Here is a 57220-nt window from a genome sequence, read left to right as displayed (position 1 = left end):
GACGGTCGCCGGCGACCAGTAGACGTAGAGCCAGTTGTTGGTGGCGAAGTCGGGGTCGAGCACGAGGCCGAGAAGACCGTCTTCGTTTCCGAGGGTGACCGGCAGGTTCAGCGCCGTGGTGGTCTGCTGGGTGTCGGGGTCGATGCGCTGCACGCGGCCGTTGCGCTCGGCGTAGAACACCGTGGTGTCGTCGGCCACTTCGAGGGCCATCGGGTTGCCGGTGTTCGTGTCGAGGGCGACGAGCTCGAAGCTCTCGCTCTGCGTCGCGTTGCAGTCGGCGTCTTCGACGCCCGCCGCGGTGCGGATGCCGCCGAGCAGGTGCTCGACGAAGGCTGCGTCTTCGAACGACTCGTTCGTGTGCCCGCCGCCGGTGTACCAGGCGCGGCCGCCGTCGTAGGTCTGGCACCAGGCCAGCGGGTGGTCCACGCCCATGCCGCCGCCGGTGTAGGTCGACTCGTCGAGCGACATGAGCACATGCACGTCGTCACGCGGGTTCGTGCGGAAGTCGTACCACTCGTCGTAGCGCGGCCAGACCTCGGGGAGGTGCGCGGTGGAGGGGTGCGCGTGGTCTTCGACCTTGACCTCCGCGTTCTGGGGTGCGGGGTGGCCCTGGAAGTAGGCGCCGACCAGCTCGTTGTACCAGGGCCACTCGTACTCGGTGTCGGAGGCCGCGTGCACGCCCGCGTAGCCGCCACCGGCCTGGATGTACCGCTCGAACGCCGCCTGCTGGTCGGCGTTGAGCACATCCCCGGTCGTCGACAGCCAGATGACGACGTCGTAGGAGGCGAGGTTCTCATCGGTGAACGCCGTGGCGTCTTCCGTCGTGTCGACGTCGAAGCCGTTGTCGGCTCCGAGCTTCTCGATAGACGCGATCCCGGCGGGGATGGAGTCGTGACGGAAGCCGGCCGTCTTGGAGAAGACGAGGGCGCGGAACTCGCCCGCCTCCTCGGCTGCGGCCTGAACGGGAGCGGCCGCGGCAGCCGACGGCGCGGCCGTCGCAGCAGGTGCGCTCATCAGTGCGAGGGGTATCGCGAGGGCGGCGGCCGTGAGGCTCGCCATGACGCGAGATCGGCGGTTTCGTACAGCTGTGTACAAGGGGTCATCCTCTCGAGCCGAGCCACCGTCGGTGTGGTCGGATCACCCGCGTGGGGCGGGCGCCAAGGAAGCGACGGTGCATCCGGTGGTTGCGGCAACCCTATGAGTTCCATTTGTTGTCTGTCAAGACATACTGGTCGCGCGGTCGCCCGTGACGACATCGCAGAGCACGCGCCGCCCGGCTCGGCGGCGGCGGAAGGAGGGGCGCGCGGCCTGCGCTACGAGAGGGCGCCGGCGGCGTGCTCGCGGCCGGCGACCACGGGCGCTGCCGCCGGATCGCTCAGCAGCGGGCGGAACGCGAGCTCCGCCGCCCCGATGAGGAGGTTCATGCGCCCGAGCCGTGCCCCCTCAAGACGCACCTGCTGGCCGGGCCCGGGAAGAGCCACCTCGCGCAGCATCCGTTCGAGCCTCTCGCCCCCGATCCGCCCCAGGATCTCGAGGAATCCGCCGAGCACGACGATCTCGGGGTTGAGCATGTTCACGGCCGTCCGCAACGCGACCGCGAGGGAGGAGAGCTGCGCGTCGACGAGCGCGCGCACATCGTCGCTCTGCGCGTAGGCCTCGAACAGCAGCGCCTCCAGCTCGTGCGCGCGGGCGGGCTCGAGCGAGACCGCCTCGAGCAACGCGGTGCGGGTCACCTCGGCTTCGAGGCACCCCCGCGATCCGCACCGGCACGCGGCCCCGTCGGAGCGCACCAGGGTATGTCCGATCTCCCCGCCAAAACCCCCGCGGCCCTGGATGAGACGCGATTCGGCGACGACTCCGCCGCCCACGCCACTGGCCCCGCCGTTCAGATACACGACGTTGCCGCTGCCGATCCCCGCCCCGAAGAGCACCTCGGCCACGACGCCGCAGCTCGCGTCGTTGACCGCCCAGGCCGGAACCCCGAGCGCCTCGGCGAGCATCGCCGCGATCGGCTCGTCGACCCACTCGAGATGCGGAGCGAGACGCACCGAGCCGTCGACGGCCGAGACGAGCCCCGGCACCGCGAGCGCGACGCCCAGCACCTCGTGGCGCTGCCCGAGCTCGGGCTGCATGCCCGCGACGAGGGCCCGCACCGAGTTGACGACCTCGCGGGCCGACGGGGGGCGTTCGTGATCCATGCGCACCTCGCGGAGCACACGCCCGCCCATCGCCACGATCCCGAGGGTCGTCGCGTCGAGCTCGGGATTGACCGCGATCACCACGTGACGATCCGACGTCGAGATCTCGAGGCTGGGGCGACCGATGCGCTTGGTGTCGCGCGCACCGCCGATGACGATCAGATCGCGCGCCTCGAGGTCGGCCACGATCGTCGCGATGGTCGAGCGGTTCAGCCCCATCGAGCGCGTCAGGTCGGCCCGCGATATCGAGCGGGCGGCATGGATCAGACCGAGGGCCGTGGCGAGGTTCGTGCGTCGCAGGTCATCGAGGTTCTTGCCCCTCACGGGCGCGTCGAAGAATGCCGTCATGGCCCGCGCAGCATCCATCGGCCCTACCCCTTACCGCCCCCGATCAGCGTAACCCCGGGGAGCGGATTCAGGCGTCGGCGAGCGCGCCTTCGAGGCGCACGTAGCTGCTCTCCATCCCGTCGGTCATGCCCGTGGCGAGCACCATGTCGCGCGTCTCCTTGTCGGGGTACTCGATGAGGAGCGTGAGGAGGGTCACGCCGTCCTCCTCGTAGAGCGACATGTCGTTCGTCGTCGACGGGTAGTCGGTGCCCGTCATGTGCTCGGTCGTGACCGATCGCGAGGGAGCCTCCGACAGGAGCACCTCGCCGTCGAAGCCGAAGGGCTCGCCCTCGGTGCCGTCCTCCGGCGCCCACGCGTAGCGGTAGCGGCCGCCCGCCTCCGCGCTGGGCTCGCAGACGGTCATGCGCCAGCCGTCGGGGCCGAGCAGCCATCTCTTCATCAGGTCGGGATCGTGGTGCGCCCGCCAGACCAGGTCGCGGGGCCCGTCGATCGCCCGGGTGATGCGCACGTGGGTGTCGTCGAGCAGCTCGGTCTGCGTGCCGCTCCCCCGCGCGTAGTCGCGGAGGTCGGCGACGACCCGGTCGAGCTGGCCGATCGCGAGCGTCGAGCCCTCGACCATGCCCATCGCGGTGAGCTGCTCGAGCGCCTCGGCCGACGGGAAGTACGTGACGGTGGTGACACGTGCGCCGGTCTCGGTCCCGTCGAACGCGAAGGTCATGCGCATCGACGGCATCCCTTCCGCCGCGCGCCCGTCCTCGTCGACGAACGAGTCGATCACCTCGTACCCACTGGTCGGGTCGATGCGCAGGAACTCCCACGCACCGCGCGACCTCTCGCCCCGGGGGCTCGTCATGGCGTACTGGGCGCGTCCGCCGACGGTGAAGTCGAACGTCTCGAAGGTGGCGGGCCAGCCGGGAGGGCCCCAGAAGCGCCCGAGCTGCTCGGGCTCGGTGAAGGCGCGCCACAGGCGCGCCGGCGAGGCCTTGACGTCGGCGACGAGCGTCATCGTGAGCGACTCGGGATCGGTGGTAACGGCGGTGACGGGCATGGTGTCCTCCTCAGTTCTCGTGGTCTTGCTGCTTCTCAGGCAGTCGCTCGGGCTCGGCCAGGAACGCGTCGAGCCGGTCGATGCGGGCGCGCCACAGGGCTTCGTAGCGCGTCATCAGCTCGCGGACGCGGGCGATCGTGGCCGGGTTGGCGCGCACGAGGCGCTCCCGCCCGTCGGCGCGCTTGACGATGAGCTCGGCGGCCTCGAGCACGGCCACGTGCTTCTGCACGGCGGCGAAGCTCATGTCGTAGTCGGCGGCGAGCGCCGACACCGACTGCTCGCCGCGGATGGTGCGCTGCACGATGTCGCGTCGCGTCACGTCTGCCAGCGCCCGGAAGATCCGGTCGAGCTGCGCGTTCTGGGTTTCCGTTTCTACAACCATTTGGTTGTACGTTAGCCCCGCCCGCGCGGGTCGTCAAGAGCCCTCCTCCCGTGAGACGCCAACCGGGCGACGAGACTGCGCCCGTGGACAGCAGTCTCGTGGCCACGATGACGTCTCGCGGGAGGCGACGGGGACGGGGACGGGGGCGGATGCTGCGGGCCCCGGGGGCTGGCAGGCTGTAGCGATGAGCGAAGACGACGCCCCGATCGACGTCTCCGTCGAGCACGTGCACAACGGCGACGTGGTCACGCGCGTCACCCGCATGACGACCGACAGCGGCGACGACGCCACCGCCTTCGTGCTCGTCGCCGGGATCGGGGTCGCCGCGACCTACTTCGAATTCCTCGCGCCGCTCCTGGCCCGCAAGGGTGCGGTCTACGCCCTCGACCTCCCGGGGTTCGCGGGCGTGCGACGCCCCGACGAGGCCCCCACCGCCGCGTTCTTCGCCGATCAGGTCGAGGCCGTCCTCGACCGGTTCGACCTGCGCGACCCGGTGCTGATCGGCCACTCCATGGGCACCCAGGTCGTGACCGAGGTGCTCGTGCGCCGCACGGGCCTCAGCCGCGGCGTGCTCGTCAGTCCCGTCGTCAACGAAGCCGAATCGGCCGCACTCCTCCAGGGCGTGCGCTTCGCGCAGTCGGCCGCACACGAGTCGTTCCACCTCGCGATGACGGCCCTGTCGGCCTACATCCTCTGCGGCATGGTCTACTTCCTCACCGTGCTGCCGCACATGCTCCGCTACCGCATCAGCGACCGCGTGCGTCTCGTGCGATCGCGCACCCTGCTCATCCGCGGCGAGTTCGATCGGTCATCGCCCCGTCGCTTCCATTCCCGACTCGCCGACGCCCTCCCCGACGCCTGGCGCTGGGAGATGAAGGGGGCGGCGCACTCGATCATCAACGGCCACGCCGTGGGTGTCGCCAAGCTCGTGGTCCGCCACCTCGACGACGACCTGCCGCGCCGCGGGCAGATGCCGTCGGACGAGGCCGAAGTTCCTCCCGCCCGGCACGCCGACATCCGCATGTTCGTCGCCGCCCTCGCGTCGCGCGTCGCGGAGTGGATCAGCGCGCTCCGCGGCGACGAGGGGGGCGTCGCCCGGGCGAAGTCCGAGCACGCCAAGCTGCTCTGGCGCGCGTACTCCCCGCGCGGCTAGAGCGCCGACCGGGCCGCGTCCACGCGCGCCGATAGGATGGCGCTATCCCCGATCCCCGCGATCTCTGGAGTTCAGCCGCGTGACCAGCCCCGCAGCATCCCTCGCCGACACCGTGCAGAACGCCGCGTCGACGCCCGAGAAGGAGCAGCCCTACGGCGCGCTCGGCCTCAAGTCCGACGAGTACGCGAAGATCCGCGAGATCCTCGGCCGCCGCCCCACGAGCGGCGAGCTGGCGATGTACTCCGTGATGTGGTCGGAGCACTGCTCCTACAAGTCGAGCAAGATCTACCTGCGCCAGTTCGGCCAGAAGGTCTCCGACGAGATGAAGACGCGCCTCATGGTCGGTATGGGCCAGAACGCGGGCGTCGTCGACGTCGGGCAGGGCTGGGCCGTGACCTTCAAGGTCGAGTCGCACAATCACCCGAGCTACATCGAGCCGTTCCAGGGCGCCGCCACGGGCGTCGGCGGCATCGTGCGCGACATCATCTCGATGGGCGCCCGCCCCGTCGCGGTCATGGACCAGCTGCGTTTCGGCGCGATCGACCACCCCGACACCGCCCGCGTCGTGCACGGGGTCACCAGCGGGATCTCGTTCTACGCGAACTGCCTCGGGCTGCCGAACATCGGCGGCGAGACCGTCTTCGACGCGGTCTACCAGGGCAACCCCCTCGTCAACGCCCTCGCGGTGGGGGTCCTCCGCCACGAAGACCTGAAGCTCGCGAACGCGTCGGGCGTCGGCAACAAGGTCGTGCTGTTCGGCGCCCGCACGGGCGGCGACGGCATCGGCGGAGCATCCATCCTCGCCTCCGACACCTTCGCCGACGGCGGACCGACCAAGCGCCCCGCGGTGCAGGTCGGCGACCCGTTCGCCGAGAAGGTGCTCATCGAATGCTGCCTCGAGCTCTACAAGGCCGAGCTCGTCGAGGCGATCCAAGACCTCGGCGCCGCCGGCATCTCGTGCGCCACGAGCGAGCTCGCCGCCAACGGCAACAGCGGCATGAAGGTCGAGCTGTCGAAGGTGCTGCTGCGCGACCCGTCGCTCACGCCGGAGGAGATCCTCATGAGCGAGAGTCAGGAGCGCATGATGGCGATCGTGGCTCCCGAGAAGCTCGACGCCTTCCTCGCGGTCGTGGCGAAATGGGACGTCGAGACCAGCGTGCTGGGCGAGGTCACCGGAGACGGCCGCCTCGTCATCGACTGGCACGGCGAGCGCATCGTCGACGTCGACCCCTCCACCGTCGCGGTCGACGGCCCCGTCTACGAGCGCCCCGTCGCCTACCCGACGTGGATCGATGCCCTGCAGGCCGACTCGGCCAGCGCTCTTCCCCGCTCGAGCGATCCCGACACCCTCCGCGACCAGTTCACGCGTCTGCTCGCCAGCCCCAACCTCGCCGACACCTCGTGGATCACGAACCAGTACGACTACTTCGTGCTCGGAAACACGGCCCTGTCGTTCCCCGACGACGCCGGAATGATCCGCGTCGACGAGGAATCGGGTCTCGGCTTCTCGATCGCCACAGACTGCAACGGCCGCTACTGCCAGCTCGACCCCTACCAGGGAGCGCGTCTCGCCCTGGCCGAGGCCTACCGCAACGTCGCCGTCACCGGCGCCGCCCCCACGGCGGTCACCGACTGCCTGAACTTCGGCAGCCCCGAGAACCCCGAGGTCATGTGGCAGTTCTCGCAGGCCGTCGAGGGCCTCGCCGACGCGTGCCTCGAGATCGGCATCCCGGTCACCGGCGGCAACGTGTCGTTCTACAACCAGACGGGTGACGCCCCGATCTTCCCGACCCCGGTCGTGGGAGTGCTCGGCATCATCGACGACGTCGCTGCGCGCATCCCCAGCGGCTGGCAGGACGCCGGCGAGAACCTCTACCTGCTCGGCATCACACGCGAGGAGCTCGACGGCTCGGCCTGGGCCGACACGATCCACGACCACCTCGGCGGACGCCCGCCCCAGGTCGACCTCGCCGGCGAGAAGCGGCTGGGCGAGCTGCTGCGCGCAGCATCCGACCAGTCGCTCGTCTCCAGCGCCCACGACCTCTCCGCGGGCGGGCTCGGCCAGGCCCTCGCCGAGGGCGTTCTGCGCTTCGGCGTCGGGGCCCGGGTGTGGCTCACCGAGATCATGGAGCGCGACGGGGTGGATGCGGCGACCGCCCTCTTCTCGGAGTCGACCGGCCGCGTGATCGTGTCGGTGCCGCGCGAGGAGGACGTGAAGTTCCGCGGGCTCTGCGCGGGCCGCGACTACCCCGTGCTGCGCATCGGCGTCACCGATCCGGCCGCCGACGGCGAAGAGGCGGCGCTCGAGATCCAGGGCGTGTTCACGCTGCCGGTCTCGGAGCTCCGCGCCGTGTCGACCGCGACGCTGCCCGCCGCCTTCGGCGCCACCGTCACCGAGCCCGCCGCGTAGGGTTGACGCCATGAGCAACGACGAGGACTACGGCGATCTTGTAGGCATCCGTCAGCGACGCGTGAAGGTGATCGCGTGGGTCGTGATCGCCGCGCTCATCATCACCGGCGGCGGCGCCACCGTGTTCGCCCTGCTCGTCCAGCGCTGAGACCCAGGCTCGGGCTCCGGTCGCGGGGCTAGCATGACGAGGTGGACCAGCTGCTGGAATTCCTGAGGGACTACTGGTGGTTGGCGTTCCCGGCCTTCGGAATCCTGAGCGCCACGGCCGGGGCCTGGCAGAAGGCCGGTCGCGACCGCCACAAGCGACGACTCGAGATCCTGAAAGCGAAGGCCGAGCTCAAAGCGGCGCAGGATGCTGCGCGCGGCGGGGCCCGCGCCACTGACCCCATCCCCGATCGTGCGGATGCCGACACCGTCCCTCCTCTGGAACGCCAGATGGCAGCCCACGACGACGTCACCGCGCGCTGGCTCGACTACGAGCTCGACGTGGGCAAGACGATCGACTTCCCCGCGATGAGCGATGGCCGCCAGCCGCTCACAGCCGCGTTCCTTCGGGCGAAGCGCGTGGCCGACGGGCTCCGCCCGGCGTCGCCGACGATGAAGCTCACGCCCGAGCAGGTGAGGGAGTACCGCGACGCCGTGGTGGACTACGAGGTCGCCTTCGACCTCGCAGAGCGGGATGCGCGCCGGATGAAGGTCTCGGGTTTCACTGACGCGGAGCGGCGGCGGCTCGATACCGCCAAGCAGCTCCTCAACACCGCCACCGACGCGGCCGCTACCCCCGCCGAACGTCAGCTGGCGTATCACCGCGTGCGTGAGGAGCTCGACGGACTCCTCTCGATCTCGGACGGCGCGATCGACGCGCTCGAGAAGCGTGTGGCCCTGGAACTGCCGAGCGCGAGCAGCGACCGCCCCGACGCTCCGCCGGCGAGCCACGTAGCATGAAGGAGTGGATCCGCTCTGGCTGTTCGTGGCCGACTGGTGGTGGATCGGTCCCGCAGCGGCCGGCACAGCCACTCTCGGCTGGATCGGCGTGCTCACACAGCGGGAGAGAGCGAAGCGGCCGGCGATCGCGGGCGGCCTCGGACGCAAGACCATGAGCAAGGGTGCCGCGCGCCGGCTCGAGCTCGACGCGGCCGTGCTCGATCTGCAGTCTTCGCGCGACGCCGTCACGCGCAGCCGCGCCGAGGTGCAGGTGGCGCAGGCCGAGCTCGCGCGCGTGCAGGCCGACAGCGCAGCATCCCGCGTCGCTCCCGGTGCCATCGCCGCCGCCCGGGCGCGCGTGCAGGCCGCACAGCGGCAGGTGCGCGCCGCGGGCGCCGACCTGCGCGCACGGCGTGCGGGGCTGAAGGCCGCCAAGGCCACGCTGCCCGCCATCCGAGCCGGACGCGCCATGCTGCCGCTCGACCGGCTCATGGCCCAGCACGACGCGCTCAACGCCCGGTGGCTGGCCTACGAGACCGATATCGACCTGCAGCTCGCCTACCCCGCGATGAGCGACGCCCGCTCGCCCCTTCTCGCGGTGTTCCTGCGCGAGCAGTCGCAGGCGCAGTGGCTGCGCCCCGCCTCGAGCGGTGCGCGGGTCTCGCCGGCGGACTTCCTCGCCTACCGCGACGCGGTGCGTCGGGCCGGGCACGCGTTCGACGACGCCGAGCGCGAGGCGCGTCGGCGGGCCGGCGAGGCGCCCCCTCGGCCAACGGATGCGGCGTCGGACATGTGGTCGCAGATGGCGCAGACCCTCGGCGACAACGCGCAACGGGCCGTCTCCGATTCGGTGCGGGCGATGAGCCGTGCGGCGAAAGACCGCTTCGACCGCGCCCGTTCCTCGCGCGCCTCCTCCGACGACGCCCCGCCCCGCCCCTCCGGCGGCGACGACCCGACGCCCCCGGGCGATCCCGTATGGCCCGTCCCGGGCCGCGACCGGCCGTAGCACCGGTGACCATCGACGACGGCGCACCGCCCCTCGGCGCACGCGCGATCATCGAGCAGCGGTGGAGCACGGCGCTCTTCCTGCACTGGCGGATCGAGCCCGCGGCGATCGCCGACCGCCTTCCGCCCGGAACGCGCCCCGATCTCTTCGACGGGTCGGCCTGGGTGGGGCTGGTCCCCTTCGTGCTCGGCGACTTCCGCTTCCTGCCCCTGCCGCCGGTGCCCGTGGTCGGATCGTTCGTCGAGATCAACGTGCGCACGTATGCCGTCGACGAGCACGGGCGCCGCGGAGTGGTCTTCCTCACCCTGGAGGCGGAGCACCTGCTTCCGGTGCTCGGCGCACGGGCGCTCTTCGGCCTTCCCTATCGCTGGGCGAACGCCGGACTCCGCGTCGACGAGCAGGCGATCGAGTACCGCTCCCGCCGGCACGGCCCCGGTCCGAGACCCCGCACGCGCATCCGGGTCGCTCGCGGTTCCTCCCCCGTCGACACCGACCTGTCGCGATTCCTGACCGCGCGATGGGGGTTCCACCAGTCGCACCTCGGCCGCACCATCTGGGCGGCGAACGAGCACGAGCCGTGGCCGCTCGTCGACGGCGAGCTCCTCGCCCTCGACGACGAGCTGCTCGGCGACAGCGGCTTCGCCGGTCTCGCGTCGCGCCCGCCCGACTCCGTGCTCGCGATGCCGTCGCAGCATCCGGGATTCCTCACCCGCTTCGGGCCGCCCACCCGCATCTGACACCGCCGCCCGTCACGACGGGAGGACATCTCACGAACGGCTGACCGCCGAGCCCCCGACGGTCCTCCGCTCGTGAGGTCTCCTCCGCTCGTGGCCGCACCCCGTGCGGGAACGAGAGAGCGGGCGGGCTCCCCGAAAGGAACCCGCCCGCTCATCGAACTCGGGTCAGCGCGCAGCGACCGTGGGGATCACGTCGGGGTACTGCTCGAGCCACGCGGTGATGGCTTCTGCCTCGCTGCCCTCGCCGTACTCGTTGACGACCATGTCTTCCAGGGCGCCGTACTGCTCGTCGTCCAGCTTGATGCCGGCGATCAGCTCCGCAGCATCCGGGTACTTCTCGGCGAAGCCCGACGCGCCGAGGAAGTGCAGCGCCTCGGGGTCGCCCATGAGGCCCTGCGGGTCGGCGAGGTCCTTGATGTCGAACGCGTCGTTGGCCCAGAACGGACGCCACAGCGTCACGACGATGTCGTCCTGCGCGGCGATCGCGTTGTCGAGCTCGGTGAGCATCGCCGCGGTCGACGAGGTGACGAGCTCGAACTCGCCGTCGAGGCCGTACCCGGGGAGTGCGACCTCCTGGGTCTGCTTGGTCAGGCCGGCGCCGGGCTCGATGCCGTAGATCTTGCCGTCGAAGCGGTCGGCCTGGCCGGCGAGGTCTTCGATCGAGTCGATGTCGGAGTAGCTCGGCACCGCGAGGGTGAGCTTCGCGTTGTCGTAGTAGGCGCCGAGGTCGTCGATCGAGTCGCCGTACTCCTCCATGTAGGACGCGTGGGTCAGCTCGGGCCATGCCGACGGGTAGATGTCGATGTCGCCCTGGGCGAGTGCGGTGTAGAGCGGGCCCGCCTCGGTGAGCGTCTCCATCTCGACCGTGTAGCCGAGCTCCTCGAGCTGGTTCTGGAGGAGGTAGGCGGTGCTGAGGCCGTCGGTCCACGAGGGGAGGAAGCCGAGGGTGATGGTGCCCTTGTCGCCGGAACCGGCGTTGCCGTCGCCGTTGCCGGCTCCGCTCGCGCAACCTGCGAGGGCGAGGGATGCTGCGGCTCCGAGAGCCACGAGGGATGTGATCTTGCGGGACATCTGCATGGTGTTCCTTTCGTATGTTCTGCTGCGTTCCGTATGGGTTCAGTGGGGTCGGGCCGGGGCCCGCGTGTCAGCCGCCGGTGCTGATCGGGGCGCGGCGCGGCGATGCCTTCATGCGATCGGCCTCCGCCGTGGCGTCCTTGTCGTCGGCCGGGGGCACGGTGGTCCGCTGCGCGGCACGGCGACGGGAGATCAGTCCGAGGAGAGAGCCGCGGTGCTCCGAGGGGTTGCCGAGCGCGGCGGTCACGCGGTCGAGGAACACCGCGATGATGACGACGCTGAGGCCGGCTTCGACGCCCTTCGCGAGGTTGACGGTCGAGATGGCCGAGACGACCTCCTTGCCGAGGCCGTCGGCCCCGACGATGCCGGCCACGACCGCCATCGACAGCGCGAGCATGATGACCTGGTTGACGCCGGCCATGATGGTCGGCATCGCCAGGGGGAGCTGGATGCCGCGGAGGATCTGCCCCGGCTTGGCGCCGAAAGCATGGCCAGCCTCCACGGTCTCGGAGTCGACGCCTCGGATGCCGAGCTCGGTGAGCCGCACGCCGGGCGGAAGGGCGAAGATCACCGTCGAGACGAGACCGGGCACCACGCCGATGCTGAAGAACGTGATCGCCGGGATGAGGTAGACGAAGGCGGGCATCGTCTGCATGAAGTCGAGCACGGGCTTGAGGATCGAGCGCACCCGGGCGTTGCGCGCCGACCAGATGCCCAGCGGCACCGAGATCGCGACCGCGATCAGGGTGGCCACGAGCACGAGGGAGAGGGTCTGCATCGCGGTGGTCCACTGGGCCATGCCGACGATGAGGGTGAACGACACCAGCGTGCCCACACCGAGCTGCCACGATCGGACGAGCCAACCGATGAGGGCCGCGACGACGATGGCCACCGGGATCGGGGTGCTCACCAGCACCTCGGTGAGCGTGTCGACGAGGAGGCGCACGATCCACGCGATGGCGTCGAGCAGTCCGTCGAGGTTGTCGCGGATCCAGTCCACTCCATCTTTGACCCAGGAACCCACGGGGATACGGAAGTCTTCCATCACACTGCCGCCTTTCCTGTGGTGGGGGATGCTTCGTCGGACGACTCCGCCAGGGCTTCGTCGATGACGGTCGCGGGGAGCGGGACGACGGGGATCGTGATCTCGTCGGTCGCGCCGGGGCCGGGGCCGAGCGCCGCGAGGAGGGTGACGCGGGGGATCACGCCGACGAGCCTGCCTTCGTCATCGGTCACCGCCAGCGGGACGGGCGATTCGACCGCGGGGACGAAGAGGTTCATCAGCACCTCGTCTTGCGAGACGGTGAGCGGAGCGGGACGGATGACCGAGGTGACCGAGCCCTCACCGCGTCGCACCAGGGCGATCGCGTCGCGATCGGTGACCACGCCGAGGAGGCGGCGGTCTCGACCCACGACGTACGCGGCCGACATGTACGCGTCGCGCATCTGGCGCAGGGCGGAGCGAGGACCGGCGGTCTCGGTGACCACGGGCCGCGGGCGCTCCATGACATTGGCGGCCGTCAGCACGCGTGCACGATCGACGTCCTGTACGAACTGCTCCACGTAGTCGTTCGCCGGGTCGGTGAGGATGTCTTCCGGCGTGCCGATCTGCACGATGCGGCCGTCGCGCATGACGGCGATGCGGTCGCCCAGGAGCATGGCCTCGTTGAGGTCGTGCGTGATGAAGACGATCGTCTTCTGCAGCTTCTGCTGGAGCGAGAGCAGCTGCTCCTGCATCTCGCGACGGATGAGGGGATCGAGGGCGCTGAAGGCTTCGTCCATCAGCAGCACATCGGGATCGGCGGCGAGAGCGCGGGCGATGCCGACACGCTGCTGCATGCCGCCCGACAGCGCGTCGGGGAGCTTGTCGCCCCACCCCTCGAGCCCGACGAGCGAGAGGATCTCCTCGGCGCGGGCGAGACGCTCGGCCTTGGCGACGCCCCGCAGCTCGAGCGGATACGCGACGTTCTCGGCGACCGAGCGGTGCGGCAGGAGCGCGAAGTGCTGGAACACCATCGAGACGCGGTCTCGACGCAGCGCCCGCAGCTTCGCCGCGGTGGTACCGGTCACGGGCTCGCCGTGCACGAGCACCGACCCCGCGGTCGCGTCGTGCAGACCGTTGAGCATGCGGATGATCGTCGACTTTCCGGAACCCGACAGGCCCATGATGACGAAGATCTCGCCCTCGGCGACGTCGAAGCTCGCGTCGATGACGGCCGCGGTTCCCGCGTCGGCGACGTCGGTGCGGCTCTCACCGGCTTTCAGGCGCTGGACGGCCTTCTGGGGGCTGCGTCCGAAGACCTTGAACAGATTGCGCGCCTCGAGGGCAGGCGGAAGAACGGTCACAGTGTGTACCTCGGCTGCCCCGCACGGGGACGGCATCGGTCACGCCCGGGTGGCGGTCGCAGACGCGCACCTCGGGTCGAGGCGCGGCCGGGCGGCGGGTGTCGGACCCGCACGCAAAGACCGCCGACCGTACGATCGCGGTCTGACACCCTCGGGAGATGTCACCGCGACCGCGGACTGGTCGGGTGGCCCGGCAACGGGCACATCTCAACGTGTCACGGCCTCGGGGGCGTTGGCAAATCGGGCAGCGCGCCCACCTGCCGGGTGCCGCGAGCCCCGATCCGGGTACGCCGCCGCGCCCGACGGCGTCGCCGACGGAGCACGCGGAGCCCCCGCCGGAAAGCCGCGGGATACCTTATTCGGCGGCGATCCAGACGGCCGCGTCGGGTGGCAGCTCCGCCCCCGAGAGGGGCGCGCTCGCCACGATCACCCGACCCGCGGGGAGGGGCACGTTCGCACGCCCGAGATTGGCGACAATCGTGACCTTCCCGTTACGGAAGGCCACCGAATCCTCTCCCAGCGAGAGCCATTCGAGCGTCCCGGCACCGAGTCGCGCCCCTCGACGGGCACCCAGGAGCCGTCGATAGAGGTGGAGTGTCGAGTCGGGATCGCGCTCCTGGCTGTCACGCGCGAACGGCTCCCACCCTTCGGGCTGCGGCAACCAGGGCGGAGCGTGAGTCGCACCGAAGCCGTACGAGGGCGCGTCCGCCTCCCACGGCAGAGGAACCCGGCATCCGTCCCTCCCGTACCGCTCGCCGTACGAACGAGCCCAAGTCGGGTCCTGACGTGCAGCGGCGGGAAGGTCGACGACCTCGGGGAGTCCGAGCTCCTCGCCCTGGTAGAGATAGGCCGATCCGGGCAGCGCCAGCATCACGGTCGTCGCCGCTCGCGCGCGTCGCAGGCCCAGTTCGGGGATGGGGCGACCGGGCGAGTCGGGACCGATGCCGTGCCCCTGCGGGTTCTCGGCGGTGAGCGCGAGACGGGCCGTGTGCCGCACCACGTCGTGGTTCGACAGCACCCATGTGCTGGGCGCGCCGACCGCGCCGTACGCGCGCAACGACTCGTCGATGACGGCGCGGAGCCTGCCCGCGTCCCAGGGCGTCTCGAGATAGGCGAAGTTGAACGCCTGCGACATCTCGTCGGGGCGCACCCACAGGCTCGTCATCTCGACCGAGGGCAGCCAGGCCTCGGCGCAGAGGGCCCGGTCGCCGTCGTACTCCTCGAGCAGCGACCGCCAGTCGCGGAAGATGTCGTGCACTCCCGGTTGCGCCCAGTACGGCACGCCGTACTCGTCGCCGCCCATCGATCCCGCGTGCGGGTCGGGGGTGTAGTCGGGCAGCCCCTCGGCCTTCACCAGCCCGTGCGCGACGTCGACGCGGAAGCCGTCCACGCCCCGATCGAGCCAGAAACGCAGGATGCGGCGGAACTCCGCCCGAACGTCTTCGCTGGCCCAATCGAAATCGGGTTGCGAGGTGTCGAACAGGTGCAGGTACCACTGGCCGGGGGTGCCGTCGGCATCGAACGTCCGGGTCCACGCGGGACCCCCGAACAGCGACTGCCAGTTGTTCGGCGGCAGGTCGCCGCCCGGCCCCCGGCCGTCGCGGAACATGTATCGCGCGCGCTCCGGGCCGCCCGGGGCGGCGCGGAGCGCATCTTGGAACCACGGATGCCGGTCGGACGAGTGGTTCGGCACGAGGTCGACGATCACGCGGATGCCCCGCGCGTGGGCGGCCGCCCGCAGCGCGTCGAAGTCGTCGAGCGTGCCGAAGAGCGGGTCGACGTCGCAGTAGTCGGCGACGTCGTACCCGGCGTCCTTCTGCGGCGACACGTAGAAGGGGCTCAGCCAGATGGCGTCAACCCCCAGCGCCTCGAGGGCGGGCAGGCGTGCCGTCACGCCGGCGAGATCACCGACCCCGTCTCCGTTCGCATCCGCGAACGACCGCGGATAGATCTGGTAGATGACGGCCGAGCGCCACCACTGGGCGCCGGCCGTCGTCTCGCCCGAGATCACGACTGCGGTGCGGCGAAGGTATCGAGGCGCATCGTGGCGGTGGCGCTGTGCGCGGCCATCCCCTCGGAGTCGGAGATGACCTGCACCGCGTGCGCCAGCTCGGGGGTGGCATCGCGCGTGATGCGCTGGTAGGTCAACGGCTTGAGGAAGCGGGAGACCGACAGCCCCGCGCTGTGCTTGGCGCCCCCGGCGGTCGGCAGGACGTGGTTCGTGCCCGCCATGCCCTTGTCGGAGTAGGCGACCGTGCTCCACGCGCCGAGGAAGATCGAGCCGTAGTTGCGCAGATGGTCGTGGTACCACGCGTCGTCGGAGGTGATCACCTCGAGGTGCTCCGGGGCGAGATCGTCCATCAGCACGACCGCTGCCTCGCGGTCGGCGGCGACCGTGACCGAGCCGTAGTCCCGCCATGCCGGCCCCGCGATGGGCTCCGTGGCGAGTCCGCTCAGCTGTCGCTCGACGGCCTCGATCACCGCACGACCGTGCTCCTCCGACGTCGTCACGAGGGCAGCGGGCGAGTTCGGCCCGTGCTCGGCCTGTCCGAGGAGGTCGGCGGCGACGATCTCGGGATCGGCGGTCTCATCCGAGATGACGGCGACCTCGGAGGGCCCGGCGAGCAGGTCGATCGCCACGGTGCCGAACAGCTGACGCTTCGCTTCGGCGACGTAGGCGTTGCCCGCACCGACGAGCATGTCGATCGGCAGCTCTCCGAGCAGCCCGTACGCCATGGCCGCGAGCGCCTGCACTCCGCCGAGCACGAACACGCGGTCCACGCCGGAGAGGTGGGCCGCGTAGACGACCGCGTCGTTCGCGCCGCCGCCGGGCTGCGGCGGGGTGCACGCGATCACCGTGGGGACGCCGGCGGCCTTGGCCACACCGACGGTCATGAACGCGCTGGCCGTCAGGGGGAAGCGCCCGGCCGGGAGGTATGCCCCGACGCGAGAGACGGGTACGTAGCGCGCACCGGTGACCAGGCCGGGAACCAGCTCGGTCTCGAAGTCCTTCAGGTGGGAGCGCTGCACGCCCGCGAACGCCCGGGTCCGCTCCGCGCCGAGCTCGATGGCCGCGCGGAGATCGGCCGGGAGGCGGTCACCGCTCGTCGCGATCTGCGCCGCGGTGAGCTCGATCTCGCCACCGGTGTCGTTGTCGAGGGTGCGTGCGTAGTCGCGCACGGCGTCCATGCCGCGGCGCTGGATGTCGGAGAGCATCTCCGACACCGTCTCGATCACGGCGGGGTCGCGCTGCGCGGCCGGAGCGTCGACGAGCGGAGTCTTGAGGTGGCGGAAAGAGCCCTGCAGGCTCTGCAGCAGAACGGGAGTGAAGCGCATGACAGATAGCTAAGCGCCCGGTGTGATACCCCACAAGCCCAGTGGATACGATGCGAACCATCGGGTTTACCATTGGCTGTGACCATTGCGCAGTTGAAGGCATTCCTCGCCGCGCTCGATCTCGGCTCGTTCACCGCGGCGGCCGTCGAGCTCGACAGCGCCCAGGCCTCCGTCTCGGAGCTCGTGGCGCGTCTCGAACGCGAGCTGGGGGTCAAGCTGTTCGCCCGGGGCGGTCGACGACTCACCCCCACCGACGCCGCCCTCGCCCTGCGCGCTCACGCCGAGCAGGCCGTGAGCGCGATCGACAACGGTCTGGAGACCGTCCGCGCCCTCCACGCGCTCGAGGGCGGAACGTGCACCTTCGGGGTGCTCCGCAATGCCGCCTACTACGACCTGTCCGATCTGGTCGAGCGCTTCCACGCGCAGTACCCGAAGGTGAAGGTGCGCCTGGTCGGGCTCAACTCCGCGCTCGTCGCGGAGTCGATCGCCGCCGGTGAAATAGAGGCGGGTCTCGTCGTGCTGCCGGTCGAGGAATCGGGATTGCGCATCACCCCGCTCTTCCGCGACGAGGTGCTCTACGCATCCGCACACCGCCGCCCCGCCGACGGACCCGTGACGACGTCCGAGGTGTCGTCGGCGAAGCTCGTGCTCTACGACGCCTACGCCGCGTGGAACGACCCCACGCGACGGCAACTTCTCGCTCGAGCGCGCCTCGAGGGGCTCACCATCGAACCGGCCATCGAGGTCGAGCACGTCGAGACGGCGATCAGCCTGGTGGCCACCGGCGCCGCCGACACGATCGTCTCGCGAACGATCGCCGAGTCGCCCTCGTTCCCGCCCGGGGTCGCCGTCACCCCGTTCGCCGATCCGATCTACGACACGATCGCCCTCGTGCAGCGCGACGGCGCCTACCTCTCACCCGCGACGCGCCGGCTCGCGCAGCTCGCCCAGCAGATGCTGATGGCCAGGGTCGGCGACCATGCCGGCCGCTCCCCCGCCTGACGTCACCCGTAGAGGTCGGGACGGCGGTCGGCGAAGAGGTCGTTGCGGGGTGGCAGACCTTTGTCGCCGCGCAAGGAGATGGTCGTCGCGGCGATGCCGTCGTCGTCTGCCGACGCCGCGACCCAGCCGTCCTCGTCGATGACCGCGGTGCCGCCCGTCCAGGGCACCCCCCGCTCGATGCCGCGCCGATCCGCGATGACGGTGGCCAGTCGCGAGGACCGCGCCGCGGCCATCGCCTGGATCGTCTCCGGGGGCCGCTCTCCGTCGGGCCGCGCGACGAGGGGCCAGTTCACCGGGAGGGCCAGCACGTCCGCACCGGCCAGCGCGAGCCGCCGCGGAACCTCGGGGAACTCGTTGTCGTAGCAGATCGCCACGCCGAGGCGCCCGACGGGCGTCTCGAACAGCGCCCCCGCAGCATCCCCGGTGCTGAAGAAGTCCGCCTCCATCCCCCAGAGGTGCGCCTTGCGGTAGTCGCCGATGCGTGAATCCCGAGTGAGGACGGCGGCGGTGTTGTACAGACGCTCTCCGTCTCGCTCGGCGTACCCCACGACGGCGACCGCTCCGCGGGGCAGCGCGGCGGCGAGGTCGCCCCATCGCGGATCGTCGCGGGCGACGGATGCGGCGAAGGCCTCGGTGCGATCGGCGAACACGTACCCGCTCGTGGCGAGTTCGGGCACGACGATGAGACCCGCGCCGTCACCGCCCGAGCGGAGCACGGCGTCGCGGATGCTCGCGAAATTGGCCGCGACCTCGCCCACACGGATGTCGGGCGAGGTCGCGGCGACCCTCAGAGAATGTGTCATACGACGAGGGAGGCGATCAGTCGTCCTCGGTGGCCGTGACCATCACACCGACGGGTGCGAGGTATCCGTTGGGGTCGATCATCCAGTCGGCGTCGCGGGCCGCGTCGACGACCTCGGGCGCCCACTCGAGGTAGACGCGGTCGTCACCGGAGTTGACGACGAGGAGTTCCCCGTGGCCCGACTCCCCGGCCTCGATGCAACGGAACGCCCGCCAGGCTCCGACGGGCACCGAGAACGAGTCCGAGGGACCGATCTCCACGGTGGTGGCCGGGTCGCCGTTGAGGGTGACGGCCCACCGGCCCGACTTCACCAGCAGCGCCTGCGTCTTGTCGTGACGGTGGCGGAGGATGCCCTCGTCCTCCGCCGCGCGGACCCACGCCATGTTGAACGAGTGGGGCTCGTGGATGCGGGGCACCTGGCGCCGATCCTCGCTCATGCCGTACCCGATGGCCAGGCTGAGCTCGGCGCCACCGCCGGGGAGACTGGCGCACAGCAGGGCATTGCTGCTGTAGACACGGTCTCCGGGCTGGATGACGCGGCCGCGCATCTGCTCGACCGAGTAGGTGCTGAGTTCGTCGACGTACTTCTGCTGGATCGGTGTGATCAGCGGGACGCCCTCGGGGAGCACGTCACCGGCGACCGTATCGATCAGCTGGTTGTCGGCCGTCAGGTGCAGGCCGTAGGACTCCGCCTCCTTGAGCACGGAAGGACCCCAGATGATGCCGCCGGTCACGTCGCGACCCAGCACGGTCCACAGGATGCCGTCGTCAGGACCCTCGTTCGTGAAGCCGCGGAAGATCCACGTGGGGATCGAGATGATGTCGCCGTCGGTGCTGACGTACTCGCCCTGCTTGCCGTCGATCCCCCAGCGCAGCCGGAACTCGCCGCCGAGGTTCACGAACACCTCCGCCGTGAAGTGCAGGTGGAGGTTGTTCGAGATGCCCTTGGGCATGCCGGCAGCGCCGGTGTTGAATCCGTGTTCCTCGGTCAGATTGATGATCTGACCGGCGTTCTGCGAGACGCCGCCGCCGATGAAGGCGTAGTTCTCCTTGCGGTCGGAGCCCGGGGTGCGGCAGTCGATGAATGCCGCGTTATGGGGCGCCCAATCCGTCTTGCGGATCGTGCGTCGCTCGATCTCTGCCTCATCGACGGTGACGTCCCGGCTCAGATGATCGGTGCTCATTTTCGTCTTCTCTCTCGTGTCGTGCGAATCAATAGATGTTGGAGGGGCCGACGCTCTCGTCGCCGCGCATGCCGGCGATCTGGGCGCGAAGGGCGATGTCGTCCCAGAGCCGCACCTCTTTCGTCAGCGCCCCCTTGTGGAACGTGAACTGCGAGATGCCCAGCAGGTCGACGGGCTTGCCGGTGAGGGGCCCGTAGTTCGGCTTGCCGGAGTAGTCGCCGACGAACTTCCACGTGACGGCCACGCGCAGGCCCGCGTAGCGGACGTCGTAGTTGGTCTGGATGTCGCGGATCTCGAACTGCCCGGCCGGGAAGGCCTCGAGGAAGCGCAGCAGGGAACGGCGGTACCCCTCGGGCCGGATGACGAGGCGGTTGCCGACGGTGAGGAGGACCAGGTCTCGCTCGAAGTACTTCTCGACCTTCTGCAGGTCGCGATCGTTCCAGACCGTCTGGATCATGTCGATCACGGTCTCGACCTCCGCGCGGTGGTCGTCGGCGCGCGGACCCGAATCGCCCCGGGCGATCGGATCGACGGGCGCGGGCTCCGTCCACGACCCCGTGTAGCCGCGGAAGGCCTGGGCGCGGGCGAGCTCGTCGAGGTCGTCACCGCGCTCGAGCGCGCCGGCGAGGGTGTCGCGCGCGACCCACTCCTCGACCATGCGGCCTCGTCGGTAGAGGCAGTTGGCGATGGTGCGGCTGTACTCCGGCGCCTGGAGGTGACCCGACAGCACCAGGTGCGAGCTCAGGAACGCGTCGTCGCCGCGGGCCTCCCAGATGACGTCTTCGGCCTGCCCGGTGCGATCGGGCGTCGCCGAGATGCGCATGAGAGTGCCCTCGATCACCTCGTCGCGCGACGTCGAGGTTCCGTAGGCCCCGTGCACGATCGAGTCGGGTTCGTAGTTCTCGCGGATGTAGCTGATCGACCGGTCCACCCAGATGAGGTCGGTGACCTCGCGGATGAAGTCGTCGGGGTCTGCATACGGCTGGTAGGCCACCGGATCGAGAGGCACGCGTGAACTCCTTGAGGTTGGTCCCGGCCGCGTCTTTCGTGACGGGCGGGGTGTCGTTGTTGGCAGTGTATGCGTATGCACAACAAGCCCGCAAGAGGTTGTCAGCGCATGCGCTGACCGGGTCGCCGCGTCAGCGAGGAGGCGCGACCGCCAGGGTTCGACGCTCGACGAAGGAGGTCTGGAACTCGACGTGCGAGACCTCGGCGTCGGGGTCTTCGATGCGTCGGGCCATGAGCTTCGCGGCCTCTCTCGCCATCTGCGCGAAGTCGTACGCGATCGTCGACAACTCGATGATCGGCCACGCCGCCGGAGGCAGGTCGTCGAACCCGACGATCGACACGTCATCGGGCACGGCGACCCCCGCCCGGCGGGCGGCGTTCAGCGCACCGTAGGCGACGACGTCGTTTCCGCAGAAGATGAGGGTGGGCGGATCGGGGAGGGCGAGCAGCTCCGTCGTCGCGGCGTCTCCGCAGGCGGTGTCGAACTTCCCGCGACGGACGAGTGAGGGATCCAGACTCACGCCGCTCTCGGCGAGCGCGGCCCGCAACGCCACCTCGCGCGTCTGCGCGGTGCTGGTGTTGCTCGGGCCGAGCACCGCGCCCACCCGCCGGTGACCGAGTTCGACAGCGCGCCGCACCGCATCCGAGAAGCCGGCCATCGGCGAGACCACCGTCGCGTCGGCGTCGACGAAGGCGGCCGTCCGGTTGAAGTAGACGAACGGCAGACCTCGGTCGCGCAACCGCAACGGGGCCACCGAATCCACGGTCGCCGTCGCGAGGATCACCCCGTCGAGCCCGTTGGCGATGAGCCGCTCGGCGACCGTCTCGTTGTCGGCGGTCTCGGTGTGCAGCACGAGCTGATAGCCCATGCCCTCCAGCTCATGGTGCACCGGAGCGATGATGTGGGAGTAGAACTGGTTGTCCAGATCGGTGACGAGCAGACCGATGCGCCGCGTGCGGCCCGACGACAGTGCCCGACCGGCCTCGCTGGGCACATACCCCAGGAGATCGGCGGCCTCCCGTACGCGCTTCTTGGTCTCCGACGAGACGCGCGGATCGTCGCGGAGCGCTCGAGAGACGGTCGGCTGCGAGACACCCGCGAGGCGGGCGACATCTCTGCTGGTGACAGCCATTGCACCCCCTGCGGTCTCGCCACGACGCGTCAAAGTCTATCGGACCGCTTGACCTGTCTATGCATACGCAGTCATGATGAGCACATACGTATGCACGAGAGGATGCACCGATGCCCCTTTACTTGAAGAGCGCTCCGACGAAATCGTTCACCGACACCGCGCAGACCGACGTCGCCGCCCGGGTGGGCTCGATCATCGCCGACATCCGCTCGAACGGCGATGAGGCCGTGCGCCGCTACGCCGACCAGTTCGACAAGTGGACCGCGGAGTCCTTCCGTCTCGACGACGCGCAGATCGCCGAGATCATGGCCACCCTCGACCAGCAGGTGATCGACGACATCGTCTTCGTCCAGGCCCAGGTTCGCCGTTTTGCCCAAGCTCAGCGCGACTCGCTCACCGACATCGAGATCGAGACCCTGCCCGGCGTGCATCTCGGACAGAAGCACGTCCCCGTGCAGGCCGCGGGCGCCTACATCCCCGGCGGCAAGTACCCCTTGACGGCCTCGGCGCATATGACGATCATCACGGCGAAGGTCGCGGGGGTCCCGCGCGTGGTGGCGTGCACGCCGCCGATCCGCGGTGAGATCCCCGCGGCGACCGTGGCAGCCATGAAACTGGCCGGCGCGGACGAGATCTACATCCTCGGCGGGGTGCAGGCGGTCACGGCGATGGCGGTCGGCACCGAGACGATCGACCCGGTCAACCTCATCGCCGGCCCGGGAAACGCCTACGTCGCCGAGGCGAAGCGCCAGCTCTTCGGCGAGGTCGGCATCGACCTCTTCGCCGGTCCGACCGAGATCCTCATCGTCGCCGACGACGACGCCGACCCGTTCTTCACCGCGGTCGATCTGCTGTCGCAGGCCGAGCACGGCCCGGAGTCGCCCGCCGTGCTCATCACCACCTCGCAGTCGCTCGGCGAGAAGGTGATCGCTCACATCGAGGCCCTGCTGCCGGGGATGTCGACGAGAGACTACGCGGAGCCCGCCTGGCGCGACTGGGGTCAGGTGATCGTCGTCGATGACATCGATGAGGCCTACGAGCTGGCCGACTCCTTCGCGTTCGAGCACGTGCAGATCTTCACGAAAGAGCCCCGCGAGGCCCTCACCAAGATGCACGACTACGGCGCCCTCTTCCTCGGCGAGAACACCTGCGTCTCCTACGGCGACAAGGTCATCGGCACCAACCACGTGCTCCCGACCCTCGGCGCGGCGCGGTACACCGGCGGACTCTGGGTCGGAAAGTACCTGCGCACGGTCACCTACCAGGAGATCGTCGAGCCGTCCTCCTCCGCCCTCCTGGGAGAGGTGTGCGGACGCGCGGCGCGCGTGGAGTTGTTCGAAGGTCACGCCCGTTCGGGCGATGCGCGCGCGTGGCGTCACGGCGGCGCCTCCTTCGGGTGGATCGACGAGAGCGTGGGCGCGGAGGCCGGCGCGCGATGACCGATCTCGGCGGCCGCACCGCGGTGATCACGGGCGGCGGGAGCGGACTGGGGGCGGCCATCGCCACGGCGCTGCACGAGGCCGGTGCCGAGGTCGTCGTCGTCGGCCGCGATTCGTCGAAGCTCGACGCGGTCGTCGAGCGGTTGGGGACGAGGGCGCGGCGGGTCGTCTGCGACGTCGCCGACCCCTCCTCGGTCGACCGGCTCCGCGACGCGCTGGCCGGCACCGAGATCTCCATCCTCGTCAACAACGCCGGCATCGCCGGTCCTGTCGCCGCTCTCACCGACATCTCGGTGGAGCAGTGGGATGAGGTCTTCGACATCAACGTGCGCGGTACGTTCCTCATGTGCCGGGCGTTCCTGCCCGCCATGACCGCCCGCGGTTCCGGCGACGTGATCAATATCGCGTCGGTGTCGGGAAAGCGGCCGCTGGCCCACCGCACGCCCTACACCGCCTCGAAGATGGCCGTCCTCGGGCTCACGTCCACTCTCGCCTTCGAGGTGGGGCCGGCCGGCGTCAGCGTCAACACCCTCTCGCCGGGTCCGGTCGCCGGGCCGCGGATGGAGCGCAACTTCCGCCTCGAGGCGGAGCGCTCGGGAAGCACGGTCGACGACGCGGAAGCGGCGTTCGTGTCGCGCGCGGCACTGGGCCGGATGGTCACCGAGGAGGAGGTCGGCGGCGCCGTCGTGGCGATGCTCGGCATGTCGGGCATGTGCGGTGCCGACATCGACCTGTCCGCCGGGATGGTCGCGTGATGCCCGGGTCTCTGCGCGCTCGCGCGCTGGCCGGCGAGCGCCTCCTCGGCGTGCTGCTGCGGATGCCCGCCGAGGAGCTCGTCGAGATGACCGCGGTCGCGGGCTATGACTTCGTGCTGATCGACTGCGAGCACGGCCCGGCCGACCTCCTCGCCCTCCGCCAGCACATCGCCGCGGCGGGCCTGCACACCGTTCCCGTGATCGTGCGCGTCGGCGAAGGCGACGGGGGCTCGATCCTCCGGGTGCTCGACCAGGGAGCCGTCGGAGTCGTCGCGCCGCATCTGGACGACGCCCGCGATGCCGCCGCGCTCGTCGCCGCGGCGCACTACCCGCCTCTGGGAGCCCGCGGGTTCGCCACCTACAGTCGCGCCGGACGCTTCGGTGAGACCGACGCGGCGGCCCACAAGGACTGGTTCCTCCACAACACCCTCGTGATCGGGATGATCGAATCCCCCGCGGGGGTCGCGGCGGCCGCAGACATCCTCGCGACACCCGGGCTCGACGGGATCATGATCGGCCCCGCCGACCTCGCCGCGTCGTCGCGTGCCGACGATCTCCCCGTCGCCGAGGCCTCCGCGCGCGTCAACGCGTCGATCGCGGAGGCGGGAAAGCTCCGCATGGACATCGTGGGCACGACGGATGCTGCGACCGCGGCGTTCGACGACGGAGCGCACCTGGTCGTCTACAACCTGGCCCACGCCCTCATGGGCCACTTACGTACGCTGCTGACCCCGCGGGGCTGAGGCGCCGGTCGCGCCACGAACGCACGAGGGCGCCGAAGGCGGCCGGCTGCACGAGCGGCAGCAGGTGCCCCGCATCCAGTGACACCACCCGCGCACCCCTGACCTCGTTCGCGATCTCGACGTGGAACGACGGGGGGCACACCGTGTCGTGCGCACCCGACACCACGAGGGTCGGCACCCGGACGGCCCGAAGGCCCGGTCGCTGGTCGGTGCGCGTCGCCTGCATCGACAACTGCGCGCGCAGGGCCTCCGCTCCCGTCGACTCCCCCATCGCTGCGGTGCGCGCCACCAGGTCGGGCCGATCGACCACGATCCGGGGTGTGAGCAGCGCGTCGATGATCGACTCCTGGAGCGACCGGGCGGATTCGCCGCGGTCGAGCCGATCGATCCAGCCCCGCCACGATCGTCGCTGCTCGTCGGTCGGCGCCTTGGCATTGGTCGAGACGAGGCAGAGCCCCGCGACACGGGAGGGTGCCCGGGCGATCAGCGCCATCGCCACGATCGCCCCCAGCGACAGCCCACCCAGCACGAACGTCGGGGGCAGCGTATCGAGCAGGTGCTCGACCTGGGCGTCGATGGATTCCTCGGTCAGCTCGGGAGTGAGCGCATCGTCGAGCCCGCACCCCGCCCAGAGGTCGGCCGTGCAGTTCATCCCCGCCAGGAGGACGAGCGGCACGGCCGACACCCCGGTCAGCCCTTCACTGCGCCGTCGCTGAGCCCGGCGACGAGGTACTTCTGCGCGATGAAGGCGATCACCACCACCGGGATGGTCAGGAGGATGGAGGCCGCTCCCGCCTGTTGGAGCATCGGCAGCGTCTGGCCGAGCTGCGTGGCGATGAAGACCGGCACCGTCTTCGACGACGAGTCCGTCAGCACGAGCGCCGTGAGGTACTCCTGGAACGCGAACAGGAACACGAAGATCCCGGCCGTGAGGATTCCCGGTCCCATCAGCGGAATCATCACGCGACGCAGCATCCCGATCCTGCTGCATCCGTCGATCATCGCGGCCTCGTCCAGTTCGCGCGGGATCTCGGCGAAGAAGTTGCGCAACAGCCAGATCGTGAACGGTTGGTTGATCGCCACGAGTGCGATCGCCAGGGCGAACGTGGTGTCGTAGATGCCGAGCGCACGGCTGATGTCGTACATCGGCAGCACCACGGCGAACCGCGGGAGGGCCCGGAAGATGAGGGCGAGCACGAGGAGAAGGGCGGAGACGTAGCTCGGGAACCGCGACAGCGCGTACGCCGCGGGGATGCCGATGATGAGCGCGATGACGGTCGAGACCACGGCCACCACGACGGTGTTCACGAGGTAGTCGGCGAAGTACGTCGTCTGCCAGAGGTCGACGAACGCCTGCACCGTCGGCGCGTAGCCCCACACCACCGGCGGATTGGCGAACGCCACGTTCGTGGGTTTCGTGACCGAGAGGGTCATCCAGATGAATGGGCTGAGCATGAGCACGCAGAGGATCGCGAGCAGCAACCCGGTGACGATCGGCGGACGCCCCCAGCGACCGCGGCGCCGCCGGGGCCCCTTGCCCTCGATATCTGCGGTGGTGATGGCACGGGTGGAGAGCCCGTCACTGGTGAGCGTCATCGTGCGACCCTCGCTTCCTTGAAGATGCCGCGGATGAAGGGGATGAGCATGACGAGGATCAGCCCGATGGTGAGCACGTTGATGGCACTGCCGAGCCCGAGGTTCTGCGCCCCGTCGGCGAAGGCCACGGAGTACACGTAGAGCATGATCGATTCATTGCCGATCGCCGCGGCCTGCGGCGACAAGGGGATCAGGTTGTCGAACATGCGCAGCACGTCCATGATCGAGATCAGCGTGACGAACCCCACCACGCCCCTGATCGTCGGGATGATGACGTGCAGATGCGTCTGCAGACCGTTCGCCCCGTCGATCCTCGCTGCCTCTTTGAGTTCGGCCGGCACGCCCTGGAGGCCCGCGAGGATGATCAGCATCGCGAACGGCAGCATGTGCCACACGGTGTTGGAGATCACCAGGATCGCGTTCGGTACCTGATCGGTGAACCACAGCACCTGGCTGCCGCCCAGGAGACCGATGAAGCGGTTGACCACGCCTCCGAAGTTGTCGTCGAACAGCCACGAGTAGGCGACGGCGCCGACGAGGTTCGGCAGCACGTACGACACCAGCATGATGCCGAGCACCAGCGGCCGAGACGTCGTGAGCCGGTTGATGCCGGTCGCGATGATGTAGCCCAGAACCAGCAGGATGGCCGTCGTGATGACGGTGACGACGACCGTGAACAGCGCCGCCTTCCCGAATCGCACATCGGTCAGGGCGTCGGCGAAGTTGGCGAGACCCACGAAGGTGCCGGGGGTGCCGTAGCGGACGCTCTCGAAGCTCCACTGGATCGTCCGCACCAGCGGGATGACCAGCAGCCCCGCCATGATGAGGAAACTCGGAGCGAAAAGCAGCCAGAACTCGCGCGCTTTCATGGGCGTTACTCCCTTTGCCGGAGTGCGGCCCGGACCAGGATCCGGGCCGCACTCGTCGGTGGTTGTGGGTGGACGTCGATCAGCCGACGAAGGCTTCTCCCGCGGCCTGCATCTGCGCCATACCCTCGTCGACCGATACGTTGCCCGCCAGGATCTGAACGAGGATCGGACGGATCTCGTTCGTCAGGTCGGCGAGCACGGGCGAGACGACGGGCGGCATCGCGGCCGCGATCGACTCGTTCGCAGCCTCGCCGTAGGGCGAGTTCTCGGCCGTGACCATGCCCTCGCGCGCCGGGTAGGCCGCGGGGACGGATGCCGTCGATGCGTCCTCGCTGACGGCCGAGGCCATCATGACGAACAGCATGTCGTGGTCGAGCTCGGTGTTGAAGGGGATCGACCACCCGTCGATGGAGAGGCGGTTGTAGGCGTACTCGGCGGAGCTGGTGAGCTTCGGCGGCGCCGCGAACGCGAACGAATCGGCGAGGTTGCTGTTCGTGTCGAGGGTGAGGTCGCTCATGCGTCCGGAGAACATGATCGACATCGCCGCGGTGCCGTTGTACATCTGCTGCTGCACCTTGGGCTGGTCGAAGGTGGTGACCTGCGGGTCCATGTAGGGCTTCAGCGCGAGCATCGCCTCGAGCGCCTGCTGCGCCTCAGGGGTGTCGAGCGTGACGTCACCGGCGTCGTTCACGAAGTCGGCGCCCAGCGAGTTCATCGCCGCCTGGAAGCTGGTGGACACGTCGGAGGTGGCGAGCCACGGCAGCGCGATGGGGTAGTCCATCTTTCCCGCGGCCTTGATCTTCTCGGCAGCCGCGATCATCTCGTCGAACGTGGTCGGCACCTCGATGCCAAGCTCTTCGAAGATGTCGGTGCGGTACGCCATGACGAACATCTGCGCCTGCATCGGCAGGGCGTAGAGCTCTCCGTCGAACGACATCCCTGTCCGCATCGACTCGCTGATCTTGTCGAGACCGTAGTCGGCGGCGTACTTGTCGTACAGGTCGTTCAGCGGGACGAGCTTCTTGTCGGTCGCGAGACCGGGAATGACGAACCCGTAGGTCTCGATGATGTCGTAGGTGCCGGTGTCACCCGCCAGGGTGGCGGTCGTCTTGGTGACCTGTCCACCGAAATCGATGGGGTCGTGCTTGACGGTGACATCGTCCTTGGAGCAACTCGACACCATGGTGTCGGTGAAGGGGTCGATGGCGGAGGAGTTGTAGGCGAGCACGTTGACGGTGGTCGCCGAATCGGGGGCTGTGTAATCGCAAGTGACCTCGGTGGCATTCGCGTTGCCGGTGCGGCTGCCGGCGCCGCATCCTGCCAGAGCGAGTGCACCCACGGCCGCCGCAACGATGAGGGCGAATGCGCGCTTCTTAGTGGATGACATGGCCACACCGTATACGTATGCACACGGCTTAGGGAAGCCTAATTGACGCGAAATCTTTTGACACTCGGCCGTAACATGAATACGTATAAGCTCACCGCGACGAGCACAGCGCGCAATGCGGGCGCGTCCACGCCCCCGGGCCACGCGGTCGGGCCACTCGTCGCGACGGGGCTCAGGACTGCTGGGCGGCCGCCTCGCTGCGGTGGTGGCGGATCACCTCGGCGACGACGAAGTTGAACCACTTCTCGGCGAAGGCGGGATCGAGGTCGGCGTCTTCGGCGAGCCTCTTGAGGCGCGCGATCTGCTGCTCCTCGCGCGTCGGATCCGACGCCGGCATGTCGTGCTTGGCCTTGAGCACCCCCACCTGCTTGGTGCAGCGGAAGCGCTCGGCGAGCAGGAAGATGAGAGCCGCGTCGATGTTGTCGATGCTCCCCCGGAGCCCCGCGAGAACCACGGCGGGGTCGGACTCGGTCGATGTGGGTTCGGTCATGGCTTCCTCCGGCTCCGACGATACCGGTTGCCCGGGCGCGCACCGCAGTGCCGTGTTCCCCGTGGTCGCCTCACCGCAGCCCTAGAGTGTGACCCATGCGCGTCACCCCCAGAAAGTCCGCCTCAGACGCGGATCCGACCTCGCCCGGCGCCGATGGAGTGCACTCCGAGGGGCGCTCCCCGAACACGCCGATCTGGGCCAATCTGGCCAGCCCCTTCGGCGTCGGATTCTTCATCACCCTCGGCGGACTCGCGGCGGTGCTGCTCGGAATCGCCATCTCGAATCTCTCGACGGTCATCATCTACGTCGCCTTCGCGCTGTTCGCCGCTCTGGGGCTCGATCCCCTGGTGCGCTTCCTCGGGCGTCGTGGCCTCTCCCGCGCGTGGTCGATCGTCGTGGTGTCGATCGCCTTCGCGGGGGTTCTCGTCGGCATCCTGCTGCTCATCATCCCGACCGTGGTGCGGCAGGTGACGCAGTTCATCAGCGACGCCCCCGGGCTCGTCAGCGACTTCATGCGCAGCGATGTCTACCAGTGGCTGGAGGCGAACTTCGGCGACAGCGTGACCGACATCGTCGCCGAGGTGCAGAAGTTCCTCACCGATCCCGGCAACATCGCCGCCATCGGCGGCGGCGTGCTCCAGGTGGGCATCACGATCGGTACCGGCATCTCGGGCATCATCATCGTGATCGTCCTCAGCCTCTACTTCCTCGCGTCGCTGCCGAACATGAAGACCGCGTTCGTGCGCCTCGTGCCGGCTCGCAACCGCGCGGGCGTCGCCGATATGACCGAGCAGATCACCGATTCCGTCGGCGGCTACCTCATGGGCATGGTGGTGCTGGCGTTCTGCAACGCGGTCGTCGCGTTCTTCCTGCTCCTCTTCCTCGGGTTCCCGTTCCCCGCGCTCATGGCCGTGGTCGCCTTCTGCATCACGCTCATCCCACTCGTCGGCTCGGTGCTCTTCTGGGCGATCGGCACCATCCTGGTGCTGTTCGTCGATCCGATCGACGCGCTCATCTTCGCCGGCATCTACCTCGTGTACATGCAGCTCGAGGCATATGTGCTCACGCCGCGGGTGATGAACCGCACCATCTCGGTGCCCGGATCGCTCGTCGTCATCGGTGCCCTGGTCGGCGGAACGCTGCTCGGCCTCCTCGGCGCCCTCGTCGCGATCCCCGTCACCGCGTCGATCCTGCTGATCGTCAAGCAGGTCGTCGTGCCGCGTCAGGACGCGAAGAAGTAGCCGCCGTGGACTGTCCGCCGCCGGAGAACCTCACCGCGGTCGGAGCGTTCGGGGCGGATCGTCCGATCCTTCGCGCGAATCTCCGACGGTCGGTCAGCGCGTCGGCAGCAGGCAGGTCGGGGTCGGAGCCGCCGTGCGGTGACGCACCCTCCCGGGAATGCCGGTGCGCTCGTCGATGAGGAGCGAGACGACCTCGCTCGCCCGCTGACCGGCGACGAGGACGGTGTCGCGCACCACGACGTGGTTGCGCGGCCAATGCGTGCCCGCCTCGACGAAAGCGAGCGGCACGAGACCGCTGCCGTCTCCGGTGATGCGCACGACGCCGAGGGCGTCGCTGCCGCGCACACCCGCGTAGAGCATCCCGCGGTCGTGGCTGGGGGTGATCTCGGCCGCGGTGTCCGAACCGAGCTGCACGTCGGGCGACAGCGAGACACCGGAGACGATGCGCCACACCCCGTCGACGCCCGCGCGCAGGGCGAACACCTCGCAACTGAGCTCGGTGAGCACGTACAGATGCCCGCTCGGATGCCAGACGGTGTGCCGAGGGCCGCTTCCCCGGGGCAGCACGACCTCCTGCACCAGCCGGAGCCCGCCCGTCGTCGCCCGCCAGAAACGTACGAGGTCGAGCCCCATGTCGGTGGTGGCCACGAGGCCTCCGCCGAGGAAGACGCTCTGGTGCGCCCGGGAGGGACGCGGCTCGGAGACGTCGTCGGATGCTGCGCCGTCGAGCGCCGGCGAGGGCTCCGCCGCGTCCGGCTCGTCGTGGTCCGGAACGAGATGCGCGAACTCCGTTCCCGCGGCCTCCCGGAGGGCGCGGGTCGCGGCGGCGAGGTCGCTCACCGGCGAAGAGGCGGCCGCCACCGGGGCGTCGGGGCCGAACGGATCGTTCGCGGCGGGGGCGATCCATGGCGACGAGGGCCGTCCCTCCGCATCCAGCGCCATCCGCACGACGCGCCCGTCGTTCCAGCAGCTCGCGAGGAGGAACGCGCCGTCGGGTGAGACGCCGACGTGGCAGACCGCCGAGCCCGCCTCGACGGGGCGGCCGTGGCGCGCGAGGGTCGTCTCGCCGGTGAGACGGTACGCCTGCACCGTGCCGTCGGCCTCGAGGGCGGCGTAGAGAACGTCGAGCGAGGGGTGACGGGCGATCCACGAGGGCGAGCCGGGAGCGACGACGGCCGTCGGCCCCAGCCCGAGCGGGCCGGAGGCCCAGGGCGAGTCGGCCTCGCCCGCCTGCAGCAGTCCGATGCCGTCGGCTTCGCCCTTGCCGCTCGCGGAGTACCCGCCGACCCAGAGGCGCATCAGTCGACCAGAGGCGCGCGCACGATCACGGCGTCGCGGGCGGCGCCGACTCCGATGACCGAGATGCGCGTGCCGCTCATGCCCTCCAGCGCGAGCACGTAGTCCTGGGCCTCCCGCGGGAGGTCGTCGAAGGTGCGGGCACCCGAGATGTCGCTCTTCCAGCCGGGGAAGTACTCGAGGATCGGCTTCGCGTGGTGGAAGTCGGTCTGGCTCACCGGCACCTCGTCGAAGCGCACCCCGTCGACGTCGTAGGCGACGCACACGGGGATCTGCTCGAGACCCGAGAGGATGTCGAGCTTCGTGAGCACCAGGTCGGTGATGCCGTTGATGCGCGTCGCGTACCGCGTGATCGGAGCGTCGTACCAGCCCACCCGGCGAGGACGCCCGGTGGTGGTGCCGAATTCGAAACCGCGCGAGCGCAGCCACTCGCCCTGCTCGTCGAAGAGCTCGGTGGGGAACGGGCCCGAGCCGACGCGGGTCGTGTAGGCCTTCACGATGCCGACGATGCGGTCGAGACGGTTGGGTCCGACGCCGGCGCCGGTCGCCGCGCCGCCGGCCGTGGCCGACGACGACGTGACGAAGGGGTAGGTGCCGTGGTCGACGTCGAGCATGGTGGCCTGACCGCCCTCGAAGACCACGACCTCGCCGGCGTCGAGCGCCTCGTTCAGCAGCAGCGAGGTGTCGGCGACCATGGGCCGCAGCCGCTCGGCGTAGGACAGCAGGTCTTCGACGATCTCGTCGACGGCGATCGAGCGACGGTTGAAGACCTTGACCAGCAGGTGGTTCTTGCCGTCGAGGGCGCCCTCGACCTTCTGCCGCAGGATGTTCTCGTCGAAGAGGTCCTGCACGCGGATGCCGACGCGGTTGATCTTGTCGGCGTAGGCCGGGCCGATGCCGCGGCCTGTCGTTCCGATCTGACGCTTCCCGAGGAAGCGCTCCGTGACCTTGTCGAGCGTGCGGTGGTACTGGGTGATGACGTGGGCGTTGGCGCTGACGCGCAGACGCGACGTGTCGAGGCCTCGGGCGTTGAGGGCCTCGAGCTCGTAGAACAGCACCTCGAGGTCGACCACGACGCCGTTGCCGATGACCGGGATGACCCCGGGCGAGAGGATGCCCGAGGGCAGCAGGTGCAGGGCGTACTTCTCGTCGCCGATGACGACGGTGTGCCCGGCGTTGTTGCCGCCGTTGAACTTCACGACCCAGTCGGTGCGTTCGCCGAGGAGGTCGGTCGCCTTCCCCTTGCCTTCGTCGCCCCACTGGACTCCGACGATGACGATTCCAGGCATGGGCGCTCCTCGCGTCGATGGCACAGATCCGTCCCATTCTACCGAGGGGGCGTCGGACGCCGCCGCCCCCTCGCCCCGGGGCGGCCTTCAGGACACGGCGGACAGGTAGCGCACCGCTCCCTGACGCCAGTTGAGCGTGACGTGGTGCGAGATCATCTCGACATCCCGCTTCGCCCGCGACACCGGGTGTGACGCATTGCCCGCTCTCGCCCCGACGAGGGAGAAGATCTGCTGAACGCTGCGCAGCGCCGTCCGGGTCGAGAGGGCGTTGTCGCGCAGATCTCGTGCGACCTCCGCCTCGGTGGACTCGACGCGGGCCCTGGCTCGCTCGGAGGCCTGCAGACTGCGCTTCTCGATGAGGAGTCGGGCCATCTCGGTGTCTCCCTGCGCCTGGGCGAACTCGGAGGCGACGTAGTCCGATTCGCTCAGACGCACGGCCCCGCCGAGGGCGTTCGCGACGCGGGTGCTGGTGCCGACCGTCTCGGCGAAGTGCTCCGCCGCCCCCCAGGCCGCCCCGACCGCGCACGACGCGAACGGGAACCGGCCGTTCGACGGCCACGTCGCCCACATCGTGTCGAAGGTCGGGTGGAGCGCACGCCGCTCCTTGAGCTTGTGCACGGTGTCCTTCGCCAGCTGCACGCGGTGCTCGGGGACGAAGACGTCGGTGACCGACATGGTGCGGCTTCCCGTGCCGCGCATACCTGTGGGATACCAGTCGTCGATGGTCTCCGCGTCGGAATGCGGGAGCACGAACATGTGCCCTTCCCCGTCGTCGCCCGCGGGGGCGTTGAAGATCAACCACTCCGAGAAGTCCGAGCCGCTGCAGAACCCCCACTGCCCGGTGAGGCGGTACCCGCCGGGCACCCTCTTGGCGACGGCCTTCGGGTTCATGTTGGTGTTGCCCGCCAGGGTCGCGAACGTGTCGGGGCCCCAGATCTCATCCTGGACCTCTTCGGGAAAGGCCAGGATCGCGGTGTTGTCGGAACTCAGGATGCTGAAGACCCACGCGGTCGACGTGCAACCGCGCGCGAGGTTCATGGCCACCCGGGCGTGCTCGTGCTCGCTCAGTTCGAGGCCGCCGTACTTCTTCGGCTTCAGCATGTGGAAGAACCCGGCGTCCCCCAGACGACGGTAGGTGTCGGCGGAGATGCGGCGATCGGCATCGACGTCGGCCGCCCGCTCCCTCAGCAGGGGGATCATCGCCTCGGCGGCGGCGACCATCTCGTCGGCCGTGAGGTCGGGCGAGGGTGCGGGCCGCGCTGCGGCGACCCTGGTGGCTTCGGATGTCATGGCGTTCATGGTGGGCCTCTCCTGCGGCGTCGTCGCCGCAGTCGCTCGGAAGGGATCTCCCTCCATGGTGAGAGCGGCTCGATCACCGGTCAAACAGGACAATCCGCGCAATATGCACGCTCAGGGCGTGGAAGTCACGCGGGGATATTGCGCGCGCATGAGTTCGGCGAGCGCCAGAGTGCGCTGAGACGGCGACGTCCCCCGAGCCCACGCGAACACCACGGAGACGGGCGGTGGCGTGGGCTCGATCTCCTTCTCGACGATCGCCAGACCCTCGTAGCTGCTCTTGTTCGACGGGCGCTGGACGAGGATCGCGTACGCCGAGTCGGACCGCGCGACGATCGACCGCGTGAGTTCGAACACGTGAGTACGGTGCCGCACGTGCGGCACGACGCCGTGCCCGTCGAACAGCGACATCGCGTACCTCGTGCTGGGCGTCTGATCGAACAGCACCAGGGGCGCTTCCGCGAGCTGCTGGACCGTCACCGTGTCCTGTCGCGCGAGGGGGTTCGACTCCCCGAAGAGCGCGTAACCCCGCGCCTCGTAGAGGACGAACGACTCGAGGTCGTCCATGTCGCCCATCGCGTACATGATGGCGGCGTCGATCGAGCCCGCCAACAGCGCCGCGCGCAGCTCGTCCTGCGCATCGACGGTGAAGTCGATCGAGACGCGGGGGTGCAGGTCTTCGAACTCCTCGAGAACTCGCGGGAGGATCGCCGGCGCCAGGGTCACGAAGCATCCGACCACCAACGGGCCTACGAGCTCCTCGCCGTCCCCGCGGACCGCGAATCCGAGCTCGGCCACGTCGGACAGCAACCGTCGCGCCCTCGGCAGCACGAGCGAACCGGTCGAGGTGAGAGTGATGCCCTGCGCGCGACGTCGGATGCACAGCTCCGCTCCGAGGACACGTTCGAGCTCGGTGATCGACGCGGCGATCGCCGACGCCGAGAACCGCAGCCGTCTGGCCGCCCCGCTGATGGTCCCCTCCTCGGCAGCCACCACGAAGTGGGCCAACTGCCGCAGGGTCAGCTCCGCGCGGAAGAGCCCGGCGTCGATCATCTCGTCAGTGAGATTGTCCATGGCGAGGATGATTGCACGGCCAGACCGCTTTTCATCCTCGATTAGTTGAGTTTGACCGTCGAAGAGGCCGCGCCCAGGCTGGGGGCGAACCCACCCACCCCGTGATCCGATAACCGGAACCGGGCGAGACGGACCGGAGTTCCCGCGGCCTCAGCGACGAGGCGGCGACGGCTTCCTGCGTCTCGCAGCTATCTGGAGGCAGACGATCGATGAAGATTTCCGCACACACCCGCCGCGTCGGCGCCGCGATCGCGGCCGCGGCCCTGTTGGCCGGCTCCCTCGCCGCCTGCGCACGGGGAGGCGACAGCCCCTCGGCGGCGAACGCGTCATCGCCGGGGATCACCGACACCACCATCACGTTCGGGTCGACCGCGCCCCTGACGGGGCCGGCGGCGGGCGTGGGCAACTGCGCCATCGACGGTGCGACCGCGTACTTCGAGATGCGCAATGCCGAGGGCGGAATCCCCTTCGGAGACGGCAAGACCCGCACGGTCGAGTTCCGGGCGTACGACGACGGCTACGACCCGCAGCGCGCAGCGGCCAACTTCCAGCAGATGGTCTCGGACGGCGTCTTCGGCGCCGCGCTGAGCCTCGGTACGCCGACGAACCGCGCCTGGCGGGAGGCCGCGATCGCAGAGGAGGTGCCACAGGTGCTCCTGCAGACCGGTGACCCCATCTTCAGCGACAGGGAGGAGAGCCCCTGGCAGCTCGGGCTCCTGCCGATCTACCAGCTCGAGGGCGAGGCGTTCGGCCGGATGCTGGTCGAGAGCGGAGAGACGCACGAGGTGGCCGTCCTGTTCCAGAACGACGATTTCGGCGAGGGCTATGTCGAGGGGCTCAAGCGGGCCATCGAGGGCTCCGAGAACGTGACGATCGTGAAGGAGGTCGGCTACGAGGCGACCGCGACCGACGTCTCAGCGCAGGTGACCGATCTCGCATCCACCGGCGCCGATGTCTTCTACAACGCCATGTCGTCGCTCGCGCCGCTCGTCATCGGGTCGCTGCAGCAGGCGGCGGCGCTGAACTGGACCCCGAGCGTGTTCCTCCCGTCCACCTCGTCGAGCCCGGCAGCACTGCTCACACCCTCCGGCGTGGCCGACCGCTTCGCCGCGATCTACACGACCGCGTCATCGGCGTCGGCCAGCGCCCCCGACTTCGCGACGAGCGAGGACGGCAAGGAGTTCCTCGCGGCCCTCGCCGATTACACGAACCAGGATGCCGCCCCGGGATTCCCCCAGTGCCTGTGGGGATGGATCGGCGCGTCGATCCTCGAGGAGGCATTCACCCACATGCAGGAGCCCACGCGCGAGTCGTTCATGACGGCGCTGCGCGACATCGCCGACTTCGACGCCCCGTTCCTTCTCGACGGCGCGACGATCAGCACGACCGAAGACGGCCTCCCCGCGATGAGCGACGTGCAGGTGATGGGTTACAACGGGGCCGGATTCTCCCCGGCGGGTTGAGACGGCCATGACCACCACCGTCGAAGGAGCTGTCATGACGACCGACGCGATCACCTCCCCCCAGCGCGGCCAGGAGAAGTCCGCCTGGTGGCGCGCCGTGCTCGGCGAATACCCCACCGGCGTCTGCCTGGTCGCCTCGCGCGGCGAAGCCGACGAGCCGATCGGCATGGTGGTGGGCAGCTTCGTCGCCGTCAGCGAGGAGCCCCCTCTCATCGGTTTCTTCGCCGGACGGGATTCGCGCACCCTGCCCGAGCTGGTCTCGACAGGGCGTTTCAGCGCCAGCGTGCTCGGCGCCGACGACGAGGCCTTCTGCCGAGCGTTCGCGAGCAAGGCGCCGGACCGGTGGGAGCGGAGGCCCTTCGTGGACACGCCGACCGGCGCGCCACGTCTCGCTGACGCCGTCGCCTGGTTCGACGCGTCGATCGAATCCACCCAGCCCTACGGCGATCACGTCTTCATCGTGGGACGGGTGCACGATTTCGGCGCGGGTGCCGGCGGGGCGGAGATGCCTCTGCTGTTCCGGCGGGCGGGCTACGGGTCGTTCTCGGCGCCCGGCGGGACGTACGACGCGAGGGCCTTCATCGAGCGACTGCGCTGGGCGTCGATGGCAGAGCGCGAGATCGAATCCCTCTCGACGGAACTGGGCGTCGAGGTCGCCATCAACACCCAGCTCGGCGATTCCGTCGTCACGCTCGCCTCCGTCGCCCTCGACTCCACGGTCAGCACGTTCGACAACGTCGGCGCGGCGCACCCGTGGGCGGCGCCCATCTCACCCGTGTTCGCGGCGTGGGCGCCGACAGCGCGACGGCACGCGTGGGAGGAGGCATCCCGTCACCTGACGGGGTCGGTCGATCGCGCGCTCATCGAAGACCAGCTGCGCGGCGTGCGTGATCGCGGCTACGCGATCGCGGGAGATCAGGCCCTCACCGACCGCTTCCTCGGTCTTGTCCGCGGCCACCGCACCGATCGCGACGCGTACGCACGGGTCTGGGCCGAGATCGCCGCCAGTCGCCGACGGTTGGAAGACGGCGACGGAGTCCACTGGGACGAGGTCGCCGTCGTGCAGGTGCCGGTCTTCGACGAGGAGGGCGACGTGGTGATGAGCATCTACGCCATCGGGTGGCAGCGCTCCGCGTCGCCGCACTCCTCCGAGCGGATGGTGGAGAGGATGCGGACCGCCGCCGGCCGCATCTCGGCGCGGATCGCCGCGTCGCGCACCGGGGGCTGATGCCGCCCGGGGGTCGGCTCGACGCCCGACCCCTGCATGCGGGGGAATACATCGCGGTCGGCGTGCATTGCTCTTCGTGACGGTCGATTCGTCCGTCGCCTCCCCCCGATCGAGAATGTTCGAATCATGCCCGCATCCGACGACCACGCCCGCTGGCACGCCGCCCGAGAGCGCGCCGTCGCCTCGCCGACCGGCAACCTCTCCCTCGTGGAGACCCGCTGGACCGGCGCGCGCCCCGACATCGACGTCGCCCGATCCACAGCATCCGGCACCGTCGAGGTCACGCCGATCCAGCGCACCGCGATCGACGGCAGCGGCGCGATCGAGCACGGCCTGCGCTTCTGGGACGCCGACGCCCCCGCGATCCGCGCGTTCGACCGCATCGACACCTACCCCTACGACCCCGCGTGGGTGCTCGAGGGCACCTTCACGCCGGTGGCGGAGGACCGCACCGTGCCTTTCGAGCACATCCGCGACAACGGCGGCACCCGAGACCTCGTCGTCCCCGGCGACATCACTCTGAGCCTCGACGATCGCAACTACACGCTCTCCGCCTTCGACGACGGCGGGAAGCTCCTCCTCGTCTTCGGCGACGTGACGAACGGCGACGAGACGTACGGCGCCGGCCGCTTCCTCTTCGTGCAGCACGACGAGAGCGACCCGCACCGGGTCGTCCTCGACTTCAACCGGGCGTTCGTGCCGCCGTGCGGTTTCTCGGCCCAGTACAACTGCCCCCTGCCCCCCGCCTCGAACCGGTTCCCCGTCCCGGTGCGCGCCGGGGAGAAGACCGTCGTCTTCCGCGACGGCTTCGACATCTACGCGGCCTGAGCCGCACGCATCCACAGCGTCCACAGCACCGAAGCATCCTGGAGTACTCCCCCATGAGAAGACCCCTCATCGCCGTGTCCGCGGCCCTCGCCGCCGCGCTCGTCCTCGCCGGCTGCTCGACCGGCGGCGGCACGAATGCCGAGAGTTCCGACGGTGCGACCATCGCGATCGGCTCGCTGTACGAACCGCAGAACCTCAGCAACACCCAGGGCGGCGGCCAGGGCGTCACCGAGGCGTTCAACGGCAACGTGTACGAGGGCCTCTACAAGCTCACCGACGACGGCGAGGTCGAACCCCTCCTCGCCGCGGGCGAAGAGGTCAGCGACGACGGCCTCACCTACACGATCACCCTGCGCGAGGGCGTCACCTTCCACTCCGGCAAGGCGCTCACGTCGGCCGACGTGAAGGCGAGCGTCGAGGCGGTCACCGCCGACGACTCGCAATCGGCCCGCAAGTCGAGCTTCGCCACCATCGCCGACATCGCGACCCCCGACGACCAGACCGTGGTCTTCACCCTCTCGCAGCGCTCGATCTCGTTCCTCTACAACCTCAGCTACGTCTGGATCGTCAACGGCGAGGCGGGCGACCTGACGCAGGAGGAGGACGGCACCGGCCCCTACACGCTCGACGAGTGGCGCCAGGGCAGCACCCTCACCCTGACGCGCTGGGACGAGTACTGGGGCGAGCCGGCGAAGAACGCCGAGGTCGTCTTCACCTACTTCACCGATGCGACCGCCGAGAACAACGCACTGCTGACCGGCGAGATCGACCTCATCACCAGCGTGCAGAGCCCCGATTCGCTCACCCAGTTCGACGGCAACGCCGACTACGTCGTGAGCGAGGGCACCTCGACCACGAAGGAGCTGCTCGCGTTCAACGACCGTGTCGCCCCCTTCGACAACGCGCTGGTGCGCAAGGCCGTCTACTCGGCGATCGACACCCAGAAGCTCCTCACCTCGATCTGGGGCGACTACGGCACCCTCATCGGTTCGATGGTTCCCCCCACCGACCCCTGGTACGTCGACCTCACCCAGGTGAACCCTTACGCCCCCGACCTCTCGAAGCAGCTGCTGACCCAGGCCGGCTACGCCGACGGGTTCACCTTCACGCTCGATACCCCCAGCTACGACCCGCACCCGGCGGTGGCCGAGTTCCTGCAGTCGCAGTTGGCCGCGGTCGGCATCACGGTCGAGATCAACACGATCAGCGCCGACGAGTGGTACTCGAAGGTCTTCAAGGAGCGCGACTTCACCGCCACGCTCCAGGAGCACGTGAACGACCGCGACGTCGTCTGGTACGGCAACCCCGACTTCTACTGGGGCTACGACAACGCCGACGTGCAGCAGTGGGTGTCCGAGGCCGAGCAGGCCTCGACCACCGACGAGCAGACCGAGCTCCTGAAGAAGGTCAACGAGCAGATCGCGGAGGATGCGGCTAGCGTGTGGCTGTACCTGTACCCGCAGATCGTGGTCGCCTCCAGCGACCTCAGCGGCTACCCCGTCAACGGCCTGAACTCCCAGTTCTTCGCCTACGACATCGTGAAGTCCTGATCGTCTAGCTCATCCGTCGGGGGATGCTGCGGTCCGCACGGGCTCGCCGCATCCCCCCGCCCGTTCCCTGTCGAGATCCGATGCTCACCTACGTGCTCCGCCGCTCCGGGTTCCTCCTGGTGTCGCTGGTGGTCGCCCTCGTCGTGATCTTCGTGCTGCTGCGACTCCTGCCGGGCGATCCCGCCAACGCGCTGCTGTCGATCGACGCGACGCCCGAGCAGATCGCCGCGGCCCGCGCGCAGGTGGGCTCCGACCAGCCGCTGCTGACGCAGTTCGCGACCTGGGCGGGGCAGCTCGTGCGCTTCGACCTCGGGGAGTCGTACATCAGCTCGCGGCCCGTCGGCCCCGAGATCGCCTCGCGCCTGGCGATCACGCTGCCCCTGACGCTGCTCGCCTTCGGGCTGGCGCTGGTCCTGTCGCTCGTCATCGGCATCACGGCCGCGGTGAAGGCCGACCGCTGGTACGGCGTCGTGCTCAGCGGCTTCTCGCAGCTCGGTGTCGCCGTCCCCGTCTTCTGGGTCGGCGTGATCCTCGTGTGGATCTTCGCCCTGCAGCTGGGGCTCCTCCCCTCGGGGGGCTTCCCGCGCAGCGACTGGGAGGATCCGGCCGCCGCGTTTCGCGCCCTCACGCTCCCCGTCATCGCGATCGCGATCGTGATGAGCGCCTCTCTCAGCCGGTACGTGCGCTCGGCGACGCTCGACGTGCTCGGCAGCGACTACCTGCGCACCGCCCGCGCGGGCGGCGCCGGGATGACCGAGGCGCTGCTGCGCCACGGTCTGCGCAACGGCGCCGTCCCCGTCGTCGCGGTGCTCGGCGTGGAGCTGTCGACCACGCTCCTCGGCGCTGTCGTCGTCGAGAGCGTCTTCACGCTCCCCGGTCTCGGCAGCCTGCTGCTCACCGGCATCCAGCAGCACGACTACGCGAACATCCAGGGCGTGCTCGTCGTGAGCACCCTGTTCGTGCTGCTCGTCGGGTTCGCCGCCGACATCGCGCAGCGCCTCATCGATCCGCGCCTGCGCACGAGCGTCTCGGGCAACCGATGAGCGCCGCCGTCGAGCAGAACATCGCGGATGCTGCGCCCGCAGCATCCCGGCGCCGCTCGATCACCCTCGTGGTCGGGATCGTGCTCACCGCCGTGGTCGTCGTCATTGCCCTGGTGTCGCTGTTGTGGCTGCCCTACCCGCTCGACGACATCAGCGGCGGGCGCCTCGACGCTCCGAGCGCGGCGCACCTCCTCGGAACCGACCGCCTCGGCCGTGACCTCCTGTCGCAGCTGATGGTCGGCGCCCGCATCGCACTGCTGGTCGGTGCCGGCGCGGTGCTCCTCGCCGGCGTGTTGGGAACGCTCGTCGGGCTGGTGACGGCGTTCTCGCGCCCCTGGCTCGACGACACGCTCTCCTCGGCCCTCGACGTCGTGATCGCGTTCCCCGTGCTGCTGCTGGCGATGCTCGTCGTCGCGGTGCAGGGCGCGTCGCTGTGGTCGGCGACCCTCGCCATCGGACTGGCGATGTCGGCCGTGGTCGCCCGGCTCACCCGCATCCTCGCCCGCCGGGTGCTGCAGGAGCAGTACGTCACGGCCGCCCGCACGAGCGGCACCCGTCTGCTCGGGATCGTGTGGCACCACGTGCTGCCCAATATCGCCCCCACCCTCGCAGTGAGCCTCGCCCTGCAGTTCGGCGTCGCCGTGCTGGCGGAGGCGAGCCTGTCGTACCTGGGCCTCGGCGCCCCGCCGCCGAACGCCTCGTGGGGCCGCATGCTGCAGGAGGCCCAGGGCACCGTGCTGAACGCCCCCGTGGGCGCGATAGCCCCCGGACTCGCCATCGTCGCCCTCGTGCTGGGCGTCAACTTCCTCGCCGACGGCCTGCGCGACGTCGCCGACCCGACGAGACGGAGGGCGCGATGAGCCTCCTCGACGTGACGGGCCTGACGGTGGGGGCGGATGCTGCGCCCCTCGTCGACGACGTCTCCTTCACCCTCGATGCGGGAGACCGTGTGGGGCTGATCGGCGAATCGGGGTCGGGCAAGTCGCTGACCTCGCTCGCCGCGGTCGGGCTGCTCCCCTCCGCGCTGCGCGTCTGCGGATCGGTGCGCCTCGACGGGCACGAGATCGTCGGCACCCCCGACGCGCGGTTGCGTGCCCTCCGCGGTCCGGTCGCGCAGGTCGTCTTCCAGGAGCCGCTGACGGCGCTGGATCCGCTCATGCGCGTCGGGAAGCAGATCGCCGAGCCGCTGCGACGCCACCTGAACCTCCGCGGCGGCGCGCTCGGCGAGGCCGTCGCGACGGCGCTGTCGGAGGTCGCACTGACCGACCCCCGCATCGCGCGCGCCTACCCGCACGAGCTCTCGGGCGGTCAGCGTCAGCGCGTCGCGATCGCGATCGCCCTCGCCGCCCGCCCGCAGCTGCTCATCGCCGACGAGCCGACCACCGCGCTCGACGTCACGGTGCAGGACGCCGTGCTGACGCTGCTCGAGAGGCTCATCGCCGAACGGGACATGGCGCTGCTCTTCGTCAGCCACGACCTCGCCGTCGTCTCGCGGATGGTCGAGCGCATCGTCGTGCTGCAGCGCGGCGTCGCCGTCGAGGAGGGGCCGGTCGACCGCGTGCTGCGCGATCCGCAGCATCCGTACACCCGCGCCCTCGTCGCCAGCGCCCGCGCGCTCGACGCCGCCCTCGACGCCTCCGAGGGAGATGCCGAATGAGCGTGCTGGAACTTCGTGACGCCGGCTTCTCTTACGGATCGCGCAGCGTGCTCGACGACGTCTCGCTCGGCATCGCCGAGGGGGAGTCGGTCGGGCTCGTCGGCGAGTCGGGCGCGGGAAAGTCGACGATCCTGCGCCTCCTGCTGGGCCTCGCCGCCCCGCGCGACGGATCGGTGCTGTTCGACGGTCGGCCGCTCGACCTTCGCGACCGGGCTCTGATGCGTCGGTTCCGCGCCAGCGTGCAACCCGTGTTCCAAGACCCGTACTCGTCGCTCGATCCGCGACAGCGCATCGACCGCATCGTCGGCGAACCGCTGCGCTCCCTCGGCCTCGCCCGCGGCGCCGACGCCGCATCCCGTGCCGAAGAGGCGATCGCCGCGGTCGGCCTCGACGCCGACACCCTCACCCGGTACCCGCACGAGTTCTCCGGCGGCCAGCGTCAGCGCATCGCGATCGCGCGGGCGCTCGTCTCGCGCCCGCGCGTGCTGCTCGCCGACGAGCCGGTGAGCGCGCTCGACGTCACGACCCGGGTGCAGGTGATCGATCTGCTCGCCCGCCTCCGCCGCGAGAACGGTCTCACTCTCGTGATGGTCTCGCACGACCTCAGCGCGGTGGCTTCGGTCTGCGAGCGCACCGTGGTGCTGCAGCACGGCCGGATCGTCGAGGCGGGGGCGACGCGCAGCATCCTCTCCTCCCCCACGACGGCGTACGCCCGTCAGCTCGTCGCTGCGGTGCCGCGCCTGCCGCGCTGACCGACGGCACGTCGCGCCCCCGGAGGTCGAGACGGCTCTCCGTTCTCGACCCGCCTGCCGGCCCTCGCCCCGCCCACCCGTATTCGGCCCCTCCAACCCGCACTCGGCCGTCCTCCTGTACAAGCCCCCTTCTGCCCGTACTCAGGATGGTTGAGCGAGCACCCCCGCAGAGGCGCGCCTTTCCGGGGGCAGCCGCGAGATGCGCGCCACCTCAGCCTGAATACGGGCGGGGGCCCGCGTCGCTTCGGGAGGTCGCGGCGGCTCCCCGGTCTCGGCCCTTCCTGCCCGTACTCAGGATGGATGGCCGCGTGCTCCCGCGGAGGCGCGTAATCCCGGGGGAGCCGCGAGATGCACCGCACCTCAGCCTGAGTACGGGCGAGGACGCGGACGAGAAGGACGAGGACGGCGGGACGTGCGGCGGGCGGACGGGCGGGACGGCGAAGCGGGCAGAACGGGCGGGACGGGTGCGGCCCGGGCCCCGCGTCGCCTGGGGAGGTCGCGCCGACTCTCCGCTCTCGGCGCCCTCCTGCCCGTACTCAGGATGGTTGCTCGAGCACCCCCGCAGAGGCGCGCGATTCCGGGGGCAGCCGCACGATGCGCCCCACCTCAGCCTGAGTACGGGCAAAGGTTGGCCACGCCAGCCACACCACGGCACGTCACGACGGCGGCGGCACGGCGACTGGGCGACGGCGGCGGCACGGTACGGCACGGCGACGCGGCGGCGCGGCGCCTGGGCGGCGGCACGGCGACGCGGCGGCGGACGAGGGGGCGGCCGCTCTAATCTGGGAGCATGCGCACCCGCTTCGCCACCGTCTCTCTCGCCGCCCTCTCGCTGCTGGTCCTGGCGGGGTGCTCGAGCCCCGCGACACCTGCCGCGGAGCCGACCGCCGACGGCGCGTGCTCCTACGTCACGGGCGGCCAGGCCGCGGCAGCCGACGTCACCGCTCCCCCGGCCGAACCCGTCGCCGCGCAGAACGTGACCCTCGAGACCTCGGTCGGCGCTATCCCGATGACGTTCGACGCCGAGCGCACGCCGTGCACCGTCAACAGCTTCGTCTCGCTCGCCCAGCAGGGTTACTTCGACGACAGCCAGTGCCACCGCCTGACCACCTCGGGCATCTACGTGCTGCAGTGCGGCGACCCCTCGGCCACCGGCATGGGCGGCCCCGGCTACAGCTTCGGCGACGAACTCGACGGCAGCGAGACCTACCCCGCCGGCACCGTCGCGATGGCCAATGCCGGCCCCGACACCAACGGTTCGCAGTTCTTCCTCGTGTACGAGGACTCCCGGCTCCCCCCGTCGTACACGGTGTTCGGACAGATGGATGCTGCGGGGCTCGCTGTCGTGCGTGAGGTCGCCGCCGCCGGTTCGGAGGGCGGCTCCGGCGACGGCGCCCCCGTCACGCCCGTCGTGATCACGGGCGTGACCGTCGACTGATCCGCCACGGGCGGGAACGCCGAAGGGGACGGCCTCTCGGCCGTCCCCTTCGTCGTTCCTGCGCGATCAGCGTCCCGAGCGTCGCTTGCTCAGCACGTCGAATGCGACGGCGAGCAGCAGCACGAGTCCCTTGATGACCTGCTGCCACGCGGCATCCACCGACAGGATCGACAGGCCCTGGTTGAGCACGCCCATGACCAGACCACCGATGACCGCGCCCACGACCGTGCCGACGCCGCCCTGCACCGCGGCACCACCGATGAAGACGGCGGCGATGGCGTCGAGCTCGAAGCTGGTGCCGGCCGAGGCGACCGCGCTGCCGGCGCGCGCGGTGCTGACCACGCCGGCGAGTCCGGCGAGGAACCCCATGTTGACGAAGATGAAGAAGGTGACCCACTTCGTCTTGACGCCCGACATCTGGGCGGCGAAGAGGTTGCCGCCCATCGCGTACACGTGACGGCCGAACACCGTGCGGCTGAGCACGAACGAATAGATGAGGATGAGCGCCGCGAGGATGATGAGGATGATCGGCGTGCCCCGGTTGTAGGCCAGCAGGTAGGCGACGTACATGATCGCCGCCACGGCGATGCCCACCTTGATCCAGGCCGACACGGCGCGTTCGCGGGGCAGTCCGAGACGACGCAGCGTCGCCCGGGTGCGCACCTGCTGGACCACCAGGGCGACGGCCGCGAGCGCCGCGATCGCGAACGTGATGAGGTCAGGGGTTCCCGTGGTCGGCAGGGTGCCCGAGCCGATGGCGTTGAACTCCGCCGGCAGACCGCTGATCGTGCCGCCGGTGAGCAGTACGAGCGCGAGACCGCGGAAGACGAGCATGCCCGCCAGGGTCACGATGAACGCGGGTATGCCGACGAAAGCGACCCAGAACCCCTGCCACGCTCCGATCAACGCACCGGTGATCAGGGCGACGACGACCGCTGCCCACCAGGGCAATCCCCACGATTGCATCGAGAGTGCCGCGACCGCCCCGACGACGGCGACGATCGAGCCGACGGAGAGGTCGATGTGACCCGCGATGATGACGATCACCATGCCGATGGCGAGGATCAGCACGTACGCGTTCTGCTGGATGAGGTTGCTGACGTTGCCGGGGTAGAGCAGTCGTCCTCCGGTGAGCACCTGGAACAGGAGGATGATGATCGCGAGCGCGGCGAGGATCCCGTACTGCCGCATATCGATGCGCAGCCGACGACGCGGCTTGCCGGGCCCGATCGGACCGGTCGGGGTGGCTTGCTCGGGCGCGGTGACGGTCACTGCTTTACTCCTTCGGGTCTGCCTGCGGTCATGTGCCGCATCAGTTCTTCTTGCGTTGCGTCGGCACGGGGGATCTCGCCGGTCAGGCGGCCCTCGGCGATCGTGTAGATGCGGTCGGCGAGCCCGATCAGTTCGGGCAGCTCCGACGAGATCACGATGACGGCCTTGCCCTGGGCGGCGAGCTCGTTGATGATCCCGTAGATCTCGAATTTCGCCCCCACGTCGATGCCGCGAGTGGGCTCGTCGAGGATCAGCACGTCGGGACCCGAGTAGATCCACTTGCTGAGCACGACCTTCTGCTGGTTGCCTCCGGAGAGGAAGCCGGTGAGGGTCGACACCGACGGCGTCTTGATGTTCATCTGCTTGCGGTAGTCCTCGGCCACGGCGTACTCGCGGTTGCGATCGATGATGCCGAGCCGGGCGAGCTTGCCCAGGGCCGCCGCCGACACGTTGACCGTGATGCTGCCGATGAGGTTGAGCCCGTAACGCTTGCGGTCTTCGGTCGCGTAGGCGATGCCGTGGCGGATGGCCTCGTCGACGGTTCTGGTCGAGATCTCGACACCGTCTTTGAACACCTTCCCGGAGATGTCGGTGCCGTAGGAGCGACCGAAGATGCTCATCGCGAGCTCGGTGCGCCCCGCGCCCATGAGACCGGCGAATCCGACGATCTCTCCGGCACGGACCGAGAACGACACGTCGTCGACGACCTTCCGGGTGGGGTCGACCGGGTGGTAGGCGTTCCAGTGCTCCACCCGGAACTTCTCCTCGCCGATCTGCGGGTCGCGGTGGGGGAACTGGCTGTCGAGCGATCGGCCGACCATGTCGCGGATGATGCGCGTCTCGATGGCGTCGGAGTCTTCGACGGGGAACGCCTCGATGGTCGAGCCGTCGCGGATGACCGTGACGGTGTCGGCGATCGCACGGATCTCCTTGAGCTTGTGCGAGATGATGATCGAGGTGATGCCCTGGCCGCGCAGGTGCTTGATGAGATCGAGCAGGTGGGCCGAGTCGTCGTCGTTCAGCGCCGCGGTCGGTTCGTCGAGGATGAGGAGCTTCACCCGCTTCGACAGGGCCTTCGCGATCTCGACGAGCTGCTGCTTGCCCACACCGAGCTCGAGCACCTTCGTCGCCGGGCTCTCCTGCAGCCCCACGCGGGCGATGAGCTTCGCGGCCTCGGCGTTGGTCTGGTTCCAGTCGATCACGCCGCCGCGCGCGTTCTCGTTGCCGAGGAAGATGTTCTCGGCGATCGACAGGTAGGGGCTGAGGGCGAGCTCCTGGTGGATGATGACGATGCCGTCGCGCTCGCTGTCGTTGATCGACCGGTACGCCACCTCTTTGCCTTCGAAGGTGATCGTGCCGTCGAACGACCCGTGCGGGTACACCCCGCTGAGCACCTTCATCAGGGTCGACTTCCCCGCGCCGTTCTCTCCGCACACGGCGTGCACTTCGCCTCGCTTGACCTCGAGGTCGACGCCGTTGAGTGCCTTGACGCCGCTGAAGTCCTTCACGATGCCCTGCATCGTAAGAATGGCGTTGTTCATTCTGTGCCTTTACTCGACGGGACCCCGAACGGCGCCGGCCGGATGGCCGACGCCGATCGGGGTGTGGTGATCAGAGTCCGACGTCGGACGCCTTGAGGAAGCCCGAGTCGATCAGGACCGACTCCACGTCGTCCTTCACGACGACCTGCGGGTCGAGCAGGTAGGCCGGAACCACCTTCACGCCGTTGTCGTAGGTCGTGTCGTCGTTGGTCTCCGGCGTCTCGCCGGCGACGATCGACTGCACCATGGCCTGCACCTGGTCGCCGAGCTCGCGGGTGTCCTTCCAGACCGTCATCGACTGCTGGTCGTTGAGGATCGCCTGCACGTTCGCCTTGTCCGCGTCCTGGCCCGTGATGATCGGCCAGTCCGCACCGGGCGCGTACCCGGCCGACAGCAGCGACTGCTCGATACCGAGGGCGAGGCTGTCGTTGGGCGAGAGCACGACCTGAACCTTCTGGCCGCCGGTGTAGAACGACTGCAGGCGGTTGTCCATCTCGGCCTGGGCGTCGTCGGAGCCCCAGCCGAGGATGCCGATCGACTTCCAGTCGTCGTTGGTCGCCGAGAGCTTGCCCGACGGGATGACGAGCTGGCCGCTCTCGACGTAGGGCTGGAGCACGTCCCACGCGCCCTGGAAGAAGAAGCCCGCGTTGTTGTCGTCGGGGCTGCCGGCGAAGGGCTCGAGGTTGAAGGGGCCGGCGCCGTCGGCGAGGCCGAGCTGCTCCTCGATGAACTTGCCCTGGAGGGTGCCGACCTTGTAGTTGTCGAACGTCGCGTAGTAGTCGACAGCCTCGGTGCCGTTGATCAGACGGTCGTAAGCGATGACCGTCACGCCCTGTCCCGCGGCGTCCTCGAGCACCGGTCCGAGCGTCTCGCCGTCGATCGCGGCCACGACGAGAACCTTCGCGCCGCCGGCGACCTGGTTCTGGATCTGGCTGATCTGCTGATCGGTCTTGTTGTCGGCGTACTGGAGGTCGACGGTGCAGCCGTCGCCCTCGAGCTTCGACTTCAACCCCTCACCGTCGTTGATCCAGCGCTCCAGGCTGCGGGTGGGCATCGCGATGCCTACGTTGCAGTCCGTCCCGCCGGCCTCACCACCCGTGCCTCCCGAGGTTCCGGCCGGCGCGCATGCCGCGAGGGAGGCGAGGAGGCCGCCCGTGACGGCCAGGGTGATGAGTGTTCTGCCTTTGAACATGAAAATCCTTCCGAGGAATAGGAGTCGGCGTCGACCCGCATCGCTCATCCCTCTCGTGTCGTCGAGGTGAATGGGAGACGGCGGTGTCTGGTTCCGCAGATGACGCTGACTTCCGGGTTGCTGCTTGTGACGCTCCGCCGATCCTGATTGCAGGACATACGTTGCGTGGGTCAACATACCTCCGCCGTGGAGGGCTCGTCACGTTTTTTCTGCATCCGTTCTGGTCACAACTTGGTATCGGCCGCGGCGGGGCTCGCGGCGGCCGGGAGCGCTCCCTTCCCGACGCCGGAACGGATGCTGCGTCACCGCCGCACGGGCGCGTGCCGCAGCATCCGTCCGCCCCTCAGGTCGCAGGGTTCGCGGCGGCCACGTCGACGATCCAGGTCACGCCGAAGACGTCGGTCAGCATGCCGAAGCCCGGCGACCAGGCCGACGCCGCGAGGGGCTCGACGATGCTCGCCCCGACGGCCAGTCGGCGCCACGAAGCCTGAGCGTCGTCGAGCGAGTCGTAGCGCACCGACAGGAAGAACGGCTGATCGGTGAGCGTGACGCCGTTCTCGCGCCGGGTCGACGCGGTGCGTCGGGTGCCCCCCGTCTGCCCCGGGACGTCGTAGGCCATGACGCGGAAACCCTCGGGCGCGACGACCTCGCCGAACACGACGCCGTCGGCCCCGGGAGCCTCGGCGGGCATGCCGAAGTCGCGGTAGGTCGCGATGGTCACCTCGCCGCCGAAGACCGACCGGTAGAACTCGAGCGCCTGGCGTGCGTCGCCGTGGAAGTTGAGATGGGTGGTGGTCGTGATGGTCATGCTCTGCTCCTCTGTGTGTCGCCGGGATGTGCCGGCGCCACCACCCTCTCGACCGTCTAGGACAGATTCGGTCCGGCACTCGATCTAGTCTCGGGATGTGACCACGCCCGCCGCCCGCCTGCTCGCTCTGCTGTCACTGCTGCAGACACGGCGCGACTGGCCCGGCGCGCTACTCGCCGACCGGCTCGAGGTCAGCGACCGCACGGTGCGGCGCGACGTCGATCGACTTCGCGAGATGGGGTACACGATCCGCGCGGCGATGGGGCCCGACGGCGGATACCGCCTCGATGCCGGCAGCGAGCTGCCCCCGCTGCTCTTCGACGACGACCAGGCGATCGCCCTCGCCGTCGCGCTGCAGGCCGCCGCGGCCACCGGCGCCGGCATCGAGGAGGCGGCAGTGCGCGCGCTCACCACGGTGAGGCAGGTCATGCCGTCGCGTCTGCGCCATCGGCTCGGGGCGCTGGAGTTCACCGCGATCGCCGAAGCGCCGGGCGAGGGCGTGGTCGACCCGGTCGCGCCGGACGTGCTCGTGTCGCTCTCGAGCACGATCCGCGCGCGCGAGACGTTGCGCTTCGATTACGCCGGCGATCCGCCCGGCGACGACGGCTCCTCGCGGCCGGCGCGGCGCGCGGAGCCCCATCACCTCGTGAGCGCGAACCGCCGGTGGTACCTCGTGGCGTGGGACCCGTCGGCCGACGACTGGCGACTCTTCCGCGCCGACCGCATCTCTCCCCGCACGCCCAACGGGCCGCGCTTCACGCCCCGCGAGGTGCCGGGAGGCGACGTGGCCGCGTTCGTGTCGGCCCGCTTCCGAGGGTCGACCGGAGCGGACCGGTGGCCGTGCACGGGCACGGTCGTGCTGCCCCTCCCCGCCCGCGACGTCCTGCCCTACGTCGGCGACGGCGTGGTCGAGGAGCTCGAGGGCCAGCGCTGCCGCGTCGAGCTGGGAGCGTGGTCGTGGGTCGCGCTCGCGGCCTCGCTGAACCGCTTCGACACGGACGTCGAGGTGGAGGGCCCGCCCGAGCTGGCCGACGCCTTCGCCACGCTCGCCGCGCGCAACACGGCGACCGCGACAGGTTTTGCGAACTGACGGTGCGAACCGGTGTGCGCAGTCGCAGGATTGCGCCACATTCCGGCCAAGACGTGCGCGCGAGGGGGGAGACCTGCGCTCAGTAGAATCGAGAGCATGTCCAAGGTCCTTCAGTCCCTGCCCGTCGGCGAGCGCGTCGGCATCGCTTTCTCGGGAGGACTCGACACCTCCGTCGCCGTCGCGTGGATGCGCGACAAGGGCGCGGTGCCCTGCACCTACACCGGCGACCTCGGCCAGCCCGACGAAGACGACATCGCGTCGATCCCGGGCCGCGCGCTCGAGTACGGCGCCGAGGTCGCGCGCCTGGTCGACGCGAAGTCGGCGCTCGTCGAGGAGGGCTTCGCCGCCCTGTCGTGCGGCGCGTTCCACATCCGCTCCGGCGGACGCACCTACTTCAACACCACGCCGCTTGGTCGCGCGGTCACCGGCACGCTGCTCGTGCGGGCCATGAAGGAGGACGGCGTCGACATCTGGGGCGACGGCTCGACCTACAAGGGCAACGACATCGAGCGGTTCTACCGCTACGGCCTGCTCGCCAACCCCGCCCTGCGCATCTACAAGCCGTGGCTCGACGCCGACTTCGTCACCGAGCTCGGCGGCCGCAAGGAGATGAGCGAGTGGCTCGTCGAGCACGGCTTCCCCTACCGCGACAGCGTCGAGAAGGCCTACTCCACCGACGCGAACATCTGGGGTGCGACGCACGAGGCCAAGACCCTCGAGCACCTCGACGTCTCGCTCGAGACCGTCGAGCCCATCATGGGCGTGCGCTTCTGGGACCCGTCCGTCGAGATCGCGACCGAAGACGTGACGGTGACCTTCGACCGGGGGCGCCCGGTGGCCCTCAACGGCGTCGAGTACACCGACCCGGTCGCCCTGGTCTTCGAGGCCAACCGCATCGGCGGTCGCCACGGACTCGGCATGAGCGACCAGATCGAGAACCGCATCATCGAGGCGAAGTCGCGCGGCATCTACGAGGCGCCGGGGATGGCACTGCTGTTCATCGCCTACGAACGGCTGGTCAACAGCATCCTGAACGAAGACACCCTCGCCACGTACCACGAGCAGGGCCGCCGGCTGGGCCGCCTCATGTACGAGGGCCGTTGGCTCGAACCGCAGTCGCTCATGCTGCGCGAGTCGATCCAGAAATGGGTCGGCTCGACCATCACGGGCGAGGTCGCGCTGCGCCTGCGTCGCGGGGAGGACTACACGATCCTCGACACGACCGCGCCGACCATGTCGTACGGTCCCGAGAAGCTCTCGATGGAGCGCGTCGGCGACGCCGCCTTCGGCCCCACCGACCGCATCGGACAGCTGACGATGCGCAACCTCGACATCGCCGACTCGCGCACGCGCCTCGAGCAGTACGCCGGGCTGGGCCTGCTCGGCGGCCCCACCGGCGAACTCGTCGGTCGCGTCACGGCCGGCGGCGCAGACGGTGTCACCGAGCCCGCGAAGCGCCCCGATGCCGCTGACCAGCGCCTCGCTCAGGCGACGGATGCTGCGGGCGAAGCCGCCGCGTTCGACTCCGGGACCGACTGACCCGACGGCGAGAATTAAACTGCACACCCGTGTGCAGTTTCGTGCCACACTAGTGGCATGACTTCTTCCGCCGTGCGTCGACCGCGACGCGACGCCCAGGCCAACCGGGCGGGCATCGTGTCGGCCGCCGCCGTCGAGATCGCACGCGACCCCCACGCCTCGCTCGACGCGATCGCGCGATCGGCGGGCCTTTCTCGGCGCGCTCTCTACGGACACTTCGACGACCGTGACGCCCTCGTCACCGAGGTGATCGTCGCCGGCGCCGCCCGGTTCAACGCGATCGCCGCCCGCATAGACGAACCCGACCCGCGTCGGGCGCTCGCCCTCCTCGCCGCCGCGCTGTGGCACGAGGCGTCGCACGTGCGCGCCGCGGCCGCGATCGCCCTCGACGAGACCCATGTCGCCCACACCGCCGCGGCCCTCGCGCCGCTGCGGGCGAAGATCGCCGAGATCGTCGCCCGGGGCCGAGCCGACGGGTCCCTCCGCACCGACATCCCCGCCGACGCGCTCACCGACCTCATCGAGGGCACCGGCCGGGCCGTGGTCTCGCACCTGCACGTCGATGCGGGGGACGGCGGCGAGCTCGCGGTCAAAGCCGTGCTGGGCATCGCGGGACTGTCGTGGCGCGAGAGCATCGAGCTGCTGGCCGACGATTCCGAGGAGACGGGCGAATGAGGATCGAGCTGCGCGGTGTGAGCAAGGGGCGCGCCGAGCGGGCTCTCCCCGAGACGTCGCTGACGTTCGAGACCGGACGGGTGACCCTGGTCGTCGCCGAGACCGAGCAGCGCCCCACCGTGCTGGGGCTGCTCGCGTCCGGCCGGATGCGCGCGGATGCGGGCGAGGTGCTTCTGGACGGACGCAAGGATGCGGCGGGCATCCGCCGTCGGGTCGCGCTCGTCGACGCGCTCGAGGTGTCGGAGCCGGCACCCGCGGTGACCGTGGCCGGTGTCGTCGCCGAGGAGCTCATGTTCGCCGGGGCCTCGCCGAACCCGTTCGCCGCGCGGCGCTGGCTCGACGATCTCGGCCTCGGTGATCTTGCCGCGACCCCCATCGGCAACATCGACCCGGCGTCGCGCATCCGCATCCTGCTCGAGCTCGCCGCGCTCAGGAAGGGCGTGGAGGGCATCGTGCTCACCTCCCCCGACCGCCACGGCGGCGAACCGCAGAACTGGTGGCGCGTCGCGACGGAGTTCGCCGAGCGCGGCTATGCGGTGCTCGCGATCGCCGGCCGCGCGTCGATGTCGGTGCTCACGGTGCAGGACGACGCCTCCGCCCCCGGCGATGGCCCTGCGCCCGTGGACACCATCGCCGATACGCGCGACGACGCTCCCGACACCGCAGCATCCGTACCGACGGAGGACGAACGATGAAGGTCCCGCAGATGATCGCCGCCGAACTGCGGCGGCTCACCTCATCGCGCATGTCGCTGATCGCCCTCGTCGCGCTCCTTCTCGTGCCGATCCTCTACGGCGGCCTCTACCTGTGGGCGAACCAAGACCCGTACGGCAGCCTCTCCCGGGTGCCCGTCGCCCTCGTCGTCGACGACACCGGCGCCGCCGTGAACGGCCAGCAGCGCAACTTCGGAGACGAGGTGGCCGACGAGCTGCTCGGTGGCGACACCTTCGAATGGCATCAGGTCTCGGCCGACGCGGCAACGGCCGGGCTCGAGAACGGCGACTTCGACTTCATCGTCGAGGTGCCCGCCGACTTCTCGGCCTCGATCGCCTCGATCTCGACCGACGTGCCCCGTCAGGCCGACATCGTGCTGAAGACGAACGACGCGAACAACTACCTCGCCTCGACGATCGGCACGCAGGCGGTCGCCCGCATCCAGTCGACCGTCGCACAGAAGGTCGTCGACCAGGGCGGTCTCACGCTGCTGAACGCACTGTCCACGATCCGTGTGAAGCTGACGGATGCGGCGTCGGGCGCCCAACAGCTCGTCGACGGCCTCGGCACCGCGCGCGACGGGTCCACGCGGCTCGCCGACGGCGCCGGGGCGCTCGCCTCGGGCACGGCGCAGCTGCGCGACGGTGCCACGACGCTACGCGACGGCGCCGCGCAGGTGAGCTCGGGCGCCCAGCAGGTCGCCGCCGGCACGCAGCAGGTCGCGACCGTCGCGGATCGTGTCGCCGCAGCATCCGCCGACGCCGCCTCGCTCCTGCCGACGGCCCGCGCCGACATCGCGCAGAGACTCGCCGACGCCGGCGTCGATCCCGCCCGCGTCGCGGAGGTGCTGGCCGCGCTCGACCCCGTGGGGCAACGCCTGAGCGATGCCGACACGCGTGTGCAGACCGCGGTCGGCCAGATCGATCAGCTCTCCGCCGGAGCGCAGCAGTTGTCGGCGGGAGCGCAGCAGGTCGCGTCGGGCTCTGCCGCCCTCGCCGACGGCGCCGCCTCCGCCGCGGACGGCGCCGCGCAGCTGAGCGACGGCGCGAACAGTCTCGACGGCGGCATCGCGCAGATCGCCGACGGCGCCGCGCAGTTGCAGACCGGGCTCGCCGATGGCGTGAACCAGATCCCCGACACCGACGATGCGACCCGCGCGAGCCAGGCGTCGACGTTGTCCGACCCGGTGGCGGTCTCGACCAGCGCCCTCACCCAGGCGCAGAACTACGGTGCGGGGCTCGCCCCGTTCTTCGCCGCGCTGGCGGGCTGGATCGGCATCTACGCCCTGTTCCTCATCGTGAAGCCGGTATCGCGTCGCGCGGTCACGGCCCTCCACTCGCCCGTTCGGGTCACTCTCGCCGGATGGCTGACGCCCGCCCTCCTCGGCGGCGTGCAGATGCTGGGGCTGTTCGGCGTCCTCGCCCTCGCCCTCGGGTTCTCGTTCGCGAATCCGCTCGCCACCCTCGGCATCCTCCTCCTGGCAACGGCCACGTACGCCGCGATCGTGCTCGCGCTGAACGTGTGGCTCGGGTCGGTCGGGCAGTTCCTCGGTCTCGTGCTGATGGTGCTGCAGCTCGTGACCGCGGGCGGCACGTTCCCCTGGCAGACGTTGCCCGCGCCTCTCGCGGCGCTGCATCACGTGCTGCCCATGGGCTACGTCGTCGACGCGATGCGGCAGGTCATGTACGGCGGAGACCTCGATCGCGTGTGGCTCGACCTCGCCGTCCTCGGCACGTGGCTCGTCGGCGCGGGCATCGTCGCGGCGATCGGCGTCGGGCGCATGACGCGCTTCCGCACCCTGCGCGACCTTCAGCCGAGCGTGATCGGCTGAGCCGGAGTCGGCGGGCCGGAGGTAGGCGATGGGCCGGAGGTAGGCCGGTTCCGCGCGGATCGTCCTACGCCCGCGTCATCTCCTGCGCTGGGGTCAGCCGCCGGCCGCGGGCGGGGTCTCCTTCGACGCGCGCAGCTCGTCGGTGTAGAGAGCGGCGCGGTCGAGGGTGCCGTTGCGGTAGGCCTGCCGGCCCACCATGTGCGCCGAGAGCGGCGCGGTCGCGAGCTGCATCAGCACGATCGGGACGATGAATGCGAGCACCGCCCACGAGCGCAGCGACAGGGCGATCGCGATGCAGATCACGATGAGGCCGAGCACCTGCGGCTTGGTGGCGGCGTGCAGCCGCGTCGGCACGTCGCGGAAACGCAGCAGGCCGATCGCGGCGGTGAGGCACAGCAGGGCGCCGACGAGGATCAGCACGAGGGCGACGGTGTCGAGCACCGCGTCGAGCGGTGAAGCGGTGACTTCGATGGGGGCGGTTGCGAGGATCACTGGCTTGCGTTGTCCTTCCTCGCGACGAACCGCGCGATCGAGATCGAACCGAAGACCCCCACGGCGGCGATGATGAGCAGCACCGGCAGGGTGCGGGTGTGCTGGTTGATCGCCATCTCGGCGCCCAGCACGCACATCACCTCGGTCAGGAGCACGTCGGATGCGACCGCCCGGTCGAGGATCGACGGACCGGTGACGATGCGCCAGAGCGTGAGGAGGGCGGCGACGGCGAAGACGACGAAGATCACCAGCAGCAGGACGTTCATACGGGCGTACCTCCCTGACGCGGGGTGTCGACGGAGGCCGTGCGGATCATCTCGAGCTGAGCGCGCGAGCCGGCGGCGCGCACGATGCGCGCCTCCCAGCCGAGGATCGACTTCCGAAGCGCCTCGACGTCATCGTCGCTGTCGATGCCGATGACGTGGAGGTACAGGATGCGGCGATCGCGGTCGGCTTCGACGATGAGCGAGCCGGGGATCAACGAGGCCGTCACCGCGGTGTGGGTCATGATGAGATCGTCGTCGGTCCGCAGGTGCACCGC

54 protein-coding genes (2 of these 54 only partly in view) are annotated in these 57220 nt (G+C 69.8%); 25 read left to right on the top strand and 29 right to left on the bottom strand.

Going from position 1 to position 57220, the window contains the following annotated elements; translation table 11 throughout:
* The 4 genes from DEU34_RS13795 to DEU34_RS13780 all read right to left on the bottom strand — a co-directional run.
* Positions 1-1059, bottom strand: the 5' end (the start) of a protein-coding gene (locus DEU34_RS13795; RefSeq protein WP_259460167.1) for a ThuA domain-containing protein. It extends 5190 nt beyond the left edge of the window; 1059 of the gene's 6249 nt are visible here — the first part of the coding sequence; its start codon is at positions 1057-1059; its stop codon lies beyond the left edge, outside the window.
* A 254-nt stretch (positions 1060-1313) separates the two neighbouring features.
* Positions 1314-2564 (bottom strand): ROK family transcriptional regulator, encoded by a 1251-nt coding sequence (locus DEU34_RS13790; RefSeq protein WP_121151189.1) that lies wholly within the window; start codon positions 2562-2564, stop codon positions 1314-1316.
* Between the two features lie 49 nt (positions 2565-2613).
* On the bottom strand, positions 2614-3594 hold the full coding sequence (locus DEU34_RS13785) for an SRPBCC family protein (RefSeq protein ID WP_121151187.1): 981 nt from the start codon (positions 3592-3594) through the stop codon (positions 2614-2616).
* 10 nt (positions 3595-3604) lie between these two features.
* Positions 3605-3976 (bottom strand): helix-turn-helix transcriptional regulator, encoded by a 372-nt coding sequence (locus tag DEU34_RS13780; protein ID WP_121151185.1) that lies wholly within the window; start codon positions 3974-3976, stop codon positions 3605-3607.
* Positions 3977-4160: 184 nt separating this feature from the next.
* On the opposite strand from DEU34_RS13780, the gene DEU34_RS13775 reads away from it, so the two are divergent.
* From DEU34_RS13775 to DEU34_RS13755, 6 genes are all read left to right on the top strand, one after another.
* Positions 4161-5129 (top strand): alpha/beta fold hydrolase, encoded by a 969-nt coding sequence (locus tag DEU34_RS13775; RefSeq protein WP_121151183.1) that lies wholly within the window; start codon positions 4161-4163, stop codon positions 5127-5129.
* Positions 5130-5208: 79 nt separating this feature from the next.
* The gene (gene purL, locus DEU34_RS13770; RefSeq protein WP_121151181.1) at positions 5209-7539 is read left to right on the top strand and encodes a phosphoribosylformylglycinamidine synthase subunit PurL; all 2331 of its coding nucleotides are present in this window, start codon (positions 5209-5211) and stop codon (positions 7537-7539) included.
* Between the two features lie 10 nt (positions 7540-7549).
* A complete protein-coding gene (locus DEU34_RS16340) occupies positions 7550-7687 on the top strand; it encodes a hypothetical protein (RefSeq protein WP_183042492.1) in 138 nt (45 codons plus the stop codon).
* 41 nt (positions 7688-7728) lie between these two features.
* Complete coding sequence (locus DEU34_RS13765; protein WP_121151179.1) at positions 7729-8484, top strand: hypothetical protein; 756 nt, start codon at positions 7729-7731, stop codon at positions 8482-8484.
* Between the two features lie 4 nt (positions 8485-8488).
* Positions 8489-9469 (top strand): hypothetical protein, encoded by a 981-nt coding sequence (locus DEU34_RS13760; protein WP_121151177.1) that lies wholly within the window; start codon positions 8489-8491, stop codon positions 9467-9469.
* Between the two features lie 5 nt (positions 9470-9474).
* Complete coding sequence (locus DEU34_RS13755) at positions 9475-10206, top strand: YqjF family protein (RefSeq protein ID WP_259460166.1); 732 nt, start codon at positions 9475-9477, stop codon at positions 10204-10206.
* 165 nt (positions 10207-10371) lie between these two features.
* On the opposite strand, the gene DEU34_RS13750 is transcribed toward DEU34_RS13755, so the two are convergent.
* From DEU34_RS13750 to hisD (DEU34_RS13730), 5 genes are all read right to left on the bottom strand, one after another.
* Complete coding sequence (locus DEU34_RS13750; protein WP_121151587.1) at positions 10372-11277, bottom strand: glycine betaine ABC transporter substrate-binding protein; 906 nt, start codon at positions 11275-11277, stop codon at positions 10372-10374.
* 73 nt (positions 11278-11350) lie between these two features.
* Positions 11351-12325: a proline/glycine betaine ABC transporter permease gene (locus tag DEU34_RS13745; RefSeq protein WP_121151175.1), complete on the bottom strand. Its 975-nt coding sequence runs from the start codon at positions 12323-12325 to the stop codon at positions 11351-11353.
* Complete coding sequence (locus DEU34_RS13740) at positions 12325-13626, bottom strand: glycine betaine/L-proline ABC transporter ATP-binding protein (RefSeq protein ID WP_259460165.1); 1302 nt, start codon at positions 13624-13626, stop codon at positions 12325-12327. Before DEU34_RS13740 ends, DEU34_RS13745 begins: the two co-directional genes overlap by 1 nt.
* A 355-nt stretch (positions 13627-13981) precedes the next feature.
* Positions 13982-15637: a glycoside hydrolase family 13 protein gene (locus tag DEU34_RS13735; protein ID WP_121151171.1), complete on the bottom strand. Its 1656-nt coding sequence runs from the start codon at positions 15635-15637 to the stop codon at positions 13982-13984.
* On the bottom strand, positions 15634-16962 hold the full coding sequence (gene hisD / locus DEU34_RS13730; RefSeq protein ID WP_121151169.1) for a histidinol dehydrogenase: 1329 nt from the start codon (positions 16960-16962) through the stop codon (positions 15634-15636). Before hisD (DEU34_RS13730) ends, DEU34_RS13735 begins: the two co-directional genes overlap by 4 nt.
* 78 nt (positions 16963-17040) lie before the next feature.
* Here hisD (DEU34_RS13730) and DEU34_RS13725 point away from each other — a divergent pair, with 78 nt between their 5' ends.
* Positions 17041-17964, top strand: coding sequence for a LysR family transcriptional regulator (locus DEU34_RS13725; protein ID WP_220659956.1), 924 nt, complete (start codon positions 17041-17043; stop codon positions 17962-17964).
* A 2-nt stretch (positions 17965-17966) separates the two neighbouring features.
* Here the strand turns inward: DEU34_RS13725 and DEU34_RS13720 are convergent, their stop codons facing one another.
* From DEU34_RS13720 to DEU34_RS13705, 4 genes are all read right to left on the bottom strand, one after another.
* Positions 17967-18767 carry a nitrilase-related carbon-nitrogen hydrolase gene (locus DEU34_RS13720; protein ID WP_121151166.1) on the bottom strand — a complete coding sequence of 267 codons (801 nt, stop codon included), beginning with the start codon at positions 18765-18767 and terminating at the stop codon, positions 17967-17969.
* Between the two features lie 16 nt (positions 18768-18783).
* Positions 18784-19950 (bottom strand): hypothetical protein, encoded by a 1167-nt coding sequence (locus DEU34_RS13715; RefSeq protein ID WP_121151164.1) that lies wholly within the window; start codon positions 19948-19950, stop codon positions 18784-18786.
* Between the two features lie 28 nt (positions 19951-19978).
* The gene (locus DEU34_RS13710; protein ID WP_121151162.1) at positions 19979-20959 is read right to left on the bottom strand and encodes an ester cyclase; all 981 of its coding nucleotides are present in this window, start codon (positions 20957-20959) and stop codon (positions 19979-19981) included.
* Between the two features lie 130 nt (positions 20960-21089).
* Entirely contained in the window at positions 21090-22091 is a 1002-nt protein-coding gene (locus tag DEU34_RS13705) for a LacI family DNA-binding transcriptional regulator (protein WP_121151161.1), read from the bottom strand.
* A gap of 110 nt (positions 22092-22201) precedes the next feature.
* Between DEU34_RS13705 and hisD (DEU34_RS13700) the strand changes: the two genes are divergently transcribed.
* From hisD (DEU34_RS13700) to DEU34_RS13690, 3 genes are read left to right on the top strand one after another with little or no spacing between them, the layout of a single operon-like run.
* Positions 22202-23530 (top strand): histidinol dehydrogenase, encoded by a 1329-nt coding sequence (hisD, locus tag DEU34_RS13700; protein ID WP_121151159.1) that lies wholly within the window; start codon positions 22202-22204, stop codon positions 23528-23530.
* Positions 23527-24285, top strand: a complete 759-nt coding sequence (locus DEU34_RS13695) for an SDR family NAD(P)-dependent oxidoreductase (RefSeq protein WP_121151157.1) — start codon at positions 23527-23529, stop codon at positions 24283-24285. Before hisD (DEU34_RS13700) ends, DEU34_RS13695 begins: the two co-directional genes overlap by 4 nt.
* Complete coding sequence (locus tag DEU34_RS13690; RefSeq protein ID WP_121151155.1) at positions 24285-25028, top strand: HpcH/HpaI aldolase/citrate lyase family protein; 744 nt, start codon at positions 24285-24287, stop codon at positions 25026-25028. Before DEU34_RS13695 ends, DEU34_RS13690 begins: the two co-directional genes overlap by 1 nt.
* Here DEU34_RS13690 and DEU34_RS13685 read toward each other — a convergent pair.
* From DEU34_RS13685 to DEU34_RS13665, 5 genes are all read right to left on the bottom strand, one after another.
* Positions 24988-25713 (bottom strand): alpha/beta fold hydrolase, encoded by a 726-nt coding sequence (locus DEU34_RS13685; protein WP_121151153.1) that lies wholly within the window; start codon positions 25711-25713, stop codon positions 24988-24990. The genes DEU34_RS13690 and DEU34_RS13685 overlap by 41 nt on opposite strands.
* 5 nt (positions 25714-25718) lie before the next feature.
* A complete protein-coding gene (locus tag DEU34_RS13680; protein ID WP_121151151.1) occupies positions 25719-26624 on the bottom strand; it encodes a carbohydrate ABC transporter permease in 906 nt (301 codons plus the stop codon).
* Positions 26621-27493, bottom strand: a complete 873-nt coding sequence (locus tag DEU34_RS13675) for a carbohydrate ABC transporter permease (RefSeq protein WP_121151149.1) — start codon at positions 27491-27493, stop codon at positions 26621-26623. Before DEU34_RS13675 ends, DEU34_RS13680 begins: the two co-directional genes overlap by 4 nt.
* A gap of 79 nt (positions 27494-27572) precedes the next feature.
* Positions 27573-28676: an ABC transporter substrate-binding protein gene (locus DEU34_RS13670; RefSeq protein ID WP_396652137.1), complete on the bottom strand. Its 1104-nt coding sequence runs from the start codon at positions 28674-28676 to the stop codon at positions 27573-27575.
* Between the two features lie 376 nt (positions 28677-29052).
* Positions 29053-29370 carry a chorismate mutase gene (locus DEU34_RS13665; RefSeq protein WP_121151145.1) on the bottom strand — a complete coding sequence of 106 codons (318 nt, stop codon included), beginning with the start codon at positions 29368-29370 and terminating at the stop codon, positions 29053-29055.
* A 95-nt stretch (positions 29371-29465) separates the two neighbouring features.
* On the opposite strand from DEU34_RS13665, the gene DEU34_RS13660 reads away from it, so the two are divergent.
* The gene (locus DEU34_RS13660; protein ID WP_121151142.1) at positions 29466-30611 is read left to right on the top strand and encodes an AI-2E family transporter; all 1146 of its coding nucleotides are present in this window, start codon (positions 29466-29468) and stop codon (positions 30609-30611) included.
* Between the two features lie 93 nt (positions 30612-30704).
* Here the strand turns inward: DEU34_RS13660 and DEU34_RS13655 are convergent, their stop codons facing one another.
* The 4 genes from DEU34_RS13655 to DEU34_RS13640 form a co-directional block, all read right to left on the bottom strand.
* A complete protein-coding gene (locus tag DEU34_RS13655; RefSeq protein ID WP_121151141.1) occupies positions 30705-31910 on the bottom strand; it encodes a beta-propeller fold lactonase family protein in 1206 nt (401 codons plus the stop codon).
* Positions 31910-33196, bottom strand: coding sequence for an adenylosuccinate synthase (locus DEU34_RS13650; RefSeq protein WP_121151139.1), 1287 nt, complete (start codon positions 33194-33196; stop codon positions 31910-31912). Before DEU34_RS13650 ends, DEU34_RS13655 begins: the two co-directional genes overlap by 1 nt.
* A gap of 87 nt (positions 33197-33283) precedes the next feature.
* Entirely contained in the window at positions 33284-34486 is a 1203-nt protein-coding gene (locus tag DEU34_RS13645; RefSeq protein ID WP_183042491.1) for an acyl-CoA dehydrogenase family protein, read from the bottom strand.
* A gap of 120 nt (positions 34487-34606) precedes the next feature.
* Positions 34607-35566, bottom strand: coding sequence for a LysR family transcriptional regulator (locus DEU34_RS13640; RefSeq protein WP_121151135.1), 960 nt, complete (start codon positions 35564-35566; stop codon positions 34607-34609).
* A gap of 209 nt (positions 35567-35775) precedes the next feature.
* On the opposite strand from DEU34_RS13640, the gene DEU34_RS13635 reads away from it, so the two are divergent.
* From DEU34_RS13635 to DEU34_RS13595, 9 genes are all read left to right on the top strand, one after another.
* Complete coding sequence (locus DEU34_RS13635; RefSeq protein WP_121151133.1) at positions 35776-37029, top strand: ABC transporter substrate-binding protein; 1254 nt, start codon at positions 35776-35778, stop codon at positions 37027-37029.
* Positions 37030-37063: 34 nt separating this feature from the next.
* Positions 37064-38257 (top strand): flavin reductase, encoded by a 1194-nt coding sequence (locus tag DEU34_RS13630; RefSeq protein WP_183042490.1) that lies wholly within the window; start codon positions 37064-37066, stop codon positions 38255-38257.
* Between the two features lie 126 nt (positions 38258-38383).
* A complete protein-coding gene (locus DEU34_RS13625; RefSeq protein WP_121151129.1) occupies positions 38384-39085 on the top strand; it encodes a DUF1684 domain-containing protein in 702 nt (233 codons plus the stop codon).
* A 53-nt stretch (positions 39086-39138) separates the two neighbouring features.
* On the top strand, positions 39139-40635 hold the full coding sequence (locus DEU34_RS13620) for an ABC transporter substrate-binding protein (RefSeq protein WP_121151127.1): 1497 nt from the start codon (positions 39139-39141) through the stop codon (positions 40633-40635).
* An 80-nt stretch (positions 40636-40715) separates the two neighbouring features.
* Positions 40716-41678: an ABC transporter permease gene (locus tag DEU34_RS13615; RefSeq protein ID WP_121151125.1), complete on the top strand. Its 963-nt coding sequence runs from the start codon at positions 40716-40718 to the stop codon at positions 41676-41678.
* Positions 41675-42538 (top strand): ABC transporter permease, encoded by an 864-nt coding sequence (locus tag DEU34_RS13610; RefSeq protein ID WP_121151123.1) that lies wholly within the window; start codon positions 41675-41677, stop codon positions 42536-42538. Before DEU34_RS13615 ends, DEU34_RS13610 begins: the two co-directional genes overlap by 4 nt.
* A complete protein-coding gene (locus DEU34_RS13605) occupies positions 42535-43335 on the top strand; it encodes an ABC transporter ATP-binding protein (protein ID WP_121151121.1) in 801 nt (266 codons plus the stop codon). Before DEU34_RS13610 ends, DEU34_RS13605 begins: the two co-directional genes overlap by 4 nt.
* Complete coding sequence (locus tag DEU34_RS13600) at positions 43332-44087, top strand: ABC transporter ATP-binding protein (protein WP_121151119.1); 756 nt, start codon at positions 43332-43334, stop codon at positions 44085-44087. Before DEU34_RS13605 ends, DEU34_RS13600 begins: the two co-directional genes overlap by 4 nt.
* Before the next feature lie 790 nt (positions 44088-44877).
* The gene (locus DEU34_RS13595) at positions 44878-45525 is read left to right on the top strand and encodes a peptidylprolyl isomerase (RefSeq protein ID WP_121151117.1); all 648 of its coding nucleotides are present in this window, start codon (positions 44878-44880) and stop codon (positions 45523-45525) included.
* A 66-nt stretch (positions 45526-45591) separates the two neighbouring features.
* Here the strand turns inward: DEU34_RS13595 and mmsB are convergent, their stop codons facing one another.
* The 4 genes from mmsB to DEU34_RS13575 form a co-directional block, all read right to left on the bottom strand.
* Positions 45592-46797 carry a multiple monosaccharide ABC transporter permease gene (mmsB, locus tag DEU34_RS13590; protein WP_121151115.1) on the bottom strand — a complete coding sequence of 402 codons (1206 nt, stop codon included), beginning with the start codon at positions 46795-46797 and terminating at the stop codon, positions 45592-45594.
* The gene (mmsA, locus tag DEU34_RS13585; RefSeq protein WP_121151113.1) at positions 46794-48338 is read right to left on the bottom strand and encodes a multiple monosaccharide ABC transporter ATP-binding protein; all 1545 of its coding nucleotides are present in this window, start codon (positions 48336-48338) and stop codon (positions 46794-46796) included. Before mmsA ends, mmsB begins: the two co-directional genes overlap by 4 nt.
* A 70-nt stretch (positions 48339-48408) precedes the next feature.
* Positions 48409-49530: a multiple monosaccharide ABC transporter substrate-binding protein gene (gene chvE, locus DEU34_RS13580; RefSeq protein ID WP_121151111.1), complete on the bottom strand. Its 1122-nt coding sequence runs from the start codon at positions 49528-49530 to the stop codon at positions 48409-48411.
* A gap of 343 nt (positions 49531-49873) precedes the next feature.
* Positions 49874-50338 carry a VOC family protein gene (locus DEU34_RS13575; RefSeq protein ID WP_121151109.1) on the bottom strand — a complete coding sequence of 155 codons (465 nt, stop codon included), beginning with the start codon at positions 50336-50338 and terminating at the stop codon, positions 49874-49876.
* Positions 50339-50435: 97 nt separating this feature from the next.
* Between DEU34_RS13575 and DEU34_RS13570 the strand changes: the two genes are divergently transcribed.
* From DEU34_RS13570 to DEU34_RS13550, 5 genes are all read left to right on the top strand, one after another.
* Positions 50436-51428: a YafY family protein gene (locus tag DEU34_RS13570; protein ID WP_121151107.1), complete on the top strand. Its 993-nt coding sequence runs from the start codon at positions 50436-50438 to the stop codon at positions 51426-51428.
* A 96-nt stretch (positions 51429-51524) separates the two neighbouring features.
* On the top strand, positions 51525-52967 hold the full coding sequence (argG, locus tag DEU34_RS13565) for an argininosuccinate synthase (RefSeq protein ID WP_121151105.1): 1443 nt from the start codon (positions 51525-51527) through the stop codon (positions 52965-52967).
* A gap of 57 nt (positions 52968-53024) precedes the next feature.
* Positions 53025-53642, top strand: coding sequence for a TetR/AcrR family transcriptional regulator (locus DEU34_RS13560; protein ID WP_121151104.1), 618 nt, complete (start codon positions 53025-53027; stop codon positions 53640-53642).
* On the top strand, positions 53639-54337 hold the full coding sequence (locus tag DEU34_RS13555) for a hypothetical protein (protein ID WP_183042489.1): 699 nt from the start codon (positions 53639-53641) through the stop codon (positions 54335-54337). Before DEU34_RS13560 ends, DEU34_RS13555 begins: the two co-directional genes overlap by 4 nt.
* On the top strand, positions 54334-56187 hold the full coding sequence (locus DEU34_RS13550; RefSeq protein WP_121151102.1) for a YhgE/Pip domain-containing protein: 1854 nt from the start codon (positions 54334-54336) through the stop codon (positions 56185-56187). The genes DEU34_RS13555 and DEU34_RS13550 overlap by 4 nt, the downstream gene beginning before the upstream one ends.
* A 93-nt stretch (positions 56188-56280) precedes the next feature.
* Here the strand turns inward: DEU34_RS13550 and mnhG are convergent, their stop codons facing one another.
* The 3 genes in view from mnhG to DEU34_RS13535 are tightly spaced (each overlapping or abutting the next) and all read right to left on the bottom strand, a layout consistent with a single transcriptional unit that may run on beyond the window.
* A complete protein-coding gene (gene mnhG, locus DEU34_RS13545; RefSeq protein WP_396652124.1) occupies positions 56281-56679 on the bottom strand; it encodes a monovalent cation/H(+) antiporter subunit G in 399 nt (132 codons plus the stop codon).
* The gene (locus DEU34_RS13540) at positions 56676-56945 is read right to left on the bottom strand and encodes a monovalent cation/H+ antiporter complex subunit F (protein ID WP_121151100.1); all 270 of its coding nucleotides are present in this window, start codon (positions 56943-56945) and stop codon (positions 56676-56678) included. Before DEU34_RS13540 ends, mnhG begins: the two co-directional genes overlap by 4 nt.
* Positions 56942-57220: the final stretch of a Na+/H+ antiporter subunit E gene (locus DEU34_RS13535; protein ID WP_121151583.1), read on the bottom strand. Its footprint extends 303 nt past the window's final position; only the last 279 of its 582 coding nucleotides appear in the window; the start codon falls outside the window, past its right edge; it ends in the stop codon at positions 56942-56944. Before DEU34_RS13535 ends, DEU34_RS13540 begins: the two co-directional genes overlap by 4 nt.

Source organism: Microbacterium sp. AG1240 (assembly GCF_003635115.1).
Lineage (GTDB): Bacteria > Actinomycetota > Actinomycetes > Actinomycetales > Microbacteriaceae > Microbacterium.
This window is presented reverse-complemented; position numbering and strand designations above follow the sequence as displayed.

Coding starts and splice junctions, on each gene's coding strand:
- DEU34_RS13790 (WP_121151189.1), bottom strand. CDS start 2,564: ATGGATGCTGCGCGGGCCATGACGGCATTCTTCGACGCGCCCGTGAGG.
- DEU34_RS13785 (WP_121151187.1), bottom strand. CDS start 3,594: ATGCCCGTCACCGCCGTTACCACCGATCCCGAGTCGCTCACGATGACG.
- DEU34_RS13780 (WP_121151185.1), bottom strand. CDS start 3,976: ATGGTTGTAGAAACGGAAACCCAGAACGCGCAGCTCGACCGGATCTTC.
- DEU34_RS13775 (WP_121151183.1), top strand. CDS start 4,161: ATGAGCGAAGACGACGCCCCGATCGACGTCTCCGTCGAGCACGTGCAC.
- DEU34_RS16340 (WP_183042492.1), top strand. CDS start 7,550: ATGAGCAACGACGAGGACTACGGCGATCTTGTAGGCATCCGTCAGCGA.
- DEU34_RS13750 (WP_121151587.1), bottom strand. CDS start 11,277: ATGTCCCGCAAGATCACATCCCTCGTGGCTCTCGGAGCCGCAGCATCC.
- DEU34_RS13745 (WP_121151175.1), bottom strand. CDS start 12,325: ATGGAAGACTTCCGTATCCCCGTGGGTTCCTGGGTCAAAGATGGAGTG.
- hisD (WP_121151169.1), bottom strand. CDS start 16,962: ATGCGCTTCACTCCCGTTCTGCTGCAGAGCCTGCAGGGCTCTTTCCGC.
- DEU34_RS13720 (WP_121151166.1), bottom strand. CDS start 18,767: ATGACACATTCTCTGAGGGTCGCCGCGACCTCGCCCGACATCCGTGTG.
- DEU34_RS13715 (WP_121151164.1), bottom strand. CDS start 19,950: ATGAGCACCGATCATCTGAGCCGGGACGTCACCGTCGATGAGGCAGAG.
- DEU34_RS13705 (WP_121151161.1), bottom strand. CDS start 22,091: ATGGCTGTCACCAGCAGAGATGTCGCCCGCCTCGCGGGTGTCTCGCAG.
- hisD (WP_121151159.1), top strand. CDS start 22,202: ATGCCCCTTTACTTGAAGAGCGCTCCGACGAAATCGTTCACCGACACC.
- DEU34_RS13695 (WP_121151157.1), top strand. CDS start 23,527: ATGACCGATCTCGGCGGCCGCACCGCGGTGATCACGGGCGGCGGGAGC.
- DEU34_RS13690 (WP_121151155.1), top strand. CDS start 24,285: ATGCCCGGGTCTCTGCGCGCTCGCGCGCTGGCCGGCGAGCGCCTCCTC.
- DEU34_RS13680 (WP_121151151.1), bottom strand. CDS start 26,624: ATGACGCTCACCAGTGACGGGCTCTCCACCCGTGCCATCACCACCGCA.
- DEU34_RS13675 (WP_121151149.1), bottom strand. CDS start 27,493: ATGAAAGCGCGCGAGTTCTGGCTGCTTTTCGCTCCGAGTTTCCTCATC.
- DEU34_RS13670 (WP_396652137.1), bottom strand. CDS start 28,676: ATGGTGTCGAGTTGCTCCAAGGACGATGTCACCGTCAAGCACGACCCC.
- DEU34_RS13665 (WP_121151145.1), bottom strand. CDS start 29,370: ATGACCGAACCCACATCGACCGAGTCCGACCCCGCCGTGGTTCTCGCG.
- DEU34_RS13660 (WP_121151142.1), top strand. CDS start 29,466: ATGCGCGTCACCCCCAGAAAGTCCGCCTCAGACGCGGATCCGACCTCG.
- DEU34_RS13655 (WP_121151141.1), bottom strand. CDS start 31,910: ATGCGCCTCTGGGTCGGCGGGTACTCCGCGAGCGGCAAGGGCGAAGCC.
- DEU34_RS13650 (WP_121151139.1), bottom strand. CDS start 33,196: ATGCCTGGAATCGTCATCGTCGGAGTCCAGTGGGGCGACGAAGGCAAG.
- DEU34_RS13645 (WP_183042491.1), bottom strand. CDS start 34,486: ATGACATCCGAAGCCACCAGGGTCGCCGCAGCGCGGCCCGCACCCTCG.
- DEU34_RS13640 (WP_121151135.1), bottom strand. CDS start 35,566: ATGGACAATCTCACTGACGAGATGATCGACGCCGGGCTCTTCCGCGCG.
- DEU34_RS13635 (WP_121151133.1), top strand. CDS start 35,776: ATGAAGATTTCCGCACACACCCGCCGCGTCGGCGCCGCGATCGCGGCC.
- DEU34_RS13630 (WP_183042490.1), top strand. CDS start 37,064: ATGACGACCGACGCGATCACCTCCCCCCAGCGCGGCCAGGAGAAGTCC.
- DEU34_RS13625 (WP_121151129.1), top strand. CDS start 38,384: ATGCCCGCATCCGACGACCACGCCCGCTGGCACGCCGCCCGAGAGCGC.
- DEU34_RS13620 (WP_121151127.1), top strand. CDS start 39,139: ATGAGAAGACCCCTCATCGCCGTGTCCGCGGCCCTCGCCGCCGCGCTC.
- DEU34_RS13615 (WP_121151125.1), top strand. CDS start 40,716: ATGCTCACCTACGTGCTCCGCCGCTCCGGGTTCCTCCTGGTGTCGCTG.
- DEU34_RS13610 (WP_121151123.1), top strand. CDS start 41,675: ATGAGCGCCGCCGTCGAGCAGAACATCGCGGATGCTGCGCCCGCAGCA.
- DEU34_RS13605 (WP_121151121.1), top strand. CDS start 42,535: ATGAGCCTCCTCGACGTGACGGGCCTGACGGTGGGGGCGGATGCTGCG.
- DEU34_RS13600 (WP_121151119.1), top strand. CDS start 43,332: ATGAGCGTGCTGGAACTTCGTGACGCCGGCTTCTCTTACGGATCGCGC.
- DEU34_RS13595 (WP_121151117.1), top strand. CDS start 44,878: ATGCGCACCCGCTTCGCCACCGTCTCTCTCGCCGCCCTCTCGCTGCTG.
- mmsA (WP_121151113.1), bottom strand. CDS start 48,338: ATGAACAACGCCATTCTTACGATGCAGGGCATCGTGAAGGACTTCAGC.
- chvE (WP_121151111.1), bottom strand. CDS start 49,530: ATGTTCAAAGGCAGAACACTCATCACCCTGGCCGTCACGGGCGGCCTC.
- DEU34_RS13575 (WP_121151109.1), bottom strand. CDS start 50,338: ATGACCATCACGACCACCACCCATCTCAACTTCCACGGCGACGCACGC.
- argG (WP_121151105.1), top strand. CDS start 51,525: ATGTCCAAGGTCCTTCAGTCCCTGCCCGTCGGCGAGCGCGTCGGCATC.
- DEU34_RS13560 (WP_121151104.1), top strand. CDS start 53,025: ATGACTTCTTCCGCCGTGCGTCGACCGCGACGCGACGCCCAGGCCAAC.
- DEU34_RS13555 (WP_183042489.1), top strand. CDS start 53,639: ATGAGGATCGAGCTGCGCGGTGTGAGCAAGGGGCGCGCCGAGCGGGCT.
- DEU34_RS13550 (WP_121151102.1), top strand. CDS start 54,334: ATGAAGGTCCCGCAGATGATCGCCGCCGAACTGCGGCGGCTCACCTCA.
- DEU34_RS13540 (WP_121151100.1), bottom strand. CDS start 56,945: ATGAACGTCCTGCTGCTGGTGATCTTCGTCGTCTTCGCCGTCGCCGCC.